The 57,213-nt window shown below is 61.9% G+C and carries 57 protein-coding genes (1 of these 57 only partly in view); 28 read left to right on the top strand and 29 right to left on the bottom strand.

All coding sequences use genetic code 11. The features are described from left to right. The 4 genes from RE4_RS00275 to RE4_RS00260 form a co-directional block, all read left to right on the top strand. On the top strand, positions 1-1,563 hold the 3' portion of the coding sequence (locus RE4_RS00275) for an Ig-like domain-containing protein (RefSeq protein WP_238076640.1). The gene continues 183 nt to the left of window position 1, outside the view; only the last 1,563 of its 1,746 coding nucleotides appear in the window; the start codon falls outside the window, past its left edge; the stop codon is at positions 1,561-1,563. Positions 1,564-1,667: 104 nt separating this feature from the next. After that, complete coding sequence (locus tag RE4_RS00270) at positions 1,668-3,791, top strand: phosphocholine-specific phospholipase C (RefSeq protein ID WP_060937772.1); 2,124 nt, start codon at positions 1,668-1,670, stop codon at positions 3,789-3,791. 80 nt (positions 3,792-3,871) lie between these two features. Continuing rightward, the gene (locus RE4_RS00265; RefSeq protein WP_060938231.1) at positions 3,872-5,341 is read left to right on the top strand and encodes a cellulase family glycosylhydrolase; all 1,470 of its coding nucleotides are present in this window, start codon (positions 3,872-3,874) and stop codon (positions 5,339-5,341) included. Positions 5,342-5,424: 83 nt separating this feature from the next. Next, on the top strand, positions 5,425-6,486 hold the full coding sequence (locus RE4_RS00260; RefSeq protein WP_081098286.1) for an alpha/beta hydrolase: 1,062 nt from the start codon (positions 5,425-5,427) through the stop codon (positions 6,484-6,486). Between the two features lie 7 nt (positions 6,487-6,493). Here RE4_RS00260 and RE4_RS00255 read toward each other — a convergent pair whose 3' ends face one another. Further along, positions 6,494-6,820 (bottom strand): winged helix-turn-helix transcriptional regulator, encoded by a 327-nt coding sequence (locus tag RE4_RS00255; protein ID WP_019745900.1) that lies wholly within the window; start codon positions 6,818-6,820, stop codon positions 6,494-6,496. Between the two features lie 56 nt (positions 6,821-6,876). Between RE4_RS00255 and RE4_RS00250 the strand changes: the two genes are divergently transcribed. Next, the gene (locus RE4_RS00250; RefSeq protein ID WP_046379550.1) at positions 6,877-7,761 is read left to right on the top strand and encodes an SDR family oxidoreductase; all 885 of its coding nucleotides are present in this window, start codon (positions 6,877-6,879) and stop codon (positions 7,759-7,761) included. A 60-nt stretch (positions 7,762-7,821) separates the two neighbouring features. Here RE4_RS00250 and RE4_RS31485 read toward each other — a convergent pair whose 3' ends face one another. Together RE4_RS31485 and RE4_RS00245 are read right to left on the bottom strand one after the other, a co-directional pair. Then, the gene (locus RE4_RS31485) at positions 7,822-7,950 is read right to left on the bottom strand and encodes a hypothetical protein (RefSeq protein ID WP_003943237.1); all 129 of its coding nucleotides are present in this window, start codon (positions 7,948-7,950) and stop codon (positions 7,822-7,824) included. 179 nt (positions 7,951-8,129) lie between these two features. Next, positions 8,130-8,702 (bottom strand): TetR/AcrR family transcriptional regulator, encoded by a 573-nt coding sequence (locus RE4_RS00245; RefSeq protein ID WP_021333326.1) that lies wholly within the window; start codon positions 8,700-8,702, stop codon positions 8,130-8,132. Between the two features lie 53 nt (positions 8,703-8,755). On the opposite strand from RE4_RS00245, the gene RE4_RS00240 reads away from it, so the two are divergent. Then, positions 8,756-9,193: a DUF2867 domain-containing protein gene (locus RE4_RS00240; RefSeq protein WP_019745903.1), complete on the top strand. Its 438-nt coding sequence runs from the start codon at positions 8,756-8,758 to the stop codon at positions 9,191-9,193. Here RE4_RS00240 and RE4_RS00235 read toward each other — a convergent pair whose 3' ends face one another. Genes RE4_RS00235 through RE4_RS00225 form a run of 3 tightly spaced genes read right to left on the bottom strand, consistent with a single transcriptional unit; the run spans position 9,194 to position 13,093 of the window. Next, the gene (locus RE4_RS00235; protein WP_060937771.1) at positions 9,194-10,822 is read right to left on the bottom strand and encodes a cation:proton antiporter; all 1,629 of its coding nucleotides are present in this window, start codon (positions 10,820-10,822) and stop codon (positions 9,194-9,196) included. It abuts the gene before it with no gap. A 37-nt stretch (positions 10,823-10,859) separates the two neighbouring features. Beyond that, a complete protein-coding gene (locus RE4_RS00230; protein WP_019745905.1) occupies positions 10,860-11,525 on the bottom strand; it encodes a YoaK family protein in 666 nt (221 codons plus the stop codon). 14 nt (positions 11,526-11,539) lie between these two features. After that, on the bottom strand, positions 11,540-13,093 hold the full coding sequence (locus RE4_RS00225; protein WP_060937770.1) for an MBL fold metallo-hydrolase: 1,554 nt from the start codon (positions 13,091-13,093) through the stop codon (positions 11,540-11,542). Between the two features lie 244 nt (positions 13,094-13,337). Here RE4_RS00225 and RE4_RS00220 point away from each other — a divergent pair, with 244 nt between their 5' ends. Further along, positions 13,338-14,315 carry an ABC transporter substrate-binding protein gene (locus RE4_RS00220; protein WP_060937769.1) on the top strand — a complete coding sequence of 326 codons (978 nt, stop codon included), beginning with the start codon at positions 13,338-13,340 and terminating at the stop codon, positions 14,313-14,315. Positions 14,316-14,348: 33 nt separating this feature from the next. On the opposite strand, the gene RE4_RS00215 is transcribed toward RE4_RS00220, so the two are convergent. Next, positions 14,349-14,834 (bottom strand): hypothetical protein, encoded by a 486-nt coding sequence (locus tag RE4_RS00215; RefSeq protein ID WP_020971240.1) that lies wholly within the window; start codon positions 14,832-14,834, stop codon positions 14,349-14,351. Between the two features lie 71 nt (positions 14,835-14,905). Further along, positions 14,906-15,784 (bottom strand): alpha/beta fold hydrolase, encoded by an 879-nt coding sequence (locus RE4_RS00210; protein WP_060938229.1) that lies wholly within the window; start codon positions 15,782-15,784, stop codon positions 14,906-14,908. An 82-nt stretch (positions 15,785-15,866) separates the two neighbouring features. On the opposite strand from RE4_RS00210, the gene RE4_RS00205 reads away from it, so the two are divergent. After that, a complete protein-coding gene (locus RE4_RS00205; RefSeq protein ID WP_060937768.1) occupies positions 15,867-17,807 on the top strand; it encodes an AfsR/SARP family transcriptional regulator in 1,941 nt (646 codons plus the stop codon). Between the two features lie 10 nt (positions 17,808-17,817). On the opposite strand, the gene RE4_RS00200 is transcribed toward RE4_RS00205, so the two are convergent. Beyond that, positions 17,818-19,392 (bottom strand): carboxylesterase/lipase family protein, encoded by a 1,575-nt coding sequence (locus RE4_RS00200; RefSeq protein ID WP_060937767.1) that lies wholly within the window; start codon positions 19,390-19,392, stop codon positions 17,818-17,820. A 112-nt stretch (positions 19,393-19,504) separates the two neighbouring features. Beyond that, positions 19,505-20,833 (bottom strand): diacylglycerol/lipid kinase family protein, encoded by a 1,329-nt coding sequence (locus RE4_RS00195; protein ID WP_020971243.1) that lies wholly within the window; start codon positions 20,831-20,833, stop codon positions 19,505-19,507. A gap of 154 nt (positions 20,834-20,987) precedes the next feature. Here RE4_RS00195 and RE4_RS00190 point away from each other — a divergent pair, with 154 nt between their 5' ends. Genes RE4_RS00190 through RE4_RS00175 form a run of 4 tightly spaced genes read left to right on the top strand, consistent with a single transcriptional unit; the run spans position 20,988 to position 22,963 of the window. After that, positions 20,988-21,422, top strand: a complete 435-nt coding sequence (locus tag RE4_RS00190; RefSeq protein WP_031333873.1) for a hypothetical protein — start codon at positions 20,988-20,990, stop codon at positions 21,420-21,422. Continuing rightward, complete coding sequence (locus tag RE4_RS00185; protein WP_019745914.1) at positions 21,419-21,682, top strand: hypothetical protein; 264 nt, start codon at positions 21,419-21,421, stop codon at positions 21,680-21,682. The genes RE4_RS00190 and RE4_RS00185 overlap by 4 nt, the downstream gene beginning before the upstream one ends. Beyond that, positions 21,670-22,314, top strand: a complete 645-nt coding sequence (locus RE4_RS00180; RefSeq protein WP_019745915.1) for a TetR/AcrR family transcriptional regulator — start codon at positions 21,670-21,672, stop codon at positions 22,312-22,314. The genes RE4_RS00185 and RE4_RS00180 overlap by 13 nt, the downstream gene beginning before the upstream one ends. A 10-nt stretch (positions 22,315-22,324) precedes the next feature. Then, on the top strand, positions 22,325-22,963 hold the full coding sequence (locus RE4_RS00175) for a DUF5701 family protein (RefSeq protein WP_060937766.1): 639 nt from the start codon (positions 22,325-22,327) through the stop codon (positions 22,961-22,963). On the opposite strand, the gene RE4_RS00170 is transcribed toward RE4_RS00175, so the two are convergent. Then, positions 22,960-24,393: an amidase gene (locus tag RE4_RS00170; protein ID WP_060937765.1), complete on the bottom strand. Its 1,434-nt coding sequence runs from the start codon at positions 24,391-24,393 to the stop codon at positions 22,960-22,962. The genes RE4_RS00175 and RE4_RS00170 overlap by 4 nt on opposite strands. Positions 24,394-24,461: 68 nt before the next feature. Here RE4_RS00170 and RE4_RS00165 point away from each other — a divergent pair, with 68 nt between their 5' ends. Genes RE4_RS00165 through RE4_RS00155 form a run of 3 tightly spaced genes read left to right on the top strand, consistent with a single transcriptional unit; the run spans position 24,462 to position 27,306 of the window. Continuing rightward, entirely contained in the window at positions 24,462-25,094 is a 633-nt protein-coding gene (locus RE4_RS00165; protein WP_232253178.1) for a TetR/AcrR family transcriptional regulator, read from the top strand. Then, positions 25,091-25,945 (top strand): alpha/beta fold hydrolase, encoded by an 855-nt coding sequence (locus RE4_RS00160; RefSeq protein ID WP_060937764.1) that lies wholly within the window; start codon positions 25,091-25,093, stop codon positions 25,943-25,945. The genes RE4_RS00165 and RE4_RS00160 overlap by 4 nt, the downstream gene beginning before the upstream one ends. A 56-nt stretch (positions 25,946-26,001) precedes the next feature. Beyond that, the gene (locus RE4_RS00155; protein WP_060937763.1) at positions 26,002-27,306 is read left to right on the top strand and encodes an HNH endonuclease signature motif containing protein; all 1,305 of its coding nucleotides are present in this window, start codon (positions 26,002-26,004) and stop codon (positions 27,304-27,306) included. 98 nt (positions 27,307-27,404) lie between these two features. Here RE4_RS00155 and RE4_RS00150 read toward each other — a convergent pair whose 3' ends face one another. The 4 genes from RE4_RS00150 to RE4_RS31235 form a co-directional block, all read right to left on the bottom strand. Continuing rightward, positions 27,405-28,103 carry a type 1 glutamine amidotransferase domain-containing protein gene (locus RE4_RS00150; protein ID WP_060937762.1) on the bottom strand — a complete coding sequence of 233 codons (699 nt, stop codon included), beginning with the start codon at positions 28,101-28,103 and terminating at the stop codon, positions 27,405-27,407. A 153-nt stretch (positions 28,104-28,256) separates the two neighbouring features. Further along, the gene (locus RE4_RS00145; protein WP_060937761.1) at positions 28,257-29,690 is read right to left on the bottom strand and encodes a lipase family protein; all 1,434 of its coding nucleotides are present in this window, start codon (positions 29,688-29,690) and stop codon (positions 28,257-28,259) included. Positions 29,691-29,834: 144 nt separating this feature from the next. Next, on the bottom strand, positions 29,835-30,506 hold the full coding sequence (locus RE4_RS00140; RefSeq protein ID WP_081051136.1) for a TetR/AcrR family transcriptional regulator: 672 nt from the start codon (positions 30,504-30,506) through the stop codon (positions 29,835-29,837). A gap of 76 nt (positions 30,507-30,582) precedes the next feature. Further along, positions 30,583-30,753: a hypothetical protein gene (locus RE4_RS31235; RefSeq protein WP_021333309.1), complete on the bottom strand. Its 171-nt coding sequence runs from the start codon at positions 30,751-30,753 to the stop codon at positions 30,583-30,585. Between the two features lie 152 nt (positions 30,754-30,905). Here RE4_RS31235 and RE4_RS00135 point away from each other — a divergent pair, with 152 nt between their 5' ends. Further along, positions 30,906-31,319, top strand: coding sequence for a hypothetical protein (locus RE4_RS00135; RefSeq protein WP_060937760.1), 414 nt, complete (start codon positions 30,906-30,908; stop codon positions 31,317-31,319). A gap of 15 nt (positions 31,320-31,334) precedes the next feature. Here the strand turns inward: RE4_RS00135 and RE4_RS00130 are convergent, their stop codons facing one another. From RE4_RS00130 to RE4_RS00120, 3 genes are all read right to left on the bottom strand, one after another. After that, a complete protein-coding gene (locus RE4_RS00130; protein ID WP_060937759.1) occupies positions 31,335-32,609 on the bottom strand; it encodes an RNA polymerase sigma factor in 1,275 nt (424 codons plus the stop codon). Between the two features lie 3 nt (positions 32,610-32,612). Beyond that, positions 32,613-33,041 (bottom strand): YciI family protein, encoded by a 429-nt coding sequence (locus tag RE4_RS00125; RefSeq protein ID WP_007735729.1) that lies wholly within the window; start codon positions 33,039-33,041, stop codon positions 32,613-32,615. Between the two features lie 159 nt (positions 33,042-33,200). Continuing rightward, positions 33,201-33,794 carry a hypothetical protein gene (locus tag RE4_RS00120; RefSeq protein WP_060937758.1) on the bottom strand — a complete coding sequence of 198 codons (594 nt, stop codon included), beginning with the start codon at positions 33,792-33,794 and terminating at the stop codon, positions 33,201-33,203. Between the two features lie 93 nt (positions 33,795-33,887). Here RE4_RS00120 and RE4_RS00115 point away from each other — a divergent pair, with 93 nt between their 5' ends. Together RE4_RS00115 and RE4_RS00110 are read left to right on the top strand one after the other, a co-directional pair. Then, the gene (locus tag RE4_RS00115; protein ID WP_060937757.1) at positions 33,888-34,859 is read left to right on the top strand and encodes an alpha/beta hydrolase; all 972 of its coding nucleotides are present in this window, start codon (positions 33,888-33,890) and stop codon (positions 34,857-34,859) included. Between the two features lie 9 nt (positions 34,860-34,868). Further along, on the top strand, positions 34,869-35,948 hold the full coding sequence (locus RE4_RS00110) for a helix-turn-helix domain-containing protein (protein WP_232816834.1): 1,080 nt from the start codon (positions 34,869-34,871) through the stop codon (positions 35,946-35,948). A 22-nt stretch (positions 35,949-35,970) separates the two neighbouring features. Here the strand turns inward: RE4_RS00110 and RE4_RS00105 are convergent, their stop codons facing one another. After that, complete coding sequence (locus RE4_RS00105) at positions 35,971-36,870, bottom strand: LysR family transcriptional regulator (protein WP_046379565.1); 900 nt, start codon at positions 36,868-36,870, stop codon at positions 35,971-35,973. Positions 36,871-37,012: 142 nt separating this feature from the next. Between RE4_RS00105 and RE4_RS00100 the strand changes: the two genes are divergently transcribed. The 5 genes from RE4_RS00100 (at position 37,013) to RE4_RS00080 (ending at position 42,631) form a co-directional block, all read left to right on the top strand. Next, on the top strand, positions 37,013-38,449 hold the full coding sequence (locus RE4_RS00100) for an FAD-binding oxidoreductase (RefSeq protein WP_060937756.1): 1,437 nt from the start codon (positions 37,013-37,015) through the stop codon (positions 38,447-38,449). Between the two features lie 13 nt (positions 38,450-38,462). Continuing rightward, positions 38,463-39,104 (top strand): histidine phosphatase family protein, encoded by a 642-nt coding sequence (locus tag RE4_RS00095; RefSeq protein ID WP_060937755.1) that lies wholly within the window; start codon positions 38,463-38,465, stop codon positions 39,102-39,104. Beyond that, the gene (locus RE4_RS00090) at positions 39,104-40,288 is read left to right on the top strand and encodes a winged helix DNA-binding domain-containing protein (protein WP_060937754.1); all 1,185 of its coding nucleotides are present in this window, start codon (positions 39,104-39,106) and stop codon (positions 40,286-40,288) included. The genes RE4_RS00095 and RE4_RS00090 overlap by 1 nt, the downstream gene beginning before the upstream one ends. A gap of 133 nt (positions 40,289-40,421) precedes the next feature. Further along, a complete protein-coding gene (locus tag RE4_RS00085; RefSeq protein WP_060937753.1) occupies positions 40,422-41,897 on the top strand; it encodes an aldehyde dehydrogenase family protein in 1,476 nt (491 codons plus the stop codon). Then, positions 41,894-42,631, top strand: coding sequence for an SDR family oxidoreductase (locus RE4_RS00080; protein ID WP_021333299.1), 738 nt, complete (start codon positions 41,894-41,896; stop codon positions 42,629-42,631). Before RE4_RS00085 ends, RE4_RS00080 begins: the two co-directional genes overlap by 4 nt. Before the next feature lie 81 nt (positions 42,632-42,712). Here RE4_RS00080 and RE4_RS00075 read toward each other — a convergent pair whose 3' ends face one another. Continuing rightward, on the bottom strand, positions 42,713-43,354 hold the full coding sequence (locus RE4_RS00075) for a TetR/AcrR family transcriptional regulator (protein WP_021333298.1): 642 nt from the start codon (positions 43,352-43,354) through the stop codon (positions 42,713-42,715). A 294-nt stretch (positions 43,355-43,648) separates the two neighbouring features. Between RE4_RS00075 and RE4_RS00070 the strand changes: the two genes are divergently transcribed. Continuing rightward, positions 43,649-44,998 (top strand): lipase family protein, encoded by a 1,350-nt coding sequence (locus RE4_RS00070; RefSeq protein ID WP_060938226.1) that lies wholly within the window; start codon positions 43,649-43,651, stop codon positions 44,996-44,998. Between the two features lie 17 nt (positions 44,999-45,015). Here the strand turns inward: RE4_RS00070 and RE4_RS00065 are convergent, their stop codons facing one another. From RE4_RS00065 to fepB, 5 genes are all read right to left on the bottom strand, one after another. Then, positions 45,016-45,858 carry a siderophore-interacting protein gene (locus tag RE4_RS00065; protein WP_060937752.1) on the bottom strand — a complete coding sequence of 281 codons (843 nt, stop codon included), beginning with the start codon at positions 45,856-45,858 and terminating at the stop codon, positions 45,016-45,018. Positions 45,859-45,879: 21 nt separating this feature from the next. Beyond that, complete coding sequence (locus tag RE4_RS00060) at positions 45,880-46,704, bottom strand: ABC transporter ATP-binding protein (RefSeq protein WP_060937751.1); 825 nt, start codon at positions 46,702-46,704, stop codon at positions 45,880-45,882. A gap of 23 nt (positions 46,705-46,727) precedes the next feature. Continuing rightward, positions 46,728-47,693, bottom strand: a complete 966-nt coding sequence (locus RE4_RS00055) for a FecCD family ABC transporter permease (protein ID WP_238076644.1) — start codon at positions 47,691-47,693, stop codon at positions 46,728-46,730. A gap of 86 nt (positions 47,694-47,779) precedes the next feature. After that, positions 47,780-48,826 carry a FecCD family ABC transporter permease gene (locus tag RE4_RS00050; RefSeq protein WP_238076647.1) on the bottom strand — a complete coding sequence of 349 codons (1,047 nt, stop codon included), beginning with the start codon at positions 48,824-48,826 and terminating at the stop codon, positions 47,780-47,782. 4 nt (positions 48,827-48,830) lie between these two features. Continuing rightward, the gene (gene fepB, locus RE4_RS00045) at positions 48,831-49,844 is read right to left on the bottom strand and encodes a Fe2+-enterobactin ABC transporter substrate-binding protein (protein WP_046379571.1); all 1,014 of its coding nucleotides are present in this window, start codon (positions 49,842-49,844) and stop codon (positions 48,831-48,833) included. Between the two features lie 103 nt (positions 49,845-49,947). Here fepB and RE4_RS00040 point away from each other — a divergent pair, with 103 nt between their 5' ends. After that, positions 49,948-51,561, top strand: coding sequence for a helix-turn-helix domain-containing protein (locus tag RE4_RS00040; protein ID WP_060937749.1), 1,614 nt, complete (start codon positions 49,948-49,950; stop codon positions 51,559-51,561). On the opposite strand, the gene RE4_RS00035 is transcribed toward RE4_RS00040, so the two are convergent. After that, on the bottom strand, positions 51,549-51,926 hold the full coding sequence (locus RE4_RS00035) for a VOC family protein (RefSeq protein ID WP_031331446.1): 378 nt from the start codon (positions 51,924-51,926) through the stop codon (positions 51,549-51,551). The genes RE4_RS00040 and RE4_RS00035 overlap by 13 nt on opposite strands. Positions 51,927-52,023: 97 nt before the next feature. Here RE4_RS00035 and RE4_RS00030 point away from each other — a divergent pair, with 97 nt between their 5' ends. Together RE4_RS00030 and RE4_RS00025 are read left to right on the top strand one after the other, a co-directional pair. After that, positions 52,024-52,749 (top strand): TetR/AcrR family transcriptional regulator, encoded by a 726-nt coding sequence (locus tag RE4_RS00030; RefSeq protein ID WP_021333291.1) that lies wholly within the window; start codon positions 52,024-52,026, stop codon positions 52,747-52,749. 208 nt (positions 52,750-52,957) lie between these two features. After that, positions 52,958-53,320 (top strand): hypothetical protein, encoded by a 363-nt coding sequence (locus RE4_RS00025; RefSeq protein ID WP_020909636.1) that lies wholly within the window; start codon positions 52,958-52,960, stop codon positions 53,318-53,320. A gap of 7 nt (positions 53,321-53,327) precedes the next feature. Here RE4_RS00025 and RE4_RS00020 read toward each other — a convergent pair whose 3' ends face one another. From RE4_RS00020 to RE4_RS00010, 3 genes are read right to left on the bottom strand one after another with little or no spacing between them, the layout of a single operon-like run. Further along, entirely contained in the window at positions 53,328-54,983 is a 1,656-nt protein-coding gene (locus RE4_RS00020) for an AMP-binding protein (protein ID WP_225989623.1), read from the bottom strand. Further along, the gene (locus RE4_RS00015) at positions 54,980-55,444 is read right to left on the bottom strand and encodes a MaoC family dehydratase (protein WP_020909637.1); all 465 of its coding nucleotides are present in this window, start codon (positions 55,442-55,444) and stop codon (positions 54,980-54,982) included. Before RE4_RS00015 ends, RE4_RS00020 begins: the two co-directional genes overlap by 4 nt. Before the next feature lie 14 nt (positions 55,445-55,458). Further along, the gene (locus tag RE4_RS00010; RefSeq protein ID WP_019745950.1) at positions 55,459-56,829 is read right to left on the bottom strand and encodes an MFS transporter; all 1,371 of its coding nucleotides are present in this window, start codon (positions 56,827-56,829) and stop codon (positions 55,459-55,461) included. Between the two features lie 197 nt (positions 56,830-57,026). Here RE4_RS00010 and RE4_RS00005 point away from each other — a divergent pair. Continuing rightward, positions 57,027-57,213, top strand: a 187-nt coding sequence (locus RE4_RS00005; RefSeq protein ID WP_155716976.1) for a helix-turn-helix domain-containing protein, incomplete at its 3' end; no start/stop codon positions are given.

The following is a 57,213-nucleotide window of genomic DNA, read 5'->3' as shown; positions in this document are numbered from 1 at the left end:
ACGCTCGGCTCGGGGGTCACCATCACCGCGCCGACCACCGCGGCACCAGGTGAGACCGTCACCTACCGCGTGCAGCCGAACGAGATGAAGGCAAACGGCGGCGGCCATGCCAGCCGTGGAGTCGTGCATTGGGCCCGGATCAAGTACGACTTCGACATCCCGTCGGGCGTCGAATTCGTGAGTTCGCAGCTTGTGGCGGACAGTGCGTACGGCCTCGGATCCGACAGTGCCACTCCAACAGTCACACAGATCGACGACGGCGGTAATCCATCGGCATCCGGTACGCACCTGCGTATCTCCGGATCGAATCGGACCATCGGAAACGGTCCGTCCTCCGCGGTTCGATCGAGTGACGGCATCATCGTCGGTGCCAACACCAAGTTCCGACTCCCCGCAGTCGACGTCACAGTCAAAGCCGGTGCGGCTGGTAGCGAGATCAAGCCTTCGCTGCGAGTTTCCGATCCCGGCTCCGCCAACTACGACGACGACCGAAATGCGCTCACATTCGTCCAGCGCGAGAAGGATGTCTTCACAGTCAACTACTGGGAGCGCTACAACTGCTCCCCGCGGGACAACAGGAACTCCGGCCTCAACGCCGGTGGGCAGGCCCTGACCACCATCTACGTCAGCCAACCGACAACCACCACAATCCAGATGCCCGACTCGATCCAAGCCAGCACACCGACAGAGCTTGTCGCAAAGGTGGATCCGGCTCCGGTCAACGGAAACGTGCAGTTCAGGGTGGACGGCGCTGACGTCGGTACACCTGTCACGCCCGGTGCCGACGGCACTGCCCGGCTACCGCATACCTTCTTCACCGCCGGAACCGCGCGGGTCTCCGCAACGTTCCAGGGAGTCAACGGATTCCAGAGTTCCAACTCGACAGAGACGATGGTCACGGTGACTGCCGCACCTGTCGTCAAGCAGACCGACACTGCCGTGAACGTTCCTACCGATGCAAAGACGGGCGTATCGGTGTCGCTGAGGGCGCAGGTCACGCCGACCCCCACTGGTGGCACTCTCCAGTTCAAGGATGGCGCTGCAAACATCGGTGCCCCGATCCCGGTGGGCGCTGACGGAAAAGCCACTCTGGAACACGCATTCACCTCGGCCGGATCTCATGCAGTGTCGGCCTACTACTCCGGCGCAACAGGATTCATGCCGTCGATGGCATCGGCCCAAACGGTCACCGTGTCTGATCCCGCGCCGTCCGATGTCACCACCTCGACCTCACTGGCAGCTCCCGCGACGGCCAAGCAGAATGTCGCGGCAGAACTTTCCGCAACGGTCAGTCCTAATCCGGGCGGGGGTTCGGTTCAGTTCTTCGACGGTGACCAACCCATCGGACAACCCGTTGTCGTCGGAGTCGACGGTGTGGCGCGACTGACGCACACTTTCGCATCGACGGGCGACCATCCGATCAAGGCGGCATACGCCGGGCGAAGCGGATTCACGCAGTCTGCGTCGGACGAATCCATCGTAAAGGTTTCTGCTGCGCCTGATGATGGCGGAAACGGCGGCTCGGGCAGCCTCGGTTCGCTGGGCGGTCTCTTCGGTTCCTGATCGCATTTCTCTCGACACTGTTGCCGCTGCACCGATTCGGAGCAGCGGCAACAGCATGTCGCGGCCGTAGTCATAGCACTGATTGATTGATCGATGGAGCACAAGTGTCCAGGAATTCCTTTTCTCGACGGTCGTTTCTCGCCGCCGGGGTCGGCGCGACTGCAGTCGCCGCCGCTTCCCTTCTGCCGCCGTCGCTTCAACGTGCACTGGCGACACCCGCAAACTCCGGCGGGCTCGATTCGATCGAGCATGTTGTCCTCGTCATGCAGGAGAACAGATCTTTCGACCACTACTACGGCGCTCTGAGGGGTGTTCGCGGCTTCGGGGATCCGAATGCGTTGCGTCTACGCAGCGGCCAAAGCGTCTTCGAACAACCCGGACCTACCGGTCCTGTGCTCCCCTTCCCCATCCGCGATTCCGCTGCAGCACAACGCATGGACACCCAGAACGTCACCGGGCTGGATCACAGCTGGGCGGGCGGACATGCCGCACTCGCCGACGGCTGGCACGACGGTTGGATTGCGGCAAAGACCGGTACGACGATGGCGTACTACGACCGGCAAGACATTCCCTTTCATTACGAACTGGCGGACTCGTTCACGATCTGCGACGCCTACCACTGCTCCGTTCCGACGTCGACGAGCCCCAACCGGAATTATTGGGTCTCTGGATACACCGGATACGAGCCACTTTCGCCTAATCCGACCCAATCGGTCCTGCCTTCGGATCCGCCCGGCCCCGAGGGAAGAGCTGTAACCAATGCTGCCTACAACCCCTGGCACGCCGGCTACGGATGGACGACGGTTCCCGAGCGGTTGCAGTCCGCCGGCATTTCCTGGAAGACCTACCAAGAGTGGGACAACTTCGGAGACAACAACCTCGAATACTTCACTGCCTTCAAGAAAGTGGCGGCAGGGCTGCTTGGTCGGCCAAGCCTGCTCCCCTACGAACTGCAGACCTTGGCCGGGTTCTATCTCGCCCTGCCGTCGATGCCGGCGCCGGTCCAGGACGCAGCGGTACTGGCCCTCGAGAATGCTGCAGACCAACTGTCGCCTGCTGATCGCCAACTCTACGATCGCGCACTGTACCGATCCCGGCCCGGCACACTGGCCGCCGAGTTCAGGAAGGACGTCGAGTCGGGCCGACTGCCGCAAGTCAGTTATCTCGTTCCGTCCGAAGTGGATTCGGAGCACCCATCGGGATCGTCACCTGCGGCGAGCGCAACACTGCTCTATCAAGTGCTCGACGCCGTCGCCTCCGATCCCGATCTGTGGGCGAAGACGGCCGTGATCGTCAACTTCGACGAGAACGACGGGTACTTCGACCATGTACCGCCACCTCGACCGCCGCGCTCGGTCGAAACCGAATGGGTCGGCAATCAGCCGCTCGGCCTCGGCCCGAGGGTGCCGATGACGATCATCTCGCCGTGGACTGTTGGCGGTTTCGTTTGTTCACAAGTGTTCGACCACACGTCCGTCACGCAATTCCTGGAGAAGCGGTTCGGAATCACGCAGCCGGAAATCGACCCGTGGCGACGCACGGTGAGTGGCGACCTGACGTCGGCGTTCGACTTCGCCAACCCGCGTAGCCGACCGACTTTGGCGCGCCCGCAGCCCACTCCGCCTCTGGAACCGCGGTGGACACCGACCCCACCCACCGAACAGAGAATGCCCCTGCAGGAAAGCGGCACTCGACCAGCACGGGCCCTTCCCTATCAGCCCGACGCCTACACGACGGTGAACCCGGAAACCGGCTCGTTGACGGTCCATCTGGTCAATGCCGGTGCCGCATCAACTCACCTGGACTTGTACCCGTACGCAGGTGAGTTCGACGAGCCACGGCATTACGACCTCCTGGGCGAGGTCGATGACACCGTTGCGCTCAGTGATCGCGTCTACAGCCTGACCCTGTTGGGTCCCAATGGTTTCAGGCGCGAGTTCAGTGGAGCTACAGACAGTGCGGCAGCCTCGCTCGACGTCTCGACAACCATCGACGCAGGGTCGCGCGCGCTTGTACTGACCGCGAACAATTCCGGAAGTCGTGCACTCTCCGTCGACGTCGACGGGGACCGACGGAAGCTCGCTGCCGGCGCACGCGGCCGGTGGGCGGTGGCGTCGGCGGACGGCTGGTATCAGGCCACCGTGACGGTCGACGAAGATCTTGAATTCAAGCGCGTGCTCGTCGGACACATCGAAAACGGGCGTACCAGCGTAAGCCAACCGACGTGAATCGACACCGAGTGATCAAGACCAGGGCTGAATCCTCAGTCGGACAAGTCAATCCATCCACACATCCAGGAGGAGTTTCCGTGCGCCGTATCCCGCTCTCAGCATTGATAGTCGCGGGCTCACTGATACTGGGCGGCGGCATTGCCGCGGCTCAGGGCAGCCTGCCCACGTCGGGGAGCGCCGGTGGCACTTCGATGTCGCCGTCGTACCTGACCGATGACGCCGGCCGCTCCTTGATCCTGCGAGGGTTCAACACGGCGTCGAGCGCAAAAAGCGCACCCGACGGCATGCCGAAGTTCACCGAAGCCGACCTCGAGCGCGAACATGCAGACATGGGAACAAATTTCGTGCGGTTCCTGATCTCCTGGCGTTCGGTCGAACCGGAACCAGGACAGTACGACCAGGAGTATCTCGACCGCGTCGAGGACCGGGTCAGCTGGTATGCCGAGCGCGGCTACAAGGTCATGCTCGACATGCATCAAGACGTCTATTCCGGCGCGATCACACCAGAGGGCAACAGCGGCAACGGCGCAGGCAACATCGGCAACGGCGCACCGGCCTGGGCGACATACATGGACGGCCTTCCGGTCAGCCCTCAAGACCGCTGGGAGCTGTACTACATCCAACCCGGCGTGATGCGCGCATTCGACAACTTCTGGAACACCACCGGCCAACACCCCGAACTGGTCGAGCACTACGCGAACGCATGGCAGGCGGTGGCCGAACGTTTTGCAGGCAATGACACCGTCGTGGCCTACGACCTGATGAACGAGCCGTGGGGCGGTTCCCTCCAAGGCCCCGCATTCGAAGGTGGGCCCCTCGCTGCCCTGTATCAGCGAACCACCAACGCCATCAGGGAAGTTGATCAGGACAGCTGGGTGTGTGTGGCCCCGCAGGCCGTCGGCGTCAACCAAGGTGTCCCCAGCGGACTGACGAAGATCAACGACCCACGAGCCGGCGAACAGCGAATCGCCTACTGCCCACACCTGTACCCACTGCCCCTCGACCTCGGTGACGGATACTCCGGCCTCTCACGCACCCTCACCGACGCGACCATCGACACCTGGCGCGACAGCGTCGAACACATCGCCGGAAACGTACTCGGCGGTGTCCCGGTCATTCTCGGCGAATTCGGGCTCGACACAACACTGCCCGGCGCAACCGACTACATCGACCGCGTCTACACGACCGCCCGAGAACTCGGCGCGGGCGTCTCCTACTGGTCCAGTGATCCCGGGCCTTGGGGCCCGTACCTGCCGGACGGAACACAGACACTCCTCGTCGACACCCTGAACAAGCCGTATCCGCGTGCCGTCGCTGGCACACCCACCGAATGGTCCTCGAGCGTCGACCGCCTTCAGCTGACGTTCACCCCGAACCCCGCGGTGACGGCGCCGACGGAGATCTACCTACCCGAGAGCGGCTTTCCCGGCGGCGTCAACGTCGCAGGCGCCGACATCGTGAACTGGAACCCCCAAAGCCGTCTTCTCACAGTGGAAACCGCGGACGACGCGGGCCCCGTCACAGTCACGGTGACGCCGGCAAGCTGATCGCGAGCGTCGAAGTTCCTGGATACTTGTCCAGTTCTTTCGTAACGTACAAGCGACGGGTGATCAGCCGACGGAAGGCGAGTATGTCCACGGAGAAGATGTCTGTCCAAGATCGTGTTGCGCGGGTGGTGCTCGATGTCGTTGGCGCCTTACCGACCGGCGCGCAGCGCATTCTCGGTGGCAAGCCGAAGGAGATCGACGGACAGACTCTGCACCCCGAGATCCAGCTTGCACTGCGATTGCTCTCGGCAGTGGAAGGTACGAGCTTCGAGCATCTTCCGGTCGAAGAGGGACGAGCTCAGATCGACGCCGAATCGCGACTGTTCGGCGGTACGCCCATCGACATCGAAACGGTTCGCGACCTCGAGATCCCGGCCGGGGACCACGCGATTTCCGCTCGGCTGTATCGCCCCGCCGGGGTCTCCACGCCCGCTCCACTTTTGGTGTACTTCCACGGCGGCGGGTTCGTCCTCGGCAGCCTCGAGAGCGGCGACAGTGTGTGCCGCTTCCTGGCCCGCCACGGCGAAGTCAGTGTGCTGTCGGTGGACTACCGGCTGGCACCGGAGTTCCCCTTTCCCTCCGGGGTCGACGACGCCGTCGCCGCATTCCGGTACTGCGTCGAACATGCCGCGGAACTGGGCGCCGATCCGAAATCCATTGCAGTGGGCGGAGACAGCGCCGGCGGGAACCTGGCTGCCGTCGTCGCGCAGTCCACGACCGAAGACGACGTCAAACCCGCATTCCAACTGCTCTTCTTTCCCTGGGTGGACCTTTCGTCGAAGCGCCCGTCGCACAAGATGTTCGGCACCGACTTCTTTCTCACCGACGCCCAACTCGACTGGTATGCAGCCCATTACCTGTCGGGCGGCACTTCGGCTCTCGACCCGCGAGTCTCACCGCTGCTCACTCCGGACCTGGCCGGCCTACCGCCCGCGTACGTTGCGGTCGCCGGTTTCGACCCACTACGCGACGAGGGCGAAGCGTATGCGAACCGGCTGCGAGAGGCCGGAGTCCCGGTCGCACTGAGGCGTCACAGCGGTTTGATCCATGCCTTCGTCAACACCACCGGCGTCGGCCACACCGGACAAGACGCGATGTTCGAGGCCTGTGGCGCTCTGCGAGTTGGACTTTCGGGCCCGCGCTGAGGGCACCTCAGGAAACGGGGAGTGCCAGATCCGCCCACTCGACCATCGCTTCGAGCACGGAGCGCAGTTCCATCCCCGTCGCGGTGAGTTCGTACTCCACTCGCGGCGGCACCTCGGCGTAAGCAGTCCGGGTCACCAGGTCGAACTCCTCGAAACGTTTGAGCCTGGCCGACAGTGTCCTTGGACTGATGCCGGGCAAAGCGCGTCGTAGTTCCGTGAAGCGCATGGGGCCGTGCGTGAGCTCACGAACGATCAGCGTTGCCCACGGCCCGTCCAGGACCAGCAGGAAGCGCGCGACGCCGCACTCCGGAAGCACGTGACCTGATTCACTCATCGATTCCCCATTAGTTCACTTGAAGTAACTGGTTCCCGATGTGAACTATAGGCGTCATGACTTACACAGTGCATGGCGCCACCGGCGCACAGGGCTCTCCCGTTCTCGCAGGATTGGTCGCGGCTCTCGCCGGATCGGCAGGGGCCGAAGTCCGAGCAATTACCCGTAACCCTGACCAGACGTTCGAGGGTGCGAACACCGTCGTCGCGGACAATGCGTCAGTCGACTCTCTCGCCGACGCTTATCGCGGGGCGGACGGGGTGTTCTTTCACCTGCCACTCGCCGGCGACACCGAGACGCTAGCTGGTTATGCCCACAATGTTCTGGCTGCAGCGAGAGCGGCGCGCCCTTCGCGGTTCGTGATCTCTACCAGCGGCACGGTGATCGGCGACGCTACTTCGCCGCTTGCCGGTCCCAACACACCCGTTCTCTCCGAGCTCGTCGACGGACTTCGCGCCGAAGGCATCGCGGTGACCGTTCTGACCCCACGTTTGTTCCTCGAGAATCTTCTTCTGCCCACTGTGCTGTCGGGAGTGAAAGACGAAGGCGTCCTGCGTTACCCACTGCGTGCCGATCTCGCGGTCGCATGGAGTTCACATCTCGACGTCGCTGATGCAGCCGTCGCGGCCCTGACTCTCGACGTAGCACCGGACGCGGTCGACATCGGACAGATTCCGGCGATCACCGGTATCGAATTGGCCGAGGCATTCGCCGAACACTTCTCGCGCGCGGTAACTTTCGAAGCCGTAACACCCGATGCCTTCGGTGCATCGATTGCGCCGATCATCGGAGCGGGTGCAGCAGCCGGGGTTTCCCAGCTCTACACGGGACTCGAATCTGCCGACAGCGTCGCGTTCGACTCCGCGACGGGTTCTACTGCTGCCTTGGGTATCACTGCCCGCAGCACGCGGGCCTGGCTGGCAGATCTCGGGGTGAACTGACCGGACAACGCAAAAGGCCGGCTCCGCGAAGTATCGCGTGGAGCCGGCCGATTTCCGGGGTTACCGGTGCGTGCGGGTCTTCAACTGGCGGTTCAGCTGCCGACTCCCGAAGTCCAGACCGGCACCGTCACTGGTGGCCAGCACGGTGAGTCCAGCGGCGACCAGCAACGAAATAAGCACAACGCTCATGGTGAGTCACCTTTCTTCCTGTCGTGAAACGGTTTTGCGCCTCCGGGAAATGCCGACATATCCGGCACCCCACTTCAGCTGACCTCAAAGTATCTGTAACTATGGGTTACGCGCAATGTGTGGTCCCTCACCTGAAAGCGCAGGGTGATGCGCAGATCACGCTGCATTCGATGGCGGACTTACCCGGCCAGAACCATGCTCACGAACTCGTCGGCGAGCGCGTGAGCGTCCGCACCGCTGCCAGGAACCACATCTGGCGCACTGTGCACCAATTGCATCTGCCCCAGGTACATCGAATAGGCAAGTACGCCACGATGTTCCGCTTTCTGCCTGTCCATCCCCAGATCGACCAACAACGTCACGATGTAGGCGACTCGACGCTCGGTGACACGTCGAACCGCCGCCGAAACCACAGGATGGTCGATCCCGGCAAGCAGTTCCAACTCCGCACGGCGACCGGCCAGTCCGGTTGTGACCGCGTCGACCAGGCGACGCAACCTCACCTCTGCCGGTTCGCCGGAGGCCTCGACGGAAGAGATCAGTCGCTCGGTTGCCAGAACTTCCCATCGATCGAGCGCAGCCTGCAGCAATTCGTCACGGTTCGCAAAGTGCCAATAGAAGGAACCCTTGGTCGATCCCAGCGTGCGTGCCACCTTCTCCACAGCGACGGCACCTGGCCCGTGGCTGGTCAGAGCCTCGAAAGCAGCATCGATCCACTGATCGCGGGAGAGTCGGGCGCGGGCATTCGTCACCTCCGTACGGTACCGTATGGGTAAGTTCCATACGGCACCGTACGGAGGATGAAATGACACTCGCATTCAAGGCAATGCCTGCACCGGACTGGGCAGAAGCCACCACGATCACCATCCCGTCTGTTCCGACCCATACATCCGAGGAGTGGGCGCAGGCCGTCTTCGACGTCAGGAATGTCCCCGCACCAGTCCTCGCGATGTTCTGGCTCAGGGAGCGGGTAGTCGGACTGCTCGGCATCGCCAAGGGACGCCCGGACACCTTTACCGTCGACAAGATCGCCGACGGAGAGGCCCTCATCGAGGCGGACGAGAAACACCTACGATTCGTCGCCTCGGTTCAGGCCGACAACGACGCCGGTCTCCTGCACGTCGTCACTGCCGTGGAGCTGAAGAACCGCGCGGGCCGAATCTACTTCGCACCAGTTCAGGTACTGCACGGCGTGATCACGCGGGCAATGATGACGTCTGCTCGAAAGAGACTGTGCACGTGATCAACCGTCCGGACCGCCCTTGAGTTCGAGGCTGATCTGATCGGCGTCCAGCGCGGCCAGTGCCGATCCGAGCATCCGTGCGTCGAACAGGCAGTCGTCCCGCGCGTCGAGTAGCGCTTGGCGCTGCGCGTCGATCACGTCGAGCCGGGTCTTCTTCTTCGACTGCCCCTCGGGTGGAACGAAACTCGCAGAAGCATCCTCGAGTAGAGCGAGCAAACGTCGATGTTCGTCGAGTTCGGAATCGGTGAGGTCCTGCGCTGCCGGACCGACCGCCACTACGACGCGCTTCAACGTCCCACCCTGAAGGATCAACGAGCCGGCTGCGACCAGGAACGCCACCAAGATCAGAAGCGATCGACTCGGAGTGTCTTCCGGAAGAGTCTGCGCGGCAGCCAGAGTGACCGCTCCGCGCATACCGGCCCAGATGACGATCGTCCCTTCACGCCATCCCAACGGCGCGGCAAGGTAGTAATCGATATCGGCAACCGTCCGCCGCACCCGAATCTTGAACCGTTCCATCTGATTCGCCGAAGGCGCCCGGCGCCTGCTACGCCGCCCTTCGTCCGGTGGGTAATCCTCTGGATTTTCGAGACGATTCGCGATGTCGGAGAGTCTGGGTTTCATGCGTTCGCGAAAGTTCGCCCGCGCTTGGAGTGCTCGCAGTAGCGGCGCGACGTACAGAGCCCGAACCAAGATCGTGAGGAACAGTGCACCCGCAGCGACGAAGACTGCGGTGGTGATTCCCTCGTGGTCGACCCGGACATCGTCGACTATCGACGAGAGTTCGAGGCCCATCACCAGGAAGATCGCACCTTCGAGGACCAGTTCGACTGTGCGCCAGTTCTGGGAGTCCGACAACCGATGACGCGGCGAAAGCTTCCGAGGAGCGTCGTAGCCGGTGACGAGCCCGGCCACGACGGCAGCAACCAACCCCGATGCACCCAACTCTTCGGCGGGGATCGCGGCCAGAAACGGCACCGTGAACGAGATGACCGTGTTGACCGTCGAGTCGGTGACACGGGCACGAACCATCAGGTTGACCTTGCCGACGACAACACCGATGACCGCGGCCACGACGACGGCAAAAGCGAACTTGCCCAACACACTCCACAGCGATACCGACGCGGCCGCTCCGGCGATGGCAGTACGCAACAGGACCAGAGCGGTAGCGTCGTTGAGCAGGCTTTCGCCTTCGAGGATCGACACCACCCGCGGCGAGACCGGGAGTTTCTTGACGATGGACGTCGCGACGGCATCCGTCGGGCTCACGATCGCGCCGAGTGCAATGCCCCACCAGATGCCGAGTCCTGGTATCACCCACGAGAAGAACACACCGAGAACCAGCGCACTCACCACGACGAGGAGAACTGAGAGCCCACCGATAGCACCGAATTCACGCCGAAACTCCATCGACGGCATCGAGACCGAAGCTGAGTACAGCAGCGGCGGAAGCACACCCGCGAGAATCCATTCCGGATCGATGTCCACTGCTGGGACAAAGGGGAGGAGGCTGACAACGATCCCGGCCATCACCAGAATCAGCGGCGCCGCGACTCCGATCCGCGCCCCGAGCGTCGAGGCGGCGACGATTCCGAGTAGTCCCAGCACAACGATGATCAGAGCATCCACAGTTCCCCCGCACTCCGGCTTGTGTACCCCGCTCTTTTTACACCTGTGCCGGTGCCGGGGGCGAGACCCGCCACGCGACGGCGATCAGAAGAACCGTGAATGCCGAAGCAGGCCACAGAGCGTGAAGGCCGATCCACCGATGAACGAGCGCACCGACTACCGCGCCCGCGATCAACCCCGCGCACATCCCGAAGTGCTGCAGCCACGCCCACTTCGGGCCGCCCAGAAAGGCTCCGGTGAGACGCTGGCCCATCTTGACCAGCGCACCGGTCATGTACGTGACACCGATCGTCACCTCACCGTCGCGTTGGAACACCGAGTTGACGGCTCCCATCGCCAGGGCCATCGCCGAGATCGCGCCTGGGGTGACGTCGAGGCTGCTCATCACCGAACCGATGGCCAGCAGTCCCGCCACAACCGCAAGCACTGTGACCTTGCGGGTCCGGACGGAGTACCGCTCCGTGAAGTGGGTGACGACGGTTCCCAGCGCGATTCCCAGGAGGAAGAGCACGATGATGCCGCCTGCCACCCGCGCGGTCGACCACACCCCGTCTGCAAATGCGACGCTCGCCTGCGTCATGTTGCCGCTCATGAACGAAACGAAAGGCCCACCGAGCGTGATGAATCCGAGCGCGTCGACGTAACCGGCCAACCCGGCGAGCGCTGTCGCCAGGCCGATCAGCGACCTGCTGTATCCCGTCACCCGACGAGCTCGGTTCAGCTCAGCTTGCTGGTGCGCAGCTCGTGGCCCTTGGACGTCTTGCAGCGGCCGGTCTCGAGATCCCACTGCCAGCCGTGCAGATCACAGGTGAGGTTGGTGCCGTCGACGACACCGAACTTCGACAGGTCAGCCTTGAGGTGAGGGCAACGACGCTGAATCTCGTAGCCACCCAACTCGATAGACGCGCTGTCGTCGTGCGCCTCGGCGAACCAGCCGTCGGCGTATGCGATGCGTTCGTCGGTGAGGCACTTGAAGAACGTGTAGAGGAACTCGTTGTACCCACCGATGCGCCACGCCGTGAAGCGTGTCGACAGGAAAATGGTGTTGACCCAGTCTGGCTCGTCGTCACGCAGAACGGTGCGAACCAGTTCGGGAGCAATGCGGAAGCCGTAGCGGTACTTACCTTCTCCGTCGATGGGCTCGCGAACGATCCGCTTCGGGAAGTCGAGGACGACCGTCTCCTCTCCCATCACGAGTCCGACGGGGTAGCCGATTCCGTCGCAGATCAGATCGGACTGCGCCATGATCGGCTCGAACTTGGCCTTCAGACCGTCGAGCAGCGGCTCGCCTTCGGCCGGAGCCCACGTAGCCTTCTGCGCGGCGATGACCGGTGCCATCTTCTGCGCCATCTTCTCGATGTACTCGGCCTTGTTCGAGAAGATCTTGTCGACGTCCGCGTCCGGGATGGGATGCGTCAGGGCGACCTTCTCACTTCCCCGAAGTTCGACGGCCGAGCCGGGGATCATCAGCAGACCACGATCGTTGCCGTTGATGCGCATCTGCTCGAGGAACGTGATCTGGTCGGGGAAGATGTTTCCCTCGTCGCCGTGATCGTCGTTGAGGTAACGCAGGTCGTCGTCGAGGAAGACCGGCGGGCCGGCCGACGGTACAACCCAGGCAGCGTCGACCTGGGAGATGTAGTTGCGGCAGCGGTCCATGCCGCGCTGACGCTTCTGCTTGCCGAAGTTGCGCTTGGTGCCCTTCGGGATGTCGTAGACCATCGGGTACCAGATCGCGCCCGAGTACTGCAGCAGATGGATGTCGACCTTCCCGAAGGCGTCGGTCAGCGGGTCGAAGTCGACGGGCCTGGCGTCGTTCATGTTGAAACAGGTGGTCTCCCCGTCCGAGACGACCAGGCCTGAGTCACCGATCGGACCGTCCGCGGGAGCGCGCAAAGCGATGATCATGATGTCGAGATCGCCCTTGGGACCGCTGACGGTGTGCTTGACGGAGTCTTCCGTCTCGAAGAACTTGTGGAAGCCGAGCTTCTCGAGCTCACGCTTGAGGTCCGGCACCGGGTAATCGGGGAGCAGGACGGTGGCGTCCTTGTTGACGTGCGCGATCAGGTTCTTCGGATCGAAGTGGTCCTTGTGCAGGTGCGAGACGTAGAGGTAGTCGCAATTGCCCAGCGCGTCCCAGTCCAACTCGGTGTTGTCGGGGAACGGCACCCAGGACGCGAAATACGTCGGGGTCACCCATGGATCACACAGGATGGATCCGGCCTCGGTCTGGATGTGAAATCCTGCGTGGCCGACGCTGGTGATCTGCATTGCAACCTCCGAAATCGTACTGCTGGTGCACCCAGCATAGTCGGCGCCATCAGGGCCAAATCGCGATCGAGGAGGCGGCCGGTTGTGACGTCATGCACGTCAAAGGTCGAAAGTGGGTTGTGATTCAGGCGGGCCGGTGACGCCGACAACACTCTGCGCGCTGGCGTGTTCGCCGTATTTCTTGGCGCTCATGGGAGCTGTTTCGCCATTCCCGAAGGCAGCCCCTAAGGCTAACCTAACAAATATGACTCGACTTCTTTCTCCCTCCACGACCGATCGCGACTACTGGGCGATCGTGGACAACCTGACGCGGCGCGGTTTCTTCGGCGTCGGCGCGGGCGTCGCTGCGGCCGCGTTTCTCGCCGCCTGCAGCAGCACGGAAAGTTCGACGCCCGATAACGCGGAGACCTTCGAGTTCACACGCGGCGACGAGAAGCTGATCATTCCGACGGACCCTCAGAACGTCGTTGCCCTCGATCCACGCGACGGCCTCGAATTGTCGATCCTCGCGGGGTACCCGGTGACCGCCTACCCGACCGGCGCCGCCGAACACCTTCGCCGCGAGGTCCCGGATGCCACCGGTGTCGAGATTTTCGCCGAAGGTGCTTCGGATCCCAACTTCGAATACATCTCGACCCTCGGCGCGGACCTTCTCGTCCTCAGCGCCGGCTGGTGGGACACCGGGTCGTACGGCAACGACCGGATGCAGCAGATTGCACCGGTCCTGCCCGTCGGCAAGGACTTCACCCCGGAATGGCGGAAGGTCATGTCGGACTTCCTCACCGGCATCGGGCGCAGCGATCGCGCCGAAGAAGTACTCGCCGAGTACGACGCCCATGTAGCTCAGGTCCGCCCGACCGTCGAACCGCTGATGGCCGGCAAGAAGGTTGCCTTCGTTGCCGCCGCCGAGGATCAGATCGCGTGGTTCCAGAACGATTTCCGCACCGCCGTCGCCGAGGACCTCGGGTTCGAGGTGCTCCGTGAAGGCCCCGACCTTCGCGTGATGCTCGGGTCGGAGCAGTTCAACCGTCTCGAAGAAGCTGACGTCATCTTCGCCTTGGATCGCAGCGCCTCCGGCAGCGTGTACACCTCGCCGACGTGGCAGCGCCTGCCCGCCGCACAGGCCGGTCGCGTGATTCCGTTCGACTACTACAAGGCCGCGGGATACGCCTTGACCGCCAAGGTCCTGGTCGACGACTTGGCGGCCGGGGTCAAGCGGTAGAACCCGACCTTCGTCAACCCGACGGGGCCCCGATCATTCGGCACCGGCGGCTCGTCCTGTCACGCGGTCCCGAAACTCACGGAACGCTTGGAAACCACCGGTGAGCGCCCGCGCCAGTTCCTCGGCGCTTTCGACCCAGACGACGTCCTCCAACTCGGAAACGTCGTCGGGCTCGTGATTGCGCTGGGGAACGAGAAACGTCGGGTCACCCTGAGGGTTGACGATCAGGAACCCAGCGGCCGCGCAGAGGTCGTAGACGAACGCGCACTCGGCAGGCGACAGCGTCGCGTGGAAGATTCCACCACTGAGTGGATCGCTCTGCTCGAGCGAGTCGAGATGAAGGTCGGAGAAGGCCCCGTCGATCGTCAATGCCCTGTCGTCACGGTCGACGATCTCGCCTCCGTACGGGCTCTCGACCACGCGCAGCCCGTGCTGATCGAGGAAAGCGGCGACCGCCGCCCGATCAACATCGAGTTGCACGTCCTTCGTCATACGCATGAAGTGCAGCGAGAAACCCATCGATCCCCCTCGTCCATTCGCGACGCACGTGATGCGCTCGCCAGTACCTCGACAGCCGAGAAGCGTCAAAACTACCTCTCGAGTAGGGTCCGGATCGCCTCGACCACTTCGGCAGGCGCCTCTTCCGCCATGAAGTGACCTGCGGACAGCGTGCGGTGCTCGAGATCGGGCGCCCACGCTTTCCACAGGGCCTCGGCGTCGTAGCCGAGCATCGAACCCCAGTCCTGCTGAATGACCGTGACCGGCATGTGCAGTTGGTTGCCAGCATCGCGATCGGCCTGATCGTGTTCGACGTCGATGCCTGCCGACGCCCGGTAATCGGCAACGATCGACGGCACCGCCTCCCGTGAGGCGCGCAGGTATTCCGCCCGCACGTCTACCGGAATCGCTTCGCGGTTCTGCGTCCACACGTCGAGAAAGTGCTCGAAGAACACGTCGGCGCTGGCGCTGATCATCTGCTCGGGAAGACCAGGTGGCTGAGCCATGAGATAGAGATGGAATGCCACAGCAGCATTCGATCCGTGCAGGATGTCCCACATATCCAAGGTCGGGAGCACGTCCAGCGAACCGAGCTGTGTGATCACATCCGGGTGGTCCAGCCCAGCTCTGACGGCAACCAGCGCACCACGATCGTGGCCGACGAGGGCGAACTTCTCGTGTCCCAGCTTCTTCGCCACCTCGACAATGTCGGCAGCCATTGTTCTTTTGGAGTAGGTGTCCGGGTTTTCCTCGACCGGTTTGTCGCTGGCTCCGTATCCGCGGAGATCCGGGCAGATGACGGTGTGATCCGACGCCAACGCAGTGGCGACGTGACGCCACATGAGGTGTGTCTGGGGGAAACCGTGAAGAAGGACGAGTGGTGTTCCGTTTCCGCCGACCGCGACGTTGAGCCGCACCCCGTCTGTTGTGGAAATCTGCTGATAGTCGAAGCCTGGAATGGTGATCGTCATCGGTCGCTCTCGTTTGTCGGGGTGATGGCAATCAGCTTCGCCGCAGTCGATGAGCATTCGATGAGCGCGATAGCGTGGGGAAATGCGAGACCACACATTTTTCGGAGTTCTCGGACCCGTGGTCGCGTGGAACGATTCGTCAGGGTTGATCGATCTGAAGGGTCCGCGACACCGAGCGGTTCTCGCTCGTCTGCTAATTGCCCGAGGACGTGTTGTTCCGGTGGACGTGATTGTCGACGACTTCTGGGTCGATCCTCCGGCCGGGGCTACCAGTGCAATACGTACGTTCGTTTCCGCACTGAGGCGCGCGCTCGAACCGGATCGTGCCCCGCGAACGAAGCCGAAAGTCATTGTCACCGAAGGCCCTGGCTACGCCTTTCGTGCTGCACCCGACGCGGTCGACGCTTGGGAATTCGAAAGACTGGTACGTGAAGCCGCCGATTCGACGCCGGCGCAATCACTCGAACTGCTCCGAACCGCGCTCCAACTGTGGAGAGGGCCGGCCTACGCGGAGTTCGCCGAAGAACCGTGGGCTCGATCTGAGCGGTCACGCCTCGAGGAACTGCGTCTGACTGCCGTCGAACGCTTCGCATCCGCGCAACTCGATCTCGGGCGAACTGCCGAAGCGATTCCCGATCTGGACGCCCACGTCACGGAACACCCTTGGCGCGAGGACGGTTGGCGACTACTCGCTCTCGCGCTGTACCGGTCCAACCGTCAAGGCGATGCTCTGGCAGTCCTACGTCGCGCACGCGAGCTACTCGCCGAAGAGTTGGGCATCGACCCCGGGCCACGACTGACCGACCTCGAGTCCGACATTCTCCGCCGCGAAAACCACCTGGATCCTGTAGCGGCAGAACAGATCTTCACTCAGGTTTCGGCAGCGTACGACCGGACCGTAGCGGCAGGATCGAAATCGAGATTGGAGTCAACCGTCGGCCTCCTCCGAAGTTTGGCAGTTACGGGCGGAAGCGGACTCGAGACTGCCCGAAACCAACGACTGACAATCATCGGTGCCGCTGAACAATTGGACGATGTCGAACTCACCGCACGGATCATCGGCAACTACGACGTGCCCGGAATCTGGACACGATCCGACGATCCTCGGCAGGCTGCACAGATCGTCGCGGCCGCTCAGCGCACCCTCGATCGACTTCCGGTCGGCAACGAACCCGCTCGGGCCAGACTGTTGGCGACAATTGCACTCGAATCGCGCGGACTGTCCGGTCAGCGCGGGCTCGAATGTGCCCGCGCTGCAGTGCAGATCAGTCGCGCTCTCGACGATCCAGGTCTCCTGGCTTTCGCTCTGAACGGATTGTTCATGCAGACGTTCTGGACTACCGGTCTGGCCTCCGAGCGCGACGGCATCGGCCGTGAACTGGTCGACCTCTCCGCTCGACACGGACTGTCCACCTTCGAGATTCTCGGCCATCTCATCCGTATGCAAGCGCTCGGCGCACTGGGGCAATTCGACGCAGCCGAGCTACACGCCGAGACAGTTGATCGATTGGCCGGACGTCACGAACGGCCGTTGGCAGCGGTGTTCACCACCTGGTTTCGCGCTATGCGAACGGCCACCACCGGCGCAGAAGCGGCGCACTGCGAGAAGCTGTACGAAGCTGCGGCAGTGAACCTTTCCGGTTCCGGCATGCCGGGTCTCGAGGACGGCATACTCCCTCTCGCAATTCTCGCCCTCCGCGTGTGGCGGGGACTGCCGGCAATTTTCGACCCGGCTACGCAGTGGGGCCCGTACGAACCCTGGGCCCGGCCACACCTGCTCATCGCACAGGGGCAGGCGAACGAAGCAGCGAAGGCCGTCGAGGCATTGCCGGACCCGCCCAAAGACCTACTCTCCGAAGCACTGTGGTGCCTGACTGCCGCGGCGGCCACTGCAGTCGGCGACAGTCGAGTCAAGGAGCGTGCTCGAGCGGCGCTCTTACCTGCCGCCGCCGAAATTGCCGGCGCCGGAAGCGGAATGCTCACAGCGGGACCCGTCTCGCACTATCTCGCCACACTGCAGTAGACCGGAACCATCAGGTGAATGCAATCACCGTGTCACCCCACGCCTCCCGGATTTCGCAATCCAGATCAGCGACGACGGTATCGTGCTTGTCGATCAACAGTGTCGAGCGTGTATCGGTGTCGTAAGTCGGCCATCCCGGGTCCGCACCCAGTTCACGATCGGCCCCGGTGCCGTAATCACCTGCAGCTCTGGCGAAATCCAGCCACCTCGCCTGCATACGCTCCGATACATGACGCGCCGTGCTCAGCCCGCCCAGTTTGTAGGTGATGTCCCGCGCTCCGTGATTGATGTTGCCGAAGACGTAGGCAAGTTCGGTCCCGTGGGTCGCACCAATTTTCAACGCCATGAGCATCGGCGGCGCGTAGTCGAATCGGTACAACCAGGTCGGTGCAATCTTGCTGTGCGCCTCGGCAATCCACAGCGTGGGCAAACGAAATCCGAAGTCACGGGTCAGCCCGAGACCAGCGCCCAGCTTGGACAGCCCCGAATACGCACCTTCGATCTGAGAATGATCGGGTAGCTCGAGCCCAGGGTGCTCGTCGGCGATCTCCGCGAACATCGACGTGATCACGACGGGATCGATCGGCATCAACGGCGATTTCATCATCCGGAAGAGCGAAGATTCGTCTTTGTTGGTTCCGATGATCAGCGGAATCGGGTGTGCACTGCCGTGACGGAACGCGCGCACCGGGTAATCAGGGAGCAGATCACCGTCGACGATCGGCGCGAACGCCAAAGTGCCGGGCGTCTCCTGAGGGACGCGAGCAAACAGTTCGTCTGACGGCCCGATCATGTCTTCGGCAGACGTGGACCGCAATAGACCCAGATCGCCACCGCCGCTGAAGATCTCCAGAAACAGCTTCGCGACGATCTCGCCACGTTCACTCCCGTACACCGAAGTGGCGGGGGAACTCTCGGCGATAGCGCGATGAAACAGGCCACGGGCGGACGGCACGGTCATCAGCGTCGTCACAGCGCCGCCACCTGCCGACTCGCCGAACAACGTCACCCGATTCGGATCACCACCGAAGGCCGCGATGTTGCCTTGAACCCATTGCAGCGCTGCAATCATGTCGCGGAGAGCGACATTGGGCTCGAAGGTGTGTTCTTCCGAGTTGAAGGACGAGAAATCGACGAAGCCGAACACACCGATGCGGTAGTTGATCGAGACGACGACAACGTCACCGTTCTCAGCCAATGTGGTTGCGTCGAAAAGTGGTTGGCTGGATGCTCCGCGAAAGTACGCACCGCCGTGAATCCAGACCATGACCGGTTTACCCGGCGCATCAGAGCCGACGGGGCCCGGCGCCCATACGTTGAGAAACAGGCAGTCTTCATCCATCGGAACGTTCTCACCGAGCGGGATCATCGCAAGTCGACTTTGCGGTTCACACGGACCGAATTCTGTTGCGTCTTGAATCTCGGTCCACGGCTGTGGCGGAACGGGTGCGCGGAAACGCAACGACCCGACCGGAGGTGCCGCGTAGCGGATCCCCTTCCAACTCGATACCGCACCTTCCGTGGATCCACGAACCGGCCCGTACGTTGTCTCGACTACCGGCGCTTCGCTGGGTGTGATCGTCATTCGATTGCTCCTCGAGGATCCGTACCGGCCCTCAATGCTGCCAGCATCCGGTGCAAAACGGACATGTTTGCCGGATTCACTCTGCTGGCAGTCATGCAAGGCTATCGCCAGGTCATGCGCCGGATTTCGTGAACTTAGCCAACTCTCGCAATCGGACCAGATCCCAGGCATGCCTGGGCCTACGGACGCCCGGACGGTCTCGGGGGACTCTGACTCTCAGTGCCTGCGGGCTGACCGTGCACCTGACGGGAGTCGGCATCACCAGAGCCTCACCGTCGACGCCGACCGGAATCTCGTCGGTGTCGGCGTCGATGATCACCTCGAATCCGGTGCCCTGAGCCAGGCCTCGTTGATGCGCCCGATGGAGTAACCCGACGGCCTGACGGGCGCTGCCGACGGAGATCGCCACGATCCCGAGAGTGCCCCGGTCCAATCGCGGGCGATGACCGAGCCCCGCCAAGTCGTTCATCTCGTACGGTCCGTTGCTGACCAGAACCGCCTGTGGACCCACCGCGGACACGCTCGGGGAGCGCGCGGTCAGCACCGCTCCGGCACGTCCGGCGAGCAGATCCGGGAGTTTCTGCAGGAAGGTGCTGGTCTTGGCGTCGCGGTACTCCGGACTCTGGACAACTTCGGCGTATGCCCCGAACGATGCGTTGTTGACGAAGGTTCGACCGCCGACATTACCCAGATCCACCGTCACCTCGACGCCGTCGACAAGCGCGTCGAGGCACCGTGACGGATCGTCGAGGTCGAGACCCAGATCCGCGGCGAAGTGATTGCGCGTCCCGGCGCTGACGACGAGGAAGGGCAGGTCGTGTTCGGCCGCGACAGCGGCAACCAACGCCTGAGTTCCGTCGCCACCGGCAACACCGAGTAGGTCGGCGCCGTCCGCGACCGCCTGCCTGGCCAAGGCCGTCACGTCGATCTTCTCCGGCCCCTCGAGTAGTGCGACCGTGGCCCCTCGTTCCTCGGCCTTGCGTTTCAAGTCGAACTTCTCGACCTTGCCACCGCCGGAGTTCGGATTCATCACGAAGAACGGTTTGGCGGGCGGCGGCGCCGGTCGCTCGACCACCGGCAGTTCCTTCTCCTCCCCCTCCAAAGCGGCGCGGGCGCAGATACCGGCTATGACGAACAATCCGATCGAGAGCAGCACCACCCACAAGAGGCGTTCTCGGATCAGGAAGGCGAGCACCACGATCGGCGTCAGAACCGCCACAGCCAACGAGATCCAGCGGAGGAATCCGCGGGTGGTCAGAAACCAGTACACCGCTACGACGCACACGACCACCCCACCGATCCCCAGGATCAGCATGGTCAAGGTTTTCAGTCCGGCGAAAATCAGGAGCACCACGACGGCAAGAACCAGCGCCGCAAATGCCGCGCGCGCCAACCAACTCTGTTTCGACGAGGGCCGATCCGTGCGGACAGGGGTCGTCATCGAGCCACCTCCCGCAGTTCGCCTCGTCGGATATTCAACTGTTGATATTGCCGTGTCTGTCTCCTCAGGACTAGCCAATTACCTACCCTCGGAAACCCACTTTTCCAGCGCTGATACTTTATGACGACACCTCGTCATAAAAAGGAGAAGGCCCGTGACAACACCGACGTCCGCAGCATGGGGATCTTCGGAGGAGCCTCTGACCGTGGTGCGGAAAGCCGGTCTTCACGGACTGCGGTGGACGGCCTGGCTGGCCGGCGCGACAGGCCTCGCACAATTGGTGTCGATCGGGCTGAACCTAACCGACACCGTCCACGGAATCGTCCCGACCACGTACCCGCCTGTAGACGTGGCCTGCAGCGTTGTCGCGCTCGTTCTCCTGGTCAGCCTGCTTGTCGGCCGACCCAACGGCCCCGCGATGTTGTCGGGTCTCGCCCTCCTCATGGCCATGCTGATGGCGCCGACCCTCCACAAACATGCACCCGAGTCGCTCTGGCTGGCGGCGGCACACGCCGTTTCGGTCGTCGCCGTCATCATGCTGTCCGTGATGACTTCGAGGTTCTCCAGTGCCGAGTTGGATCGGCCGTGACACCGGATTCACCCCTCTCGCTTGCGGCCGAAGAATGGATCACCGATCTGACTGCCGCGGAGATGGAGCGGTTGCGCAAACGCACGACGCTCACCGCCGCCGAAGCGCAGGAAGTCTGCCGATCCGTACGCTCGATCGCGCAGCAGATGATGCTTGTACCCGTCTCGATGTGGCAGGGTGATCCACGCCTTGTTGCGGATCTGTTCGACCTCCCCGTGACCATGAATCAGACACAGGAGGATCGACCATGCCGAAGCTGACCGGTGGCGCAACAACCGCAGAACACAAGATCGCGACCCGAGAAGCCATGTTGGACGCGTTCATTCGCGAACTTCACGAGCAGGGCTGGCAAAACGTGAAGCTGCAGACTGTGGCCCAGGCAGCCGGTGTCTCACGGACAGCGGTGTACAACTACTTCCCCGACAAATCTGCGTTACTGCTTGCCTGGTCCACCCGGGAGATGGACAGATTCCTGCTCCTGGCCGAGCGTGAACTCGCGGATCGCGAGAATCCTGTCGACCGAATCGAAATCCTCGTCAAACTGACGCTCGTCGAGTTCTCACTGCAGCGATTCACGGGAATCGCGTTGGTCGAATTGCTGTCCGCGCAGGATCGCGAAAGTTTCCTCGAACATATTGTCCCGCTGTCGGTTCTGGTAGAACAGCTCGTCCAGGAAGGTGTCGACGCCGGCGTCTTTGTCGATTCCGATGCTGCCGCGTCCGCGCAACTCATCCTCGCCTGCGTGGAAAGCCGTCGCCCGATGCTCATGGCCGGCGACCGAGTGGACACTGTCGTGGCGACCACCGTCCCGTTCATCATGCGCGCATTGGGCGTCTCGTGGCCGACTTCCCTCACCGCCGATCCCACCGCTCGGCCTGCTCACGATCGGTAGGATCGCAGGTATGCACTTCGACCTCCCGCCCATCGATCAGCAGTCCGAGCGATTGATCGAACTCGGGGTACACGAGATGGCCGGGCTTTCTGCCGGCGACGTCAGGGCAGCCGCCGCAGCCGGAAAAGGTGAGGCTGGACTGCTTACCGTGCACGAAAAACTCGCTCCAGCTTCCATTTTGACTCCCCTGCTCGAGCACAAGAACAAGCGGGGCTTCATTGTCGTCGACATGGCCGACGTCGATCTGTTCGCTCCTACCGAGCCGGCCGCGTTGCCTGATACCGCGATGTATCTGCTCGGCGAAGTCGACCGCGGGGATCACCTGGCCAATTGGAGCCCGGACGAAGCGCTTCCCGCGATCGTCGATGCCGACCGTACGCCGCTGACCCTCACCGAAGGCATTCACTGGCTGTTGCAGCGCCCCGACGTCCTCGAACGCGGAAAGTGCTTCATGACCATCGGCTCCCGATTGCGTAAGCCTGACGGAACTTTCGACACCAGAACCCCGGCTGTGTGGATCAGCAACGGAACCGGCCGGGACGGCAAAGACAACCGCAACGCCCCGAAAGTCGGGTGGTGTTGGTGGGGTAACCGCCACACATGGTTGGGGTTTGCATCGGCCGGCGGGCGGACGTCGCTCCCGGGTTAGAGCACGGTTGCGCGGTCGAATCGGTATCGATCCTTCCACGGCATCGCGTTCTCCAGCATTGCAGCGGCAGAGAGCAATTCTGCGTCGCAACCCCATTTCGCCGAGATCATCACGCCGAGTGGAACACCGTCTTCCGTCCAACCGAGCGGCAAGCTGATCGACGGGAATCCAGTTGCGTTGGCGACGATGGTGTTTCCCGTGAAAGCGACCATGTCGATCAGTTCAGTCGCGGGGTCTTCGTCATTACGTAGCTCACCGACTGCCAACGGCGGTGTTGTCACCGTCGGGGTGACAACAAGATCGGCGTCGGCGTAATCCAGGCTCCACCGCCGCGCCCATGCCTGAACAACTCCGATTGCCGCGGCCAGATCGCCCGACGGCACTTCGTTTGCTCGAACACGTAAGTGCTGCACTATCGGACGGAGAAGGTGTTCGTACTCTTCGGGAATGGGCTTGGTGCCGGCCAAGGACGAGAACATCGTGGTGAAGGCATCGACGAAGGCGTCGTCTCGGGCCTGAGGACGTTCGAACACGTTGTGTCCCAGGCTCTCGAGAACGACGCCCACCCTCGATACCGCCTCGGAGACTCGTGGGTCCACCGTGCCGCCGGATACCGAGCCATGAGCGAGGGCGACGGTCAGGGGGCGAGAGTGCGATCCTTCTGCCTGGACGACAAACTCTTCGAACGACTTCGGCCGGGGCGGGTGAATCGTCCCGGCGCCAGGTCGCGTCGCCAGAACATCCAGCAGTGCAGCGGTATCGCGAACCGTTCGGGCGATCGGCCCCTTGCTCGCAAAACCGAAGTTGTCGTGACCTGCCACCCCCATCGTGATCAGACCGCGACTCGGCTTGAGGCCCACGACTCCGCACGTACTTGCCGGTGAACGCAACGACCCGGCGGTGTCACTTCCCTGAGCAAACGGCACCAGACCAGCGCCAACGGCGGCCGCGGCGCCACCACTGCTACCGGCAGCACTTCGTGTGCGATCGAACGGACTGCGCGCGGGCGGAGCAACTTCCGGCTCGGTGTAACACGCTGCCCCGAACTCGGGCACCGTCGTCTTGCCGATATCGATCAGACCACCTTCTCGGATCGCCTCGACGATCTCGTCATCGGCGTCCGGCACGAAGTCCCGAAAGAGCGCCGATCCGAAGGTCGTGCGGATGCCGCGAGTCGCGTCGAGGTCCTTGATGGCCGTCGGGACGCCGAACAGGCGCGGAAGCGGTCCGGCGTCCCGCTCGTCCAACCTTCGCTGGGCCTGCTCGGCGAGTTCGATCGCATGTTCCCCGGCGATCGTCGTGAATGCACCCACGTCATCGGAAGTGGTCGCACGATCGACGAAGTACCGGGCCACCTCGGGGATCGAGACCTGCTTCGCGGCGATCACACCGGCGAGTTCGACAGCGGACAATTGATGGAGATCAGTCATCGGGCAGCACTCCTTGTAGGTCAATCGACACTTGTAATTTCGATACGCGTATCGCTATTGTTGTCAGCATGGTATCCGAATCCGCCGGCTCCGCAAGGGCCGGTCGACCAAAAGCATTGAGTCACAGACAGATACTCGATGCTGCGGCCGAGATCGCCGATACGGACGGCCTGGACGCGGTCTCATTTCGAGTGCTCGCCGAGCGACTGGGCATATCGCCGATGTCCGTCCACCGCACTACCGGCGGCATCGACGCGTTGAGGCGAGACCTGATTTCCACCCTCGTGGGAGAAGCCGTCTCGTCGATCGACTGGCCGACCGACTGGCGCGGGGTTGCCCGCACGTTCGCCTACGGTCTACATGACCTTCTGATGAAGCATCCTCTCGTTCTGGAAGCCCATCGGCAGGCATCACTGGAAGCGCCCGGCGCCGACGATACCGCCCACCGAGTCGTGCGAGCGCTTTCGCAGGCCGGCCTCGATGACGAACAGGCCACTTACGCGTACGGCGCCGTGCATGATTTCGTGACCGGACACGTCGCAATTCAATTGGGACGCGGAGCTTTCGACAGTGCACCCGCCGATCGACGCGAGGCATCGGTGTTCGCGCTTCATCACGATCCCGCCCGAAGGTTCGAATTCGGAGTCACGCTCATTCTGGATGGCGTGGCGTCGATCGCGCAGCGAGGAAGCACAACATGACAAGTAGCGTGACGACAACCCAAATTCGTGGCACCTCGGGGCGCCGTATCGCGTTCTGCGAGTACGGCGATCCGACTGGCCGGCCGGTAGTCGTGGTTCATGGATCACCTGGCAGCCGATACGAGGGGCTCTCGCTCGACAACGCGGCTGCGACGGCGGGTCTACGGCTGATCGTCCCCGATCGCCCCGGCTTCGGTCGCACAGATCCACACACGGACAAGGGATTTCATTCCTGGGACGACGACTACGTCACTCTGATCGATCATCTCGAGTTGGACTCGGCCACACTGATGGGTTTCTCCGGAGGCGGCGGTTACGCGCTCGCAGTCGCTGCGGCCGTACCCGAACGAGTCTCGAAATTGGTGCTGGCGTGCGCCATGATTCCCGGAGCCCCACGAGATACTTTGCGGCGCAGGATAAAACTGGTATCCGCGCTGTACTTTGCCGCCAACTGGGCTCCCCGCATGGCTGGTGCAATGCTTGCGGGAACCGGAGTGTTCTCCAAGTTGCGCAGCGACTCCGTCTCGATCTGGCCGGCCGCCGATCAGGCCGTCATGACCGACGAGTCGCATCGCCCTGCTCTCCAATTGGATTCATCCGAAGGGATCGCACAGGGCGGATCCGCAGGGGTTGTCGATTTGGCTCGGTACCGCCGCGAGATGCCAGGGTTGTTTCAATCCATCTCGGTACCAACGGTTTTCCTGCACGGAACCGACGACAGGAACGTACCCATCGAAGTTGCCCGCTGGGCCCACTCGATGATCCCCCACTCTCGCTTCGAAGAGGTCAGCGGGGGCGGTCATCTGTTCGTAGTCGCAGACCCCACTCCACTCATTCGCGCCCTCACATAACCTCTTGACTCGAACTGATGTTCGAGTATTGTTGGGGGTGGGGATCGGGGGATTCAATGAGTGTTCTGTTGTCGGACGTGGTGTCTGGTTCTGCGGTGGGGTTGCGCGGACGCCTGTGGCAGTTGTCTGCTTCTGAGTTGCGTGCTGCTGCTATCGAGGCGAGTTCGGAGATTCTTCGCCTCGAGGCTGTGCGGGTGGCAGTGGTCGACGAGTTGTCGATGCGCCCGGATGATCAGGTGATCGCGAGCCGCGGGGTGGGTTGCTGGTTGGCGGCAAACACGATGCTGCAGGTTCGGGACGGGAAGAAGATCGCCGCCCTGGGTGCAGCGCTACGGCCGTTTCCGGCGGTGGCTGCCCGGTTCGATGGTGAGGATTGCTCCTTCGAGCATGCCGTGTTGATCGTGGCGTTCTGCGAATCACCGCCGAAGGGCATGCCGGACGAAGCGCTCCCTCGCTGTATCGACCTACTGTTGGCGGCCGCGTCCGGAGTGGAAGCGACGACCACGAAAGTCCGGAACGTCATCGCGACCTTGGAGCGAATCTTCGAATCGGATGAGATTCCGCCCGCCGAAGATGTGGATCGGAATGAGTTGCGGATCGCGTCGACGTTGAATGGTCGGGTGGTGGTGCGCGGGGATTTCGATGCTCTCACCGGGGAAATGTTGCTGTCGGCGTTGTCGAATCTGACGATGCCGACCCCGGCACCGGATGGAACTCCGGATTCTCGGTCGGCGGCGAAGCGGACGGCGGATGGGTTCACCGAACTGATTCGCCGCTACCTCGACTGCGCGAAGACCGGTGTCGATGGTGGTCAGCGTCCGCATGTGAACGTGCACATCAACGCCCGCGATCTGGCGGAGCATTGTGACTGCGCCGCCGCCCCCTCGCCCGATGGTGTTGCTGTGGCTGTGTCGGATCTCGATGTCGGGCACATGCCCTGGCTGGGGCCGCTGTCGGTGTCGCAGACAAGGCTTCTCGGGTGTGATTGTTTCCTCTCGACCGTGCTGCTCGACGGTCACGGCGCGCCTCTGGATGCGAAACCCGGGAAACGGTTGGTCTCTGCGGAGCAGCGCGTGGCGTTGATCGCCCGGGACAAAGGCTGCGCGTTCCCTGGTTGTGCGTGTGTTCCCGCGTGGACCGATGCGCACCACATCCGGCACTGGGCCAACGGCGGCCCGACCGTGATGAACAACCTTGTCCTACTGTGCCGTTCACATCATCGATTGATGCACCGCAAAGCCGGGTTCGTCGGGAAGTGGGTGATCCGCATCGGCGTCGACAACAAACCGTGGTTCATCCCACCACCCTCGATCGACCCGCAGCAGCACCCCCGACCGGCGAACACCACCTTCAAAACCTGAGGACGAACCTCAGGCACAACAGAACACGGCCCAGCACCGCATCGAAGGAGTCCTCGATGCGGTGCCGAAAGCCGTGCTCAGGCCTAGCCGGTGATCGTTCAGCCCAAGTCGGCGACGATCCGCTCGGCGAGCGGCTTCGACGAAGCCGGATTCTGGCCGGTGTACAGCTTCCGGTCCACCACGACATAAGGCGACCAGGCGTCAGCCTTCGAGAATTTGCCGCCCAACTCGCGTAGCCGAGTTTCGAGCAGCCACGGAGCCTTGTCCGCCAGACCAGCCTGCGTCTCCTCTTCATTGGTGAACGCCGTCAGCTGATAGCCGTCGAACAGCCAGCTTCCATCGGATCTCTGGGCAGGCAGAAGTGCCGCCGGTGCGTGACAGACCGCCGAAACCACCTTGTCGGCGTCCAAGAACTTCACCAGAAGCTCGCCGAAGGATGCCGACACTGCAAGATCTTCCATCGGTCCATGTCCACCTGGCACAAAGACCACGTCGTAGTCGGCAGCATCGGCGTTCTCCAGAATCTCCGGCGAATCCAGCACCGGCTGCAGATCGGCGATGTACTTGCGCATACGATCAGCGCCTTCTTGCCCGCCGTTGACCTCAGGCGCCAGGCTTCCCTCATCCACAACGGGGGCTTTACCGCCAGGCGTCGCGATCACGATGTCGTAGCCGCCCTCGACGAAAACGCGATGCGCCTCGACCAGTTCTTCCGCCCAGTATCCGGTTGGGTGGGCTGTCCCGTCGTTCAGCGTCCAGTGATCTGCAGAAGTGACTGCAAACAACAGCTTTGTCATCGCGCAACCTTTCGTCGGTGACAGGAACCCAATTGTGACAAGAAGCCAGTTGTGACAAGACTCCATTGTCAAGGCCCGATCAGTGAAACAACGTCCAGTCAGTGCAACACCTTGCCCCTGGGAGAATTCCTCACCACAACATCACGTCCCCCGCTAGTTTCCGATCGGCTTGCCGAACAGGCCTGCGACAAGTTCGCCCACTGCGTCTTCCCAGACCGGCCACGTTCTCTGATCAAGCGCCATCGATCCAGCATCGAAGGTGCTGCACCCCTGTTGGGCCGGGACGCCGGCGAACCGATCACGAAGCCACAGCAGAGCACTCGGCAATGCGACGACTTCCATGCTGACATGCTCACTGAAGTGGTCTCTTGTGTAAACGACACTCGCAGAAGGATCTTGGCAATAGGTATCGACAAGTTTGTTCACCGGGCCCACAGGCACCAACCAGTCGGGATTCGACTGGTAGATGTACATCGGCACGTCAGGAACGGACTTACCCATGGCAGCTCGAGAGAGCGCGGCTCTCACCGTGGGATGTTGGACGGGATCTCCCGGTACATCGAGGAAACCTTTGATGTTGAGGAAGGGCACGGCAGCCGACGTCCAGAGCATGCACAGGTTGTCTTTGGCAGCGAAAAGCGCTCGGCCGGCGGGGCTTATGTGCTGATCTATGAAGCCTGCGAGTTCAGAATCTTCTCGGCTCACTCCGATGACACCGGCAGCGACGATCCCGGCCCCTAGAGCGTTGTTGGCATTGTCGAGCAAAGCACCGAGATCGGCTGCAACACCGCCTTCGGCGACTCCGACGACATTCAGTTCCGGGGCATAGGTGCGCCGTATTTCAGCCGCGTGACCAGTAGGAATCGACCCACCCGAGTACCCGAGCAGCCCTACTCGAGTCGACCGACCTTGCAGCTCCATGGGTTCGAAGTTCTCGGCGGCACGAATACCGTCGAGCGTGATCCGCGCGGCTACCGGGCCGGACGCGAAAGAAGAATTCGGCCCCTGATGATCGGGCACCGATAGTGCCCAGCCCTGCGCCAGCGCCGCTTGCACTTCGAGGAACTGCGCCCCACCAGTGGCAGCGCCCGTCACCAGCCACGGCAATGCGCCCTGCTGCATGACATACGAAGGTGCGCAGTAACTTCCGAGCGAGTCTTCGGCCATCTGAAAGGACAGCAGCGGACGCGGCCCGCCGTCGCGAGTGTCGCCGCGAGGCTTGATCACTGTGGTGACAGCCGGAATCGCCTCACCCGCAGCGTTATTGGAACGATATGAGATCTGCCACGCATCAACATTGGTCGGAATCAGATTGAGAGTACCGAGATTCACTGTACGCGCGGCAATGATCTCACCCGGCTCCTTGGATTCGACGACCCCGGCGGGCGGTTCATAAAAGGCCTGGTCCAGCGCAGGCAATAGCGGCGCAACCGCAGGCGGCAGGGCAGGCTGGACCTGAACTTGGGTAGGAACACCTCCGTCCGGTGCCGCTGAGGCAGGTGCCGAAAGTGCGATCTGCCCGATTACTGCAATCACGGCAATCGCGAAGCCCCCGCGTTGTCGGTCAGTTGTCCAGCGTCGTCCCATACCAATTCCTCCCCGAAAAAGCACAGATTGCCTTGTGTTGCCGCAGTTCTCATCACGGGCGCACAAGTTAGATGCGAGTGTCTAACATATTGAGGACGAGAGTAGAGCGTTGTGGGCTGGATTACAATCCCCGGTGTTCGTGACCTATTCGCCGGCACGAAGGGGCGCGTCGTCAATCAACGCGTTCAGGAGCACCGTCATCAGATCCACCAGTACCGACACAGGGGGACGAGGCTCCGTAGTGCTCCACTGGTGCACCAGCGCGGTAAGCGCACCGATGAAGGCAGTGGACGCCCACCGGTAACCACCCGGCGGTTCGTAATCGTCGCCCACAATCCCTTTGATGATCGACTCGAAAAATGTTGCCCAAACCGAACGTTGGTCCACACGATGCTTTTCCACCCGAGGACTGACACCCACGACGTCGATGAAGGCAACGTGTGCACGTCGCGGGTCACTTCCGACCGACTCGACGAAGGCAGCCATGGCCGTTGCTGCCTTGTCCCGCAGATTGACCGAAGGCTCCGCGTCGAGTGCGTCGACCATTGCAATTCTGGCGTCGAGTTGAATCTGGTCATACAGCGCCAGGAGTAGATCCTCGCGGCTACCGAACTCGTCGTAGAACTGCCTTCTGGCCAAACTCGCGGACGCACAGATATCCGCCACCGAACTTCCGGCATACCCCTTGTCGGCAAACACACTGAGAGCAGCATTCAAGAAGAGGGAACGGCGCTCGGCCTTGCGTGCCGCGACCGACCGTCCTCCATAGTTCCTGTCTGTTTCAGCAATTGCCACGCCTGCCAGCGTATGCGGCATCGCGCTGCAGACAAAACGTACCTGACCTGCTGCGCAGTTCAGTCGCCGACGCTGGCGCGCTCACGCCGAAATGCGATCAGGTCAGTACGAAGGCCACAGCAAAAAGTGTCCAGGCGGCAGCAAGAACCGTCGACGCCGCAGTAACTGCCCCGGTCACGGCAGGTCGAGTGCTGCAGTTGCGCGCCGCGATGATCCCGACGGTCATCAAGGTCAGCGCCATCAGGAATGACAGAACCACGATCTTCACCAGCAACCCCTTCGACGTCGGCCAACAGAACCGAAGGCCATTTAGATAGTACACAAATAGATCGCGCATTAATCAAATGGAATCAGTCAGGAAATTCTTGACAACATTCAATTGAAACTGTCAGGCTAAACCTGACGAATGGAGAACTTCTCATGAAAGATCTGATCGAGACCGCCCTGACCGCAAAGATCGAGACCGCCGCAACTTCGACGGTCAACGCCGGAATCGCCGAGGCCGGCGCGCAGGCGGACAAGATTGTCGGAACGGATCCATTACCTGGTAGCCCCGAATGGGAGGCAGAACAGGACACCGACATCCCGGCGCAGCGTCAGATGGCTTGGCAGTTGGCAAGTTTCCGGATCCAGCTCGCCGCAGGCATCGATTCGACGGCAAGCGTCATGAGCCTGCGAAGATTCGGCGCAACATGGGCAACCATCGGCCGCGCTGCCGGAATGACCCGTCAGTCCGCGCATGAACGGTGGGGTCGACGTGTATCGGACATGCTCGATCCGTACGGCGTCGGGTTGCCGCCCATGGTGCCGAACGATGATCCGACTCAGCCCTGACTACCAATCGTGTGACTACTGATCCGACAGCAGCGCATCTGCTTTCGCGACCAATACTGCACGCTCACGCTCGTTCCCGGCCAGCCTCGCTGCTTCGAGGAGTTCGGTTCTAGCCTCCTCGGATCGGCCGAGCTGACTGAGCAACTCCCCCCGAACACTGGGAAGCAGGTGGTACCCGGTCAATTCACCTGAAGCGACAAGCTTGTCGACGAATTCGAGCGCAGGGCCAGGACCGTATGCCATGGATACCGCCGCCGCATGATTGAGGTCGACCACGGGCGATGGGGCCAGTTGCGCCAACGCCTCGTAGAGGATGACTATCTTCTTCCAATCGGTGTCATCGAAAGTTGCTGCTCGCGCATGACATTCGGCTATCGCTGCCTGCAAACCGTACGGGCCACGTCCACGCCCGACGGCGTCAGCTCGTTCCAGCGCCGCAAGCCCACGCGAGATCTGTAGGCGGTCCCACCTAGTCCGGTCCTGGTCCGCCAGCAGGATGGGCTCACCTCTCGAGGTTGTCCGAGCGCCGAATCTCGAGGCTGTCAGCTCCATCAACGCAACAAGGCCGTGTACCTCGGATTCCCCGGGGACCAATTCGGCGAGTATTCGCGCGAGCCGCAGAGCTTCAGCACTCAGGTCCGCCCGCATCCACTCGTCCCCCGAGCTGGCTGCATAACCTTCGTTGAACACCAGGTACAGGACTCCGAGGACGGCGCTCAGCCTGCTCGAAAACTCTTCTCGTCCTGGAACTTCGAAAACCGCTTTCGATGCGGTCAACGCCTTCTTCGCACGGACTATCCGCTGCTGAACTGTCGCGGTCGGCGTCAGGAATGCCTTCGCAATTTCTTCGGTGGTCAACCCGCCTACAACCCGAAGAGTCAAGGCCACCTGCGCTTTTCGATTCAACACCGGGTGGCAGGCGATGAACATCAGCCGGAGGACGTCGTCGTCGATCCGATCCGGATCCCAGCTGACGTCGTCGAAATGCGAAGCGTCGTTCTCGAGTTCACGCGCAAAGTGGGCGTAGCGCTCGTCCAGCCTCTCTCGTCGTCGCCACCCGTCGATTGCTCGACGCGTCGCAACGGAAGTCAGCCAGGCAGCGGGATTTCGGGGAACTCCGGTGGCAGGCCACTGCTCGACAGCTTCGAGCAGAGCCTGCGCTGCCAGGTCTTCGGCGAGATCAAGATCTCCGACGGTGCGAGTCAACGTGGCGACGATCTTCGCGGATTCGATTCGCCAGACCGCGTCGACAGCCTTTCTCGTTTCTTCTCGCACCGCCTCGTCGGTCATGGTTCAGCCTGCGACCGGACGATCGGTACCGAGCTCTTCACGCCAGCCGGCTTCCTTCTGGATGTACTCGTTGTCCTGATCGAAGTCCGACATCTCGCTCACGCGGCGCACCTCGAGCTTGCTTCCCGGCCCGAGCGGGCAGCGCTTCGCCCATTCCAAGGCTTCGTCTTTGGTCGACGTCTGAATGATCCAGAATCCCGAGAACAACTCCTTCGTCTCGCCGTACGGGCCGTCGGAGACCAGCGGCGGATCGGACTCGAAATCGACGATGAATCCCTCCTCCATCGCCAATCCCTCACCCGCCAGCAGCACACCGGCCTTGATCAAGGACTCGTTGTACTGCCCCATCGCGGCGATGATCTCGTCGAAGTCCATGTCCTTGGATGCTTCGATGGCTTCGTCGGTGGAACGCATGATCAGCATGTACTTCATGAGAATCTCCTTCGTTTGTGGACCGCTCATTCGGTCCCTCTGCCTACACGTCGAACGGCAAAGACGCCGATCGACAAACTTCCGAAACTAATTTTCGAAGGACAAATCCGCCGGTCGAATACGTTGCCCACGGTATCGGCAGAAAGGTCGTCTGGCAGCTCAGAAATCGAGAAATCCTGGCACGACTTCATCGGCGAGTCCGGCCGCGTCAGCGCTCCCGTAGAAATACACCGAGCCGTAGCCAAACAGGTATTCCTCGACGAACTCGGGTTGCGGCTCGGCAACCACCGGCCATCCCTCTTCATTGATCTGGAACAGGAAGCGATGCCCGTCCGCCTCGACGGCATCGGCGTAGGACGGTTCATTTTGTATGAGCACCGGTTGCGGCGCGATCAATACCAACGGCATCACTTCGTCGTCTGCGGGACGATTGATCAACGCCGCGCTCCCCAGGCCCTCGTGAGTGCCGGCCGATTCCGCACTTCGTGATGACGGCGGGTGCAGGACTGCCCTGACCCCGATGTCCGGGTATTCGAGGTCGTCGTCGCCGATGGAGAATCCCCGACGGATGAAGACGGAAAGCTCTCGCGCACCGAGCCACGGAGCCGTGTGCGCCTCGAGCGTCAAGAGATACTCATGCGTCTGCAAAATCGGCTGACCAGCGAAAACCTGCGGCGGGCGTCCACCGATCCTGGACCCAACTTCCGAATCGCTCGAACCCACCCCGAGATGTACTCTGTCCACCGGCGTCATCCTAGGGAGATCCGACGGGCGTCGGAAGAAGACTTTCCGATTTCCTACAAACCACTGGTGACGTAGGCCACATTCAGGATCGATGATGAGTGCATGACAACATTCCCCACTCTCGACCCCGAACTCGCCGCAGCACTCACCATGCTCCCGAAGGTGGACTTCGCTGACCTCCCCAACGCGCGGGCCACCTACGACGCTCTGATCGGCGCCATGTTGGCCGACCTGCCATTCGACGGAGTCTCGCTTCGTGAACTGTCCGCTCCTGGCCTGGACGGCGATCCGGAGGTCACGATTCGTTTCTTCACCCCGGACAACACCGCCGGCTCTGTCCCCGTTCTGCTCTGGATCCATGGCGGCGGATTTGCAATCGGCACCGCTGAGTCCAGCGATCCATTTTGTGTCGAGGTAGCGCGCGAACTCGGATTCGCCGTTGCAAACGTGGAGTACCGCCTCGCCCCCGAAACCTCCTTTCCCGGCCCCGTCAACGACTGCTACGCCGCACTCCTCTACATCCACGCCCATGCCGAGGAACTGGGGGTCGATCCCAGCCGCATCGCAGTGGGCGGGCAGAGTGCAGGCGGCGGATTGGCCGCAGGCACTGTCCTCAAAGCCCGCGACGAGGGCGTTGTGCCCGTGGCATTCCAATTCCTCGAAATTCCTGAACTCGACGACCGTCTGGCGACTGTCTCGATGACGAACTTCGTCGACACACCGTTGTGGCACCGCCCCAACGCCATCCTGTCGTGGAAGTACTACCTCGGCGAGTCGTATTCAGGACCCGAAGATCCTGACGTCTCCATTTACGCTGCGCCGTCCCGGGCGACCGACCTCACCGGTCTGCCGCCGACCTACCTGTCCACCATGGAACTCGACCCTCTTCGCGACGAAGGAATCGAATACGCCCTTCGACTGCTGCATGCGGGAGTCAGCGTCGAATTGCACTCCTTCCCCGGAACCTTTCACGGGTCGGCACTAGTGGCGACCGCAGCAGTCAGCGAAAGAAGTGCCGCCGAAGCCCTCACTGCGCTCCGGAGAGGGTTGCGTTCGCTGTCGCCTGTCTCGTAGCGTTGCGAGATGCAAGGACTGATGTACCGGCTTGCCGAGCTCGATGCAGACTCGGCAGGCCTGGTACGTGTCATCGATTACTTCGACACGCTCGTGCGGCACGGCTCCGACACCGCATCTCTGCTTCGCGCGAGCGCGCAGTTGGCGGACTGCGTTGTAGGTATCGAGATCGTGGAACACGGTAGAAGCAAGAAGAATTTGCGCCGTTGTGACCCACGCGGCCGATGGTCGCCCGAACCCCAGTTCCCTCCGAGCATCGCCAGGGACATCGCTGTAGACGACGAGGTTCTCGGGAAAGTATGGATCGAGCGTCCTGGTGCGCACTTGCCGCTCGACGAAATGCTCGTCGACCGAATGGCCCTGACCGCAGCGATAATCCTGCAACCCCGACGCTTGCCTACCGAAGCCGAGCACACTCGAAATCTGTTGTTCCCGATGGATGAACTCGCGGTGCTCACCTCCTGCGCCGGTCTCGGTATCGAACCCCAAACCCCAGTCCGCGTCATGGCAATCAAGGCAGTCTCAGACACGGCCGGCGGCACTGCACACCTTGTTATTTCGCAAGATTGCACACCTGGCAAAGCCGTTGGGATAGAAGCTGATGGCGAGTATCTGAATCTCGTGGCGGGTTCGTTCGCACCGACACCCGAGCTGTCCGAGTCAGCACTGTCGTCATCCATTCGCGCCGGAATATCTTTGGCTGCTTCCGCTTCCGAAGTGAATACAATACTCACCACTGCACGATTCGCTCGTGCACAGGCGTCAGCAACAACACCGATCGTGAACGCCGACGATCTCGGCGCCCTCAACCTCCTGGCACCGGGATCACACATCGATCACTCGCGAATACCGGATCTGGTTCTTGCCGAAGAGATCGGCGATACCAAACAGGGATTAGAACTACTCGAAACCTTGAGGGCATACCTGCAATCCGGAACATTGAGGGCCGCAGCCGATTCCATGCATCTTCATCACAGCAGCGTTGCGCACCGATTGGCGAAGCTGTCCCAGCACGTCGGATTCCACGTCGACACCATCGAGAACCGGGCACGCGCAACGGCCATGATGCTGGTCCTCGATGGCGGATAGGGCCCACCGCGCATCACTTGTGCTACACAGTGGTTGACGATCTTTCGCGTTCGGCGAGCGCAACGAAGGGTGCAAGCGCGGGATTCGGGTTGTCCGGACGGTAGGTCACGGCAACTTCGAGAGTCGGCTGCATACCGGCGATCTCACACAGATGAATACCCGGGATTCGGAGCATCCGGGCCCGCCCCTGCGGGATCGGCGCAATTCCCACCCCGTCCGAGACGGCGTGCAAAACCTGCTCGTCGTCAGCCTCGAATCGAACGATATTGGGAGTGCTGTCGGGCCAAAGTTGTTCGAGCGTACGCGAATACATCCCGGGCGCATTCGCCTCGGGCCAGAATACGACGGGGATGTCCACCAGATCTCCGAGTTCGAGTGTCGTTCGATCCCCGAACGGATGATCCACGGGAACGGCGACCAGGATAGGTTCGGTGTCGAGGACGATCAGGGGAAGTTCACGATCGTCGTCATCGAGCGGCGGTCGCACAACCGCGATGTCGACGGCTCCGGTTCGGACGAGGTCGACAGTCTGCGCCGAAGTGCCCCGGTGCACGACAACTTCGACGCCTGGATAGAGCTTGCGATAAGTGCTGACCAGATCCCCGACGGCGCCACCCGCCCACGACCGGGTGTACGCGATGCGCAGTTCCCCGTCCACACCGCGTGCAGCCAATCGAATTCGTTCGACCGCCCGGTCTGCGCACCCGAGCAAGAAGCGTGCCTCTCGTACCGCTACCCGCCCCGCGTCGGTGAAAGTGAACTGCGGACCTCGGCGGTCCACCAGAGGAACTCCGAGTTCGCGCTCGAGAACCTTGATCTGCTGACTGAGTGCAGATTGCGCCACGTGGACGTTCGCGGCGGCGCGAGTGAAGCTGCCGTGATCCGACAGAGCAATCAGATAGCGTGCGCGCTGCAGGTTCATACGGCGATTATAAGAAGAACAGATGGTGGTGTCACTACTTGGTCTTGGACAGCGCATCACCTGAGGTCGGAGGATCGAGTGCAGGTTGTTCCACCGCTCGCCTCCCGAAAAAACTGTCCCCCGAACGATCACAAGGTTGAACATGAGCCCCCGAACACTCGTCGAAGCACGCGAACCTGCAACGGACGCGAGGTTCCTCGGCACCCTCGCAGAGATCGTCAGCGCCCTCGCAGAGATCGTCGGCGAAGCGCACGTCCTCACCGATCCAGAGCTGATCGAGGGTTACACACGCGACTGGACGGGACGTTGGATCGGTGACGCAATAGCTGTGGTCCGTCCGGCCGACACCGCCGAAGTGTCCGCCGTCGTCACGACCTGCTTCGAGGCCGGGATTCCCATCACCCCACAAGGTGGAAATACCGGACTGGTCGGTGGCGGAATACCGTCGGCTGGATCAGTGGTGCTGAGCACCAGGCGCTTGGATTCGATCGAGACCGTCGACCCCATCGGCCGGACAATCGCGGCCGGTGCGGGCGTGACCGTCGCTCGCGCCGACCTGGCGGCCTCCGCACACGGCCTCCGATTCGGAATCGATTTGGCATCAAAGGAATCCGCGACCCTCGGCGGCATCGTCGCAACCAACGCCGGTGGCACCCGCATGGTCCGATACGGAAATACACGGGCACAGATACTCGGGATCGAGGCAGTACTTGCCGATGGTTCGGTACTGAGTAGATGGACTCCACTCGTCAAAGACAATGTCGGATACGACATCCCAGGGCTTCTTGCGGGCAGTGAGGGAACGCTCGCGATTGTCACCAAGGTCCTGATGAAGTTGGTCACCCCGGCGACCGACACCCAGGTCGTGCTCGCGGGTGTGCGCGACGTCGATCAAGCGCTGCAGCTGTGTAATCGAGTGCGCCAGAGCGGGTTGACCGTCGAAGCCGCCGAAATCATGACCGACGACGGCATCTCCCTCGTCTGCGCACACACCGATGCCCGTCGCCCGTTCGGAACACCGTCACCGATGTACACCCTGATCGAGGTGTCATCGCCGCGCGAGACGGAAGAGTCACTCCTCGAAGTTCTCTCCGCCTCTGCCGATCTCATCGAGGACGCGACAGTCGAGCCTGGCCCCGCTCGAAAGCTGTGGACTCTGCGAGAAAGCCATACCGAAAGCATCAGCGCTTCATCGACGACTCCGGTGGTCAAACTCGACATCTCCGTCCCCTTGTCCGTGATGGGCATGTTCATCGAGAGCCTCCGCGAAGTACTCACCGAACGATTCGTCCATGTGCGTCCAATGTTGTTCGGACACTTCGCCGACGGGAATATCCATGTGAATCTTCTTGACGCCGAACCGAGCATCGCCCACGAACTGACCGATACGGTCTTCGAACTCGTCTCCGCCCATCACGGAAGTATCAGCGCCGAGCATGGGATCGGTCGCGCGAAGTCACCGTGGATAGCGCTGGGGCGCACGGAAACCGACATCACCGCCATGAAGCTGATCAAATCGTCCTGGGATCCGCGTGGAATCCTCAATCCTGGAATACTGTTGCCCGAAACGGTCGGGTAACAGAAGGGGTCTCGTGCAGGATCTTTACGTCGTCACTCATCCTCGTGCCGAACACACAGCACAGGACATCGTCGGAGGTTGGCACAATTCGGTTCTCACGCCCGCCGGCAGGCGCGATGCAGAGTTGATCGCCGAAGAGTTGAAACGTCGACGCACAGGAACTTCGCGCCCGATCCGCATCACCTCTTCCGACCTCGAACGGTGCGCCGAGACATCCGCGATCATCGCCCGGACACTCGATGTTCCGGCGACAACAGACTCTCGATTGCGCGAAATCAGCTTCGGAGAAGCCGAAGGGCGCCCGAACTCGTGGCTGACCCAGCGGCAGGTTCCGGCTCCTGACAACAACCGCCTCGATCACCGTGGCCCCGTTGCCGGTGCCGAAACCCGCCGCGACATCGCATCAAGGGTCGGCGAGTGCATTCGCGAACTGATGACCGAACTCGATCACGATCACATCGTCGTAACACACGGATTTGCACACACATTCGTCGTCTCCGCCTGGCTGCAGATCCCCGTCGAAGCCACAGGGTTTGCGAACTTCGCGACCACGCCCGGGGCCATCACACATCTCCAACACGACGACTACTGGCGCAATCGAACTCTCGCGCAACTAGCCGATACGACGCACTTGGCCTGTGGCACGATGGCCTGATGCGCCATGTTTCCGACGACGAACGCCGTGCACGCATAGGAGTACGTCACGCGCTGGCGCCTTCGTTCCGCGTCGATTCTCCGGAAGCTGCCACGCGGGCGATGACGGTACTGCACGCCACCGAATCAGCGACTGTCTATCTGTCTTGCTGGGCGAGGGTTCGGTCATTGGACGCCACTGACGTCGACAACGCCTTGTACGACCAACGCAGTCTCGTGAAGCAATTGGCTATGCGCCGCACGCTCTTCACCTTTCCCCGAGACTTGCTGCCGGCCGCGTGGTCGAGTGCGTCCGCCCGCGTCGCGAACACCGAGCGCGCACGAATGGCCAAGGATGTCGTCAAGGCCGGAATCGCCGTCGACGGCAACGACTGGCTCGATCGCGCGCGGGCGGAGGTTCTGACACTGCTCACCGATGCCCCTGAAGGACTTTCCGCACTCGAGGTCCGTCAGGCAGTACCGATGATCGACGTCAAGGTCGAGGGTTCGGCAGGCGAAATCTGGTCGGCACCCAGGGTTCTCACGCACCTCGGGGCGACCGCAGACATCATGCGCGGCGCCAACACCGCCCGATTCCCCGTCTCACGCCCACTGTGGACTCTCACTCGACACTGGCTCGACGACGCCCCCATCGATCTCGAATCTGCAGACGGATACAGAGAAATAGTCCGACGCTGGCTCCACTCCTTCGGACCGGGGACGGAAGACGACATCGTCTGGTGGCTGGGCTCGACCAAGACGGTCGTCCGGGCCGCCCTCGCCGAACTCGAAGCCGTTGCAGTCTCACTCGACGGTGGCAACACCGGCTGGTTACTACCGGATGACGTCGCCACGGTGTGTGATCCAGGTCCTTGGGCGGCACTCCTACCGGTGCTCGACCCGACGATCATGGGGTGGAAGAACCGTGACTTCTATCTCGGCCCGCACCGCAACCAACTCTTCGACACCCGAGGTAATGCCGGCACCACAGCTTGGGTCGACGGTCGTGTCGTGGGCTGCTGGATCCAAGACGCCGCCGGAGTGGTCCACGTTCGAGTACTCGAATCCGTGTCCGCGGATGCGCAACGGGCGCTCGACGCCGAGGCAGTTCGTCTGACCGAGTGGCTGGGTGGCGTCAAGATCGGCACCGGCTATGTCTCGCAGGCTATGAAGCAAGCGGTTGGAATTGCTGCGGCTACGCCTTGACGACGTAACCAGAACATTGTTCTAGCTGGTCTTTCTGCTGACGCCATCCATGGGCGGTAAGGCGACCATCGACAAGTGTACGAAACGTACAGTACACTTTGTCAGTCAGTGATTGACCGATCTAGGAGGTTCCATGGAGGGTCAAGCAGTTCGTGAATACGGTGCGTTCATCAACGGAGCGTTCCGAGCCATGGGCACATCCACATTCGAGGCGCGTGACGCCGCTTCCGGCGCTCTACTCGCCACACTGTCTCGGTGCGGGCCCACAGAGATCGACGACGCGGTCGAAGCCGCCAGGCGGGCATTTCCTGCATGGTCGAACCTGACCGCTGAAGAACGATCCGCCAAAATCTTGCAGTTTGCCGCGCTCGTGGAGGATCAGGCCGAAGAGCTTGCCCAGCTCGAATGTATGGATACCGGGCGCCATATCAGTGAGATGCGCGAGGACTATCGAGCCGCCGTCTCACACCTGCGATACTTTGCGTCAATCTCGCTGGCCCACCATGGCTTCGGCCGCGAGTTGGCATCGGGATACCTGGTCGCGAAGCGAGTGCCATTGGGCGTATGTGGACAGATCATTCCCTGGAACGATCCCGTGGTAATGACGGCGTTCAAGATTGCACCTGCTCTGGCTGCGGGAAACACAGTGGTCCTCAAACCTGATGAAAATGCTTGCGTTTCCGTCATGGAGCTGACCAGGATCGCCGCCGACGTGTTTCCCGCAGGCGTTTTCAATGTTGTCCCTGGTCTTGGCGAGGAAGCCGGCGCAGCCCTGATAGACCATCCGAAGGTCAGCAAACTCGCTTTCACCGGAAGCACCGAAGTCGGCCGACTCGTGGCACACGCCGCAGCCTCACGGCTGATCTCGACCACGCTCGAACTCGGAGGCAAAAGTCCCAGCATCGTGTTTCCTGATATCGAGGACATCGATGCAGTGGTCGCCGATGCCACCGCAGGTGTCCTCATGTGCAACGGCCAATCCTGCTTGGCCGGAACACGTCTCTTCATCCACGAGGACATCTATGACACCTTCGTGGAAAAACTCGTCGCAGGATTCCGATCGTTGCGAGTCGGGCCGCCACTGAACGAGGACACCGAACTGAGCGGATTGATCCACCAGGAACACGCCGAACGTGTGATCTCCATGATCAGATCCGGTATCGACGAAGGCGCACAACTACTTACAGGCGGTGATCTGGTAGAAGTGCCGGGATTCGAAGCCGGAAACTTCGTCGCGCCGACGATTCTCGAGGTCGCCAACTCGATGCGAATCGCACAGGACGAAATATTCGGACCTGTCCTGTGCGTCCTCAGATGGAACAACTACGAGCACGTGATCGCAGAAGCCAATGACACTCCGTACGGTCTCGCTGCTGGGATTTATACCTCCAACCTGAAGAACGCGATGGAAACCGCGGATCGTCTTGATGCGGGCTGTGTCTGGATCAATCAGTACTTCAATCTGGGAGGCGGTGTCCCCTTCGGGGGATTCAAGGAAAGCGGCCTGGGGCGAGAGTTCTGCCTCGAGACGCTCAACGAATACACCCAACTCAAATCCATCACTGTCGCCACGTCGACGCCCACGACAAACCAAGGAAGCACAAATTGAAAATCTCGGGAAATACCATCTTCATTGCCGGCGGAACCTCCGGTATCGGCCTCGCACTTGCAGTGGGATTGCAGAACGAGGGGAACAAGGTAATCGTCGGAGGGCGTCGATCCGCTCTGCTCCAAGAGATCTCGGACAAGTACCCGGGCATCAGCACGGTCGTCATCGACGTGGACGACCCGAGATCCATTCGAACCGCACATGAATCCGTCACGGAGGAATTTCCCGATCTGAACGTCCTCGTGACGATGTCGGGAATCATGTACCCGGAAGACTTGAAGAACCCGGACTTCCTCGACATCGCCGAGAGAACGGTCACGACAAACCTTCTCGGAACAATTCGCTTGGCCGGCCAGTTCATCCCGCATCTGATGACGAAGCCCAATGCCACCATCGTCACCGTCTCATCCGCCGTCGGCTTCGTCCCGCTGCCCGTCACGCCCACGTACAACGCGACAAAGGCGGCGGTTCATCTCTTCACCGAGAGCATGCGCGTACAACTCGCCGATACCTCGATCCGGTGCATCGAACTCATCCCGCCAGGAGTCCGCACCACGCTGATGGGTCAGGAGAACTCGGAATCAGCTCTGCCACTTGATGACTACATTGCCGAGACCATCGGCCTACTGAAGGCGCACGACGACGCCACGGAAATCGTGGTCGACGCCGCCAAGCCGCTTCGCAACGCCGAGATCAACGGTGAGTACCAGCTAGTACTGAAGATGCTCAGCTGACACCCGAGTGTTGAGGCACATCGCAGTGCGGGGAGGGCAATTCGCCCTCCCTGCGCTGCGGATTCTCAACGGAGAACCCGTCTATGCACCACTGCGGAGTCCACGAACTGCGTGATCGATGATCGAGCGCACAGTGTTGTCGTCGATACCCGCGTGCCCGACCAACATCCGGTAGATCAACGGCCCGAAGAACAGATCGATCGCTTCCTCGGTGTCGATGTCTTCGCGAAAGTAGCCGGAATCCACACATCGCCGAATCAGTGCGGCGAAACCTCGACGACGTTCGTCGAGGAAGAAAGTGCGGAAGTATGCCGCCGTCGTCGGATCGTTGGCACACGCGCCGACAAGTTCGGCAAAGATCGACCCGAGTGGACCTCGGTAGAACTTTCCGATGTCACCTAGATAGTCGTTCAAATCGGCTTGCGCACTATCGGTCTCGGGAAATGTCAGATGACGAGCCATGAGCACGCCGAATGCTTCAGCAGCGATAGCTTGCCGCGACGGCCAGTGCCGATACAGAGTCACCTTGCTGACACCGGATTGTTCGGAGATCGCATCGATGGTCGCGGCCTTCATTCCACCGGATTTCAGAAGAGCTTCTGCTGATCTAAGGGCCTTCTCGTGAGCCGCCTCACTACGTGCACCGCTCGGAGGAGTCAGCAATCCCGTCTCGGCATCACCCGAGCCCCGAAACACGCCGTCATCGGGAGCGCGCTTACCCATGTCCACTCCTTAGTCCTTCAAGACCTTGCAGCACAGAGCATTTCCCGGCATCGGAGGACCCGGCACAGCCCAAGGCAGCAACTTGTCGCGATAGCTACTAGTCGTATCGTACACATGACGCCCTGGACCGAATCAGCCTGGTTACAACAACGAGCTCAATCTGATTGCGTCCGCGCATGATTCAAAACAACCAGCGCAAGCCTCTCGTTTATTACTCAAAAGTAAGATAGCGTGTGGTCTTCATCACACCAGCCCGTCAAGTACCGAGAGACATACGAAACCGAAGGGTCGATCGTGGCATCGAGGATTCTCTTTCAGGGAGTGGTGGCGCTGACAGCCATTGCACTCACAGGCATCACAGCACCTACTGTCGCCGCGCAACCGTCGGCGGATTCCTTCTATCAGTACGACGGTTCGGCACCGCTGTCGTCGTATCAGCCTGGGGCCGTTCTCAAAACGAGAACCTTGCCCTATCACGTCGTCAACATTCCTACCCCGTTGCAAGCCGTGCAGGTGTTGTACCGGTCGACCGACGCTCTCGGCCGGCCGTCTGCGAATGTCACGTCGATTCTTCGACCACCCAATGCCCAGCCGGACAAAGTTGTCTCGTTCCAGTCGGCCTACGATTCGCTGAACCCGGAAGACGGTCCGTCACGAGCTGTCGCGGGGGACACCCCGATCGGCAGCCTGACCGCCAGCGGACGGAACGTCGCCTTCGGCGGGACTCTCGCTTCCGGCGAAGCTGCCATGTTCGGTCCCCTACTGGCACTGGGCTACACCGTCGTCATTCCCGATACCGAAGGGCCGAACGCAGACTTCGCGGCGGGACCCGAATACGGAATGATGACTCTCGACTCTCTTCGCGCCGCCCGTAACACTCCCGAGGCAGGTATTGCCGACTCAGCCGAGATCGGCCTGATGGGATACTCGGGCGGAGCAATCGCCACCAACTGGGCGTCCATCCTCGCTCCGGACTACGCCCCGGACATCAACGAGGACCTGATCGGCGCCGCCCAGGGTGGACTGTTGGTCAACCCGGCGAACAACCTCCGGTACGCAAACGGAAGCATCGGCTGGGCAGGCGTTGTCGGGATGGCAGTCGTCGGACTTGCCCGTGCCTACGACATAGATTTCGATCCGTATCTCGGCGATCGCGGACGCGAACTCCTACCTCGCATCGAGGATGCCTCGATCGGGAACGTCATCCTGCAGTACCCGGGGGTGACCTGGCAGGACCTTGCCAAACCAGAGTATGCGAACCCCAACTCGGTGCCCGAGTACGTCGACGTCGCCAACAAAATCAACATGGGCAACGCGCCGATACCCACCATCCCTATGTTCATCGCTCAAGCCGCAAACGGAGCCCTCGAGGGCACCCAGCCAGGTGGACCCGGCGTCGGCCCTGGCGACGGAGTCATGGTTGCCGGGGACGTCCGCACACTCGCCACTCGTTATTGCGACGCAGGTTTGTCGATCCAGTACGACCAGTACGACACCATCAGTCACGTTCCCGGTGGCGCGCTTTGGCTCCCCGGCGCCATCACCTGGCTCAACGACCGTTTCAACGGGAATCCGGCGCCGAACAACTGCTCGAACATCGCACCGGGCAATTCACTGGCGCCGGAAGAACACGCGGCGAGTTGAAGTATCCAACCGCCGGGTCAGATCCCGATGGCGAGATCGTCGATATCCGCGAGTGTGCCGCCGTTTTCGAGGATGCTCGTGTAGTTCCGAAGTCTGTTCTGATCTATCTCGGTAGTGCTGACCCCGCGCTTCCAGTACCCGAAGACAACTACATCGTCCTTCGCCAGGCCGACTGTCTTACGGAAATGCGCTCGGATGGAGCGCATTTCGTCTCGCTCACCGGCTCCCCACACCGCGTAGTCTCCTGGGTTCGCGAGCTCGAGGGCATATTCGGCGAGGCGATCTTCGACATGATGCAATTCGAGGCCGGGGATCACGGGCAACTCCGCGAAAGCCTCGGCGTCACCGGTGGCGACCCAACCGACACCGGTCACACCCTCGGGCCACTGAAGCAGAATCGAATAGAGGGCAGGTATCGCGGTGTCGTCGGCAAACAGTGCGACGCGGCGACCAGCGATCTCGGGAACGAGGAAGTGCGGGCGAGGGCCGGTGAGCGAGAACGTGTCACCCACACGGCGGTCGTCGGCCCACCGCATCATCGGGCTGGTGTGACCGTGCAGCACTACGTCGAAGGTCATCGAACCGCTCGACGCATCGAAGGTGCGCACCGTGTAGACACGAGAGACGTCGTCGTACTGCGGGCCCAACTGGATGCGGAATGCGACGTTGGGACGCAACCAATTCGGGTCGTCCGCCGACGAGGTCAGCTGGGCGGTGATGCGCAAGATGCTCTCGGTCGGACGTTCGACGCGTTCGACGACGGCAACCACGTCGTTGAGACCGCGGTCGTGATCTTCGCCGCGTGGCGCCTTTGCCGACGCAGAGGTTTCAGTTTCTTCAGGTCGAGATGCGGTAGTCATTAATATCTCCTGATCGGTGGTTCAGTTGTGGACGGGTAGCTGGCTGGCAGGTCTTCGATCACGCGGAACAACAAGTGGCCGTCCGGTTTCGGGATCTTCGAGGACCAGAGCCTCGAGGTCGAACACTTCACGCAGTAACTCAGGGGTGAAGACGTCCGAGGCACTGCCCTGCATGACGATTTTTCCGGACCGCATGGCAACTACGTGCGTGGCATATCGAGCCGCGAGGTTCAGGTCGTGCAGGACCGCGACCAACGTTCGACCAGACTGGTGCAGTTGGGAACAGAGGTCGAGAACCTCGATCTGGTGGGCGATGTCGAGAAAGGTGGTCGGTTCGTCGAGCAACAACACCGGGGTGCGCTGCGCGAGCGTCATGGCGATCCATACCCGCTGCCGTTGTCCACCACTCAGTTCGTCCACCAATTGATCTGCTGCATTGCGCATTCCGACCTCGGCAAGCGCTTCGGCTACGACGTGCTCGTCTTCGGGTGACCATTGGCGCAGCATGCTCTGGTACGGGTATCGGCCGCGAGCCACGAGGTCTGCAACGGTGATCGCTCCGGGTGAGAGCGGAGACTGCGGCAGCAGAGCGATGCGCCGAGCCACTTCCTTGGTGCGATAGGACCGAATGTCGTTACCGTCGAGCAGAACCCGACCCGATCGCGGCGCGAGCATTCTGCCGAGCGCACGCAACAACGTCGACTTGCCGCACCCGTTCGGCCCGACGACCACGGTGAAACCGCCGTCGGGGATCTCGAGACTCAACTCGTCCACGATGGTTCGATCGGCGTACCGGAGCTCGATCTTCTCGGCGTGTAGCCGCGATACCGGAGTAGCAGTAGTCATGAATCTCTTTCGTAGCAAGGTTTTCAGGCCTGACGGGCCAGCAGCCAGATCAGATAGGCACCGCCGAGCAGACTGGTGACAAGACCGACCGGAGTTCGGAGACCGACCTCGACCGCTTGGGCAATCAAGTCAGCGCCCGCCAACAGAACCGCACCGAGCAGGAAGGAGGTCGCCACAAGAACACCGCTACGCCGAGCCAACCGTCGTGCGATCTGGGGAGCTGCGAGCGCCACAAAGGCGATGGGACCGGTAGCTGCAGTCGCTGCTCCGGTGAGCGCGACCGCAATCAGGATGCCGGCGAATCGGTATCGCTCCACGGAGATTCCGAGCGAAGACGCTGCGTCGTCGCCCATTTCCATCATGGTGACGCGCCTGGACACCACGACGAGAGCAGGAACGAGAACACCGACGGCGATCGCAACGCTGATCGCGTGTGGCCAACCGCGCCCGGTCAGCGAACCGGCCGTCCACTGCTGCACCACGGTGGCGTCGTCGATATCCGCGCGTACCACCAGGAACGACATCACGGCGCTCAGCATCGCCCCAACTCCGATGCCGACGAGGACGAGCCGAAGACCGCCGCTGACTCCGTCTTTGCGTGCCAGCGCGTACACGAACAATGCAGTCAGCATGCCGCCGAGAACAGCAGCGCCCGCGGTCTGGAGTACCCCGCCGCCGAAGAACACGATCTGGACCACCGCCGCCGTCGCAGCGCCGGTGGTGAAACCGATGATGTCCGGCGAGCCGAGAACATTGCGCGAAAGCGTCTGGAAAACCGCGCCGGCCACACCGAGGCTTCCGCCCACACCGATCGCCGTGATCAGCCGCGGAAGACGGCGATTCTGGACGGACCGAACCGCCGCTGGGGTGCCTTCGCCGTTCAGAGCGCGCCACACCTCGCCCAAGGACAGGTCCAAGGTTCCGTACATCAGCGTGGCAAACGAGAGCGCCGCCAATGCCGCGCTGATTGAGATGGCTACGAACAGCACCCGCGGGACTATTCGCCACGACCACGACCCGATTCGAACCACCCAACCGCGAAAAAGCGGTGGGACCGGCTGCGCGGCAATCATGTTCACAGCGACGCCACTCGCCGTGAGCGAACGAGCGCGACAAACAACGGTCCGCCGAGCACAGCCACCGCGATCCCCGTCTGCAGATCTCCCGGCGCGGTGACAACGCGACCGAGCACGTCGGCCAAGAGCAGAAACGCCGGCGCGACGACGAGCACGCACGGCAGAAGAAGACGCAGATCCGGTCCGACCACGCCGCGCACGATGTGCGGCGCAGCCAGCCCCACGAATCCGAGTGGGCCGGCCGCCGCGGTGGCCGCCCCCGCGAGCAGGATGACTGCTACAGCGGATCCGGCCCGGGCGGGACCAGTGCGGGCGCCGAGCCCTTTGGCGACGTCCTCACCAAGAGCAATCGCATTGAGTGGACGAATCAGCAACAACGACAACACGATACCGATCGCGATGAAGGGAAGAACGGTGACGATCACGTCTCCGCCGCGCCCCTGCAACGAACCCACTGCCCAAAATCGGAACTGATTGAAGGCAGCCTCATTGCTGATGAGAACCATGCTGGTGAGCGCCGTGATCGCCGTTGCCACAGCGGCACCGGCGAGCGCCATGCGCGCTGGGGTCGCGGCGCTGCGATGCGCAGACCCCAACATGTACACACCCACCGAGGCAACGGCCGCGCCGGCGAGCGCGAACCACAGATAACCGCCGACCGAAGTCACCCCCAGATGGGCAATCGCAATCACGACTGCCGCTGATGCTCCGGCGTTCACACCCAGTAGCCCCGGATCGGCCAGTGGGTTGCGGGTGATCGACTGCATCAGCGCGCCGGCCAGTCCGAGCGCAGCCCCGACCACCAGCCCGAGAATTGTTCGGGGCAAGCGTGATCCGATCACAACGAGGTGTTCGTTGTTGCCGGCGTCGTAGGAAAGGATCGCGTCGAGCACGGTGGTGACGGGGATATTGCGAGAGCCGAGTACCAGCCCACCGACGGACGCCAGCACGATCACGACCACGGAGGCCACGACCAACAACCCCGCACGCGCGGCTGTCCCGGACCGCAGCGGTGCTTCGGTCCGGGACTGTGAAGAAGCGCTCACGCCGTCATCCACCGAACGTGGACACCAGCGACTCGACTGTCTGCTTGGCACTGAAGTAGTCGAGGCGGAAAGCCGCCGTTCCCATCGCGTAGACCCGATCACCCTTGACAGCAGGTTGATTCGCGAGAAGCGGATCGGCGGCAAGTTGCTTCTCCACATCCTTGGGTCCCATCGAGACGGCAAACAGCGTCTGCGAGCCGTCAAGGGCGGCAGACATGTTCTCGGAGCTGACGATCGCGACGCCGGAGGCGCCCCGCTTGTCCGGGGCGACAAACTGCTCAGCGGGCTCGGCATAGGTAAAGCCGAGCGAGGTCAACAGATTGCCCTGTGGGCTGTCGGCCCGGAACGTCCAGACACCGTCGGCACCCATGTAGACCAGCGCCGTCACCGGCTGCTCGGGAAGTTTGATCTTCCCGGCCTGCGTCGTCACCCAGCTGTCGTACTCGTCGACGGTCTTGTCTGCCTCGCTCTCGAGTCCCGTGACAGTCCCCAGCTGATCAGCGAGTTCCTCCCAGGAGCTGGCGCCGTAGTCGAGAAGAACGGTGGGTGCGATGTCGCTCAGCTGCGCGTAGGCGTCGAGCGTCGAGTCACCTCCGTTGGCGGACCCGATGATCAGATCGGGTTCGAACGTCTCGATCGCGTCGAGGTTCAGCTCGAGATTTCGGTAGAGAACCTCGACTCCACGATCAGCTGCCACCTCCGACCACTGGGAGAAGAACCCCTGGTCATCGGTCATTCCCGACGGCGTTGTTGCCGCGCTGGCGACGACCGGCGCACCGATTGCAAGCAGCGTGCCGGTCAACGACGGCGAGGTCGACACGATTCGGGTCGGCTTCGAGGTGATCTCGGTACTGCGGTCGCCGTGATCGACGGTGCGCGGCCATCCCTCGGCAGAACCTGAGGTTTTCTGGGTGTCCTCGGTTCCGGTATCGCTATCTGACGAGCTGGAGCAGCCGGCAAGAGCGAGGGCGACGACCGCGGCGAGTATTGCCGCCGTCGGGCGAAGTGATCTGCGCATGAGTATGGCTTTCTGAAGGTACGAGAGTGCGCCGCTGCGAACGCAGACAGCAGAGGTAAAGTTAGCCATACTTAAGTAGCAAGGGTTGTCCAGGAGCGCCAACGTGTTACCACTATCAGAACCGGACGCGATCGGGTTAGGGCCGGTCCGCGCGAGCGCCACCGAGCCCAGCACCGCCCGCTCACCGCTGTTGTTCTGGGTTCTTGCAGGCAGCGGACGCGTCCGAGTCGGATCGACGGTCCACGAGATACCAGCTGGCGAATCGCTGTGGATCCCGGCGGGTGCGCGATACGCAATGGAGACGGACTCGGATTCCGTCGCGTTTCCCATCCTGCTTCCGCCTTCGAACGGCGCCAGCGCCGGGCCGGCTACCGTGACGCGCCTGCGCGTTCCGCCCGGATGGGAAGACAGACTGATCCACGAGTTCGTTCACAACCTGGGCTATCTGCGCGGCGACGCTGCACACCCGTCGTCCTTGTTCGAGATGATCGCCCGGGCTGACGACGGGGCCACCTCGCTGCCGCGATTGCCGCAGTCACGGGAAGCGTTCGAGATCGCGCACGCCCTGTTGCGAACGCCTGGCACCGACGACACCGAGGGACAATTCGCGAAGCGTGCCGGGATCAGCATTCGAACGCTCCAGCGGTACTTCGTGGAAGAAACCGGCCTCACCTTCACGCGCTGGCGGCTACGAACTCGGATCGCCGCCTCGCTGGAGTATCTGAAGCAGGACCGCGAGATCGGTTGGATTGCAAACGAAGTCGGCTTCGAAACAGGAAGCGGATTCACCCGCGCGTTCCGGGCCCAGATGGGAGAGAGCCCGAGCGACTACCGTCGACGGGCCCTCTCCGGTCCAACCGATCGCAGCGTGGACACCGACAACGATCAAGCATTGGTCCGCATGCTCGCAGAGCCCAGGCAGCCCGGAGAAACTGCGCCGCCGATACCGGCCAACGCGACGTGGCCGCGCGTCAACGGCACCCACGTCGCAGTGTGGGTCTACCGAGGCCAAGCCCGGGTGGACGTCGCGGACCGCAGCTGGGAACTGCGCACCGGCGAGGCCATGATTCTGCCTGCAGGCGTCCTCAATACCGTCACGGTTCCGACGGGTTCACTGCTGCTACCGCTCGGCTTCCGCTCCTCGAACGGGTCGACCGTATCTGCCGACGCCCTCGAGACCGTGCAGTTCTCCCCCGATGACGAATTGGCATTGCTGCACACTTTCGTCGCCGCCTACACACCCTTGCGCCCGCGTGGCCACGACAGCGCCACAGCATTCGACATCATCGCCACCGGCCCTCTCGCACAATCGGTTTCGAACGGGTCTGCCACCGATTCGATTGCCACACGACTGGCAGCGACAATCGCCGCCCGACCGGCCGACCCTCGCACTCTGGACGAGTGGGCGCAAGAGTTCGGTACCGACGCGGCCAGGCTGCGCCGGGAGTTCCGTATCGAGACCGGCACTACGTATCCGCAATGGCGATCGCTTTCACGGATGACCCAGGCACGCACCCAACTCCAACTCGGGGTTGCACCCGGAACGGTGTCGAGGAACCTGGGTTACGCGCACCTGCCCGCATTCAGCCGAGCGTTTCGCACTGCGCACGGGATCTCACCGCAGCGCTTCCAAGCTCAGTCCGTCGAACGCGCCCTCTGGTTACGTTCTGTGCCGCGCGCCGCCGAGCCGAGCACTCGGGTTCTTCAGACCCACTGAACGAGCTGCCACACAATGCCGTTGGGATCGACGAACTGGCAGTAGCGCTCGCCCCACGGTTCGGTCTCCGGCTCTGTGACGACGGAGGCACCTTCGGCAGCGATGCGGGCGAACTCGGCGTCGATGTCATCGACCACGAATGCGATGAGCATGCCTTGCCCGGCCGAACCTGCGACGAAGTCCGGCTTGAACGTACCGAGACCGGTGCGCAGGAAGACCACGTTGACCCCGGCATCCGGATGATTCAGAGAAACGAATCCATCGTCGGACATGGCCTCGGTGAAGCCGAAATGGGTTTTCGCGAAGTGGGCCGACGCGTCCGTGTCGGCAACGTTCAAGGACAGAGCAGTGCTGGTGATTTTCATCGTGGCCTCCATGATCATAAACCTTGTGCAGTGCATACAGTATGCACCGTATAAGGTATACCACTGTTGAGGTATTCCCGATTTCTGGAGACGGCTGATGGCACGCGAACTGATCGACCTACTGTGGCGCGATCACCCCCTCGCACCGAAGGGTGGAGCCCGCGGCCCTCGCGCGAAGGTCACCACCTCACAGGCGGTCGACGTCGCTCTCGCCCTCGCGGACGTGGAAGGGCTGGACGCGGTGACGGTGCGCCGATTGGCCGCCGAGCTCGGAATCTCGGGCATGGCGGTGTACACCCACGTCGGGTCCCGTGACGATCTCCTGGTGCTCATGGTCGACACCGTGCGCAGCAACAGTCCGCGCCTGTCGTACGGGAACATGACGTGGCGCAAGCGCGTGCGCCGGGTAGCCGAGGAGGAACTTGCCCTCTACTCGGAGCACTGGTGGCTCCTGGACATCACCGATCAGCGCTCCGCGTTGGGTCCGGGAACTATCGCGAAGTACGACCACGAACTACACGCGTTCGACGGCACCGGGCTGAGCGACATCGAGCGGGATTCCGCGCTGACGTTTGTCGCCGACTTCGCCCGGTCCTCGGCGCAAGCACGGCGCCCCGACCCCCGAGCGGCCGACATGGCCGAGGTGTGGTCGTCCTGGAACCAGCGTCTGGCTGCCTATCTCGGCGACAACTTCCCGCTGGCGCAGCGAGTCGGAGGAGCGGCCGGCGAAGCCAAGAACACCCCGTACAGCCCCGAGGCAGCGTGGAAATTCGGGCTGGACCGGGTCCTCGACGCCCTGGAAGGTCTTGTTCACATCGAATGACATTCCTGCAATTCGAAACCGCGAGAGCTGTTGCACGCCTATGAGAATCAATCGACCCGAGAGGTACGGGGTTCCGGTGAGCTTCTGATCGAGATTCCGCTGCGCGACGCAACCAGCTAGCCCCGAATTCAGCGGCATATATCCGCAGAGAAGGGGTAGACGAGTAGATACCGGCGGCACATCGACTCAACTCCAGGCGTGGTGGACAATGTTTCTCAGCGACCAGTCAATTCGTCATCACACCCGCCGTTTCGGTGCAGCTCTGTCGCCTTCACACAAGTGGCCTCCCCCGACCGAAACACAGCGCGTCGCACGCTGGAGTGAGAGGTCGGAGATGCTGGGCGCGCTGTCGGTACTCCTGTTCTGGGCTTTCGGCTTCGGCATCCTTCTGGGTGCGGGCGCGATTACAACAGGAATCTTTGCGCTCCGACGTCACCCGAAGAAGTCTGGCGGGCATCTGCTCTCGAATGCCCGCCAGCTGCCGTGGGATGCAATAGTCGGCCTCTTCACCGGCGTCATCGGTCTTGCCCTGAGCGGTTGGTTCTTCGTCGTGGTCCTACCCAACATGTAGGCGTCTGCTAGCCAAGGCCGTTCGCGTCAGTGGCCAATGTTCGGAGTTCCCGTCGTAGGATCTTGCCCGTGGTGGTGAGCGGCAAGCTGTCGATGAAGGTGATCTGCCTGGGGTACTGGTAGAAAGCAAGGCGGCTTTTCACGTGGGTCTGCAACTCCTGGCGAAGCTCTTCCGAAGAGTTCGTTCCTTCGGACAGAACGACAAAAGCGTGAACGGCTTCCCCACGCAACGGATCCGGAACACCGATGACGCCGGCCATAGCTACCTCGTCGTGCGAGAGCAGGCACTCTTCGATCTCGCCGGGGCCGATCCGGTACCCCGCGGACGAAATGACGTCATCGGCACGCCCCTGGTACCAGAAGTTCCCCGCTTCATCGGTCCGACCCAGATCACCGGTATGAATCCACCCGTCGTAGACCTTTTCATCAGTCTTCGACGGTTGGTTCCAATAGCCGAGGAACTGTCCGGGGTTGCCTGCCTTCACACAGATCTCGCCTACCTGCCCCACCGCTACCGGCTCGCCGAGCGGATCGAGGAGGGTGACGTCGAAGCCCGGAAAAGCGCGACCCATCGAGCCGCTCACGGGCGTCCACTTCGAACGCGAAGTGCCGATGGTCAGATTCATTTCCGTCTGCCCGTAGAACTCGTTGACAGCTACGCCGAGTGTGTTTGCAACCCACGCCTGCAATGCGTCACCGAGGGCTTCACCACCAGTTCCCAATGCTCGCAGCCGAATACCACGCGCAGCGGTGCCGTCGACGCCGATACTCCGCATCTGCTTGAGCGCAGTCGGAGGAATGAAGGCACCCGTTACTTTGTGACGGCTCAGAATCTCGACCGCACGCGCCGGTGTGAATTTGTCGGGCGTCGCAACAACGGGGCACCCCAACGCAAGGGCTGGAAACAGAACGTCGAACAGACCGCCGATCCAGGCCCAGTCTGCCGGCGTCCAGAAGACATCTCCCCGCTGCGGCGCATTGTCGAATGCCGTCCGCATACCGGGCATGTGCGCCAAGAGAATTCGATGCCCGTGGAGGGCGCCTTTCGGATTCCCCGTCGTTCCCGAGGTATAGATGATGATGGCGTGTGAATCGGGGCCCGTCGCCGCCAATTCCGCGCTTTCTGCGGCACTGTCGACGAGGCTGTGGAAATCGAGAAGTCGAACGGGGGTCGAATCGGAGGGCTGATCCGTCTTTCCGACAACGATGACGGCTTCGATGCCGGGGATCTCACCTATTCCGTCGGCAACTCGTTCGTAACAGTCCTTGTCGACCACAAGCACTTTCGCTCCCGAGTCACGCATTCGATGAACGACCGCATCCGACCCGAACTTGACCGATAGCGGAACGGTCACCATTCCGGATCGGAAGGCGCCCAGATGTGTCGCGAGAACCTCGATCCCCTGTGGGACCATCACACCGACGCGATCCCCTGAGACAAGGCCGAGATCCGCAAGCACGGTTGCGAACTTACGGCTTGTCGTGGCGACTTCACCGAAGGTGTACCGACTCCAGTGTCCACCGGTGTCTACGACGAGGGCTAGATCATCGGGATTCTGCACATCGACACAGGCGTGCGCGATGTTGAATTGCTCTGGCACAGTCCATTCGAAGTTTTCCGCTTCGAGATCCTGCCACCATGACATATGCGGCCGAGAACTCACCGAGCACCCACTTCGAGGTCGAGAGAATGGGTCTCGCCTACCAGGAAAGAGAATTCGCCGGAGAAAACAAGGTCTCCGTCTTGGTTGACGAGTGAGCCTTTCGACGTCACGATCGCGGTCTCACCGTCCGAGCGAGGGCGCACCGACAGCACTTCCGACACCGCATGCACCGAGTCGCCGAGGTAGGTCGGCCGGTGGAACCTGACGTGATCAAGTCCGTAAAAGCACTGGAGGTAACGGGGATCCAACTCCACCAGGCCGAGCAAGGTGGACAGCATGAGTGCGCCGTGGGCGATCTGGCGACCGAAGCGCGTCTGCTGCGCGTAGTCGGGGTCGAGGTGAAGAGGATGGCGATCCCAGGTGAGGTCGGCGAAACTTCGCACATAGTCTTCGGTGACGACCCGCGGGTCCGTTACCGCAATGTCTCCGACAGAGATCTCTTCGAAACTCTTTGTGATCATTGAAGTTTCCTCTACTAGTTGACAACCGTTGAGCGTTGATCGACCGGCGGTAGATAGGCCCCGTTGTCATCGATGTACATGTCGCGGCTTCCTTCGTCGAGGTCGGTGTCACGGACGAAGTAGACGCTGATCAGCGAAATCACCGACAGGGCAGCGATATACACAGCCACCGCGAACGATCCACCTGTCGCGCGGACCAACATGGCCGCGACCATCGGCGCGATTGCTCCACCCAAGAGCACACCGATCTGGAAAGCGATCGAGGCCGCGCTGTAGCGCACCCGGGCGTCGAACAATTCGGCGATGAACGTCGCCTGCGGCCCGTACGAGATGCTGAGCATGAAGGCGCCGACCGCCAATGCGCCGGTGGTGATCCAGAAGTTGCCGGTATCTATCGCGGCGAATGCAACGAAGACCCACAGACCCATGCCTGTGATCCCGACCATCAGGATCCGGCGTCGGCCGAACTTTTCGGACAGTTGACCGAAGATCGGAATGAAGATGACGGCAACGAGCGCGGACACCATGACCGCGCCGAGCATGAGGTTTCCGGACAGCAGATCGAATTGATCGGCGTACGTCAGGCTGTAGGTGTTCAGGATGTAGAAGTAGGCGCCGGTGCTGATCATCGAACCTGCGGCAAGAATGATCTGGCGAGGATAGTTCTTGAACGCGTCGACCATCGGGATCTTGACCGCGGTGTTCTGCTGCTTCACGCGAGCGAATGCCGGAGTCTCTTCCAACGCCGTGCGAATGTACAGCCCCACTGCAACCAAAGCGATACTCAGCAGGAACGGAATTCGCCATCCCCACACCAGGAATTGGTCTCCGGTGAGCGCCTTGGTGCCGAACATGACGGCCGTCGCCAGCAGAAGGCCGGCGGGCACACCCACCTGCGGCATGCTGCCGTAGAAGCCGCGGCGATTCTTGGGTGCGTACTCCACAGCAGTCAAAACTGCACCGCCCCACTCGCCGCCGACGCCGAATCCTTGAATCAGCCTCAACACAACGAGAAGAATCGGGGCCCACACACCGATCTGGGAAGACGTCGGAAGGACGCCGACCAGGAATGTTGCAGCTCCCATCAAGAGAAGTGCAAGCACCAAGACCTTCTTGCGTCCGATGCGGTCACCGAAGTGGCCCATCACAACACCGCCGAGTGGCCGCGCCAGAAAGCCGACCGCAAAGGTAGCGAAGGAGAGAATCGTCGCCAGCGCGGGATCTGCGCCCGAAAAGAACAGCGGCGCAAAGACCAAAGCGGCGGAGGCGCCGTAGATCTGAAAGTCGTACCACTCGATCGTGGTGCCGACCAGAACTGATCCGGCTACACGCCGCAGGGCAGGCCTGTCGACAGTTGCGGGAGATGGAGGATTCGCGTCGTTCATGTCATTGCTCCTTGTATGGAGTGCCCTGTTAGCTCGCGCACCGAGGGGAGGCTCGACAAGAACACTATGCAGTGACCCAACGCACAGTCAAGCATTTTTCAATCGATCGATTGATGAATAGATATGTAATTTGCCAGTACACAGGCAGCTATCAATCAATTGATTGACGGTCAGTCGATTTCGGCGGCGATGCTAGCATGATTGGGCAACCAACCGAAATGAGGATCATGGACCTGGGGCGCGTTCAACGGGCGGCAGTCACGCTGTTCGCGACGAAAGGGTTCGCCGCTACCGGCATTCGTGAACTCGGAGCAGAAGCCGGCATCAACTCGGCAACGCTCTATCATTACGTCGGCAGCAAAGAGTCACTGTTGGCCTCGATCA

The organism is Rhodococcus erythropolis NBRC 15567, assembly GCF_001552595.1.
Classification (GTDB): domain Bacteria; phylum Actinomycetota; class Actinomycetes; order Mycobacteriales; family Mycobacteriaceae; genus Rhodococcus_F; species Rhodococcus_F erythropolis.
This window is presented reverse-complemented; position numbering and strand designations above follow the sequence as displayed.

Bases quoted from the DNA above. Each gene is read 5' to 3' on its own strand.
- RE4_RS00260 (WP_081098286.1), top strand. From the start codon at position 5,425: ATGTCCACGGAGAAGATGTCTGTCCAAGATCGTGTTGCGCGGGTGGTG.
- RE4_RS00255 (WP_019745900.1), bottom strand. From the start codon at position 6,820: ATGAGTGAATCAGGTCACGTGCTTCCGGAGTGCGGCGTCGCGCGCTTC.
- RE4_RS00250 (WP_046379550.1), top strand. From the start codon at position 6,877: ATGACTTACACAGTGCATGGCGCCACCGGCGCACAGGGCTCTCCCGTT.
- RE4_RS31485 (WP_003943237.1), bottom strand. From the start codon at position 7,950: ATGAGCGTTGTGCTTATTTCGTTGCTGGTCGCCGCTGGACTCACCGTG.
- RE4_RS00240 (WP_019745903.1), top strand. From the start codon at position 8,756: ATGACACTCGCATTCAAGGCAATGCCTGCACCGGACTGGGCAGAAGCC.
- RE4_RS00225 (WP_060937770.1), bottom strand. From the start codon at position 13,093: ATGCAGATCACCAGCGTCGGCCACGCAGGATTTCACATCCAGACCGAG.
- RE4_RS00220 (WP_060937769.1), top strand. From the start codon at position 13,338: ATGACTCGACTTCTTTCTCCCTCCACGACCGATCGCGACTACTGGGCG.
- RE4_RS00215 (WP_020971240.1), bottom strand. From the start codon at position 14,834: ATGGGTTTCTCGCTGCACTTCATGCGTATGACGAAGGACGTGCAACTC.
- RE4_RS00210 (WP_060938229.1), bottom strand. From the start codon at position 15,784: ATGACGATCACCATTCCAGGCTTCGACTATCAGCAGATTTCCACAACA.
- RE4_RS00205 (WP_060937768.1), top strand. From the start codon at position 15,867: ATGCGAGACCACACATTTTTCGGAGTTCTCGGACCCGTGGTCGCGTGG.
- RE4_RS00200 (WP_060937767.1), bottom strand. From the start codon at position 19,392: ATGACGATCACACCCAGCGAAGCGCCGGTAGTCGAGACAACGTACGGG.
- RE4_RS00195 (WP_020971243.1), bottom strand. From the start codon at position 20,833: ATGACGACCCCTGTCCGCACGGATCGGCCCTCGTCGAAACAGAGTTGG.
- RE4_RS00180 (WP_019745915.1), top strand. From the start codon at position 21,670: ATGCCGAAGCTGACCGGTGGCGCAACAACCGCAGAACACAAGATCGCG.
- RE4_RS00175 (WP_060937766.1), top strand. From the start codon at position 22,325: ATGCACTTCGACCTCCCGCCCATCGATCAGCAGTCCGAGCGATTGATC.
- RE4_RS00170 (WP_060937765.1), bottom strand. From the start codon at position 24,393: ATGACTGATCTCCATCAATTGTCCGCTGTCGAACTCGCCGGTGTGATC.
- RE4_RS00165 (WP_232253178.1), top strand. From the start codon at position 24,462: ATGGTATCCGAATCCGCCGGCTCCGCAAGGGCCGGTCGACCAAAAGCA.
- RE4_RS00160 (WP_060937764.1), top strand. From the start codon at position 25,091: ATGACAAGTAGCGTGACGACAACCCAAATTCGTGGCACCTCGGGGCGC.
- RE4_RS00155 (WP_060937763.1), top strand. From the start codon at position 26,002: ATGAGTGTTCTGTTGTCGGACGTGGTGTCTGGTTCTGCGGTGGGGTTG.
- RE4_RS00150 (WP_060937762.1), bottom strand. From the start codon at position 28,103: ATGACAAAGCTGTTGTTTGCAGTCACTTCTGCAGATCACTGGACGCTG.
- RE4_RS00145 (WP_060937761.1), bottom strand. From the start codon at position 29,690: ATGGGACGACGCTGGACAACTGACCGACAACGCGGGGGCTTCGCGATT.
- RE4_RS00140 (WP_081051136.1), bottom strand. From the start codon at position 30,506: ATGCCGCATACGCTGGCAGGCGTGGCAATTGCTGAAACAGACAGGAAC.
- RE4_RS00135 (WP_060937760.1), top strand. From the start codon at position 30,906: ATGAAAGATCTGATCGAGACCGCCCTGACCGCAAAGATCGAGACCGCC.
- RE4_RS00130 (WP_060937759.1), bottom strand. From the start codon at position 32,609: ATGACCGACGAGGCGGTGCGAGAAGAAACGAGAAAGGCTGTCGACGCG.
- RE4_RS00125 (WP_007735729.1), bottom strand. From the start codon at position 33,041: ATGAAGTACATGCTGATCATGCGTTCCACCGACGAAGCCATCGAAGCA.
- RE4_RS00120 (WP_060937758.1), bottom strand. From the start codon at position 33,794: ATGACGCCGGTGGACAGAGTACATCTCGGGGTGGGTTCGAGCGATTCG.
- RE4_RS00115 (WP_060937757.1), top strand. From the start codon at position 33,888: ATGACAACATTCCCCACTCTCGACCCCGAACTCGCCGCAGCACTCACC.
- RE4_RS00110 (WP_232816834.1), top strand. From the start codon at position 34,869: ATGCAAGGACTGATGTACCGGCTTGCCGAGCTCGATGCAGACTCGGCA.
- RE4_RS00105 (WP_046379565.1), bottom strand. From the start codon at position 36,870: ATGAACCTGCAGCGCGCACGCTATCTGATTGCTCTGTCGGATCACGGC.
- RE4_RS00100 (WP_060937756.1), top strand. From the start codon at position 37,013: ATGAGCCCCCGAACACTCGTCGAAGCACGCGAACCTGCAACGGACGCG.
- RE4_RS00090 (WP_060937754.1), top strand. From the start codon at position 39,104: ATGCGCCATGTTTCCGACGACGAACGCCGTGCACGCATAGGAGTACGT.
- RE4_RS00085 (WP_060937753.1), top strand. From the start codon at position 40,422: ATGGAGGGTCAAGCAGTTCGTGAATACGGTGCGTTCATCAACGGAGCG.
- RE4_RS00075 (WP_021333298.1), bottom strand. From the start codon at position 43,354: ATGGGTAAGCGCGCTCCCGATGACGGCGTGTTTCGGGGCTCGGGTGAT.
- RE4_RS00065 (WP_060937752.1), bottom strand. From the start codon at position 45,858: ATGACTACCGCATCTCGACCTGAAGAAACTGAAACCTCTGCGTCGGCA.
- RE4_RS00060 (WP_060937751.1), bottom strand. From the start codon at position 46,704: ATGACTACTGCTACTCCGGTATCGCGGCTACACGCCGAGAAGATCGAG.
- fepB (WP_046379571.1), bottom strand. From the start codon at position 49,844: ATGCGCAGATCACTTCGCCCGACGGCGGCAATACTCGCCGCGGTCGTC.
- RE4_RS00035 (WP_031331446.1), bottom strand. From the start codon at position 51,926: ATGAAAATCACCAGCACTGCTCTGTCCTTGAACGTTGCCGACACGGAC.
- RE4_RS00030 (WP_021333291.1), top strand. From the start codon at position 52,024: ATGGCACGCGAACTGATCGACCTACTGTGGCGCGATCACCCCCTCGCA.
- RE4_RS00025 (WP_020909636.1), top strand. From the start codon at position 52,958: ATGTTTCTCAGCGACCAGTCAATTCGTCATCACACCCGCCGTTTCGGT.
- RE4_RS00015 (WP_020909637.1), bottom strand. From the start codon at position 55,444: ATGATCACAAAGAGTTTCGAAGAGATCTCTGTCGGAGACATTGCGGTA.
- RE4_RS00010 (WP_019745950.1), bottom strand. From the start codon at position 56,829: ATGAACGACGCGAATCCTCCATCTCCCGCAACTGTCGACAGGCCTGCC.